Source organism: Arthrobacter sp. P1_D12 (assembly GCF_056406175.1).
Genome location: NZ_JBFUAR010000013.1, coordinates 1 through 57,671, shown reverse-complemented (window position 1 = coordinate 57,671; position 57,671 = coordinate 1). Strand labels below are relative to the sequence as shown.

Sequence of the window (57,671 nt, the reverse complement as noted above, 5' to 3'; positions counted from 1 at the left end):
TCGCGGGCGGACAGGGCAGGCTCCGGATTCCTGATCCGGCCCATCAGCCGGGCCGCGACTTCGGGGGCCAGCGCGGTGCCGCCGGCCGCGGCAGAGAGCACCGCCTGGCGGATCTGCTCCGGCGGGGCATCCTTGAGCATGTAACCGCTGGCGCCGGCCTCGACGGCGGCCAGGATGTCGGCGTCGGAGTCATAGGTGGTCAGGATGAGCACCGGCGGCGGCGGCTCGCCGGCCTCTCCTGCCTTGATCCGGCCGGTGGCCGTGACGCCGTCCATGCCCGCGCCCATCTGCAGGTCCATGAGCACCACGTCCGCGGGCTCACCCAGGGTGTGGAGCCTGGCCAGTCCGGCCAGCGCGGCGCCGCCGTCGGCGGCCTCGGCCACCACCGTGATGCCCTCCAGATCACCCAGCATTGCCCGCAGACCGGCCCGGACCACCGGGTGGTCGTCCACCAGGAACACCCGGATGTTGTTCATTTCCGGTCCCCGCGGACCGGCGCCGGCGCGGCGTTGGAACCGGGCGCTTGGCCCAGTGGCAGCCGGATGGCCACCACGGTTCCCTCACCCGGGGCAGACTCGATGTCCAGCTGCCCGTGGAGGGCGGCCACGCGGTCCCGCAACGACGTCAGCCCATAGCCGGACCCGTCCGGACGGGCCGGCAAGGCCGAGGGGTCGAATCCGGCGCCGTCGTCGTAGATGTCCATGGCCACCTCCGGGCCCAGGAAGGAAAGGGTGACGACGGCGGTGCCCGCCTGCGCATGCGCCCGCACGTTGGCCAGGCTCGCCTGCGCGGCCCGGAGCAGGACCGTCTGGTGGGCGCCGGGGAGTTCCACCGGCACACCTTCGACGTCGAGGCGGCACCGCAGCCCGGCACCCCGCGCCGCGGTCTCCGCTTCGGTCTTTTCGCACAGCCGGAGAAGTCCGGCCACGAGGGAGCCGTCCTCGAGATCGGGGGACTGCAGGGCCCGGACGAAGTTGCGGGCCTCTGCCAGGTTGGCGGCGGCCGTGTCCCGGACAATCCGCAGCCTGTCCCGTGCCACGGCGGGTTCGCCGTCGTCCAGGGCCTTCTCGGCCGCGCGCCCCATCAGCACGATGCTGGACAGGCCTTGGGCGAGGGTGTCATGGATTTCCCGGGCCAGCCGGGTGCGCTCGGCCAGGGTGCCGGCATTGTGCTGGGTCCGGGCGAGTTCGGCACGGGTGCGGCGCAGCTCTTCGGCCGCCAGCCGCTGGTTTTCCGCCTCCAGGAACAGCGCCCGGTAGGCCAGTCCGGTGACCACAGCGAAGGCTGCGCCGAAAACGGGCCCGAGCACCATGGGCAGCTGCAGCCCCACGCTGGCCGGATCCGCAGTGGCCAGATCGGGAGACGCGCTACCGCCGTTGTGGAACCAGAGCGCCGCAATAACAAACACGGTACTCACTGCGATCGCCGGCAGCGCCAGCCGGCGCCGGAGCACGTGCAACTGCAGGAAGAACAGCGGGAAGGCCAGCCAGACGAAGTCGGCACTGGCCCAGACCAGCAGCAGCCAGAGGAGGCAGACGCCGCCCAGCCACCAGGCCGAGTAGGGCCGCGGATCGAACCGGGTCCGGCGGGCGGCGTGCCGTTTCTCCAGCACGGTGCCCACGAGGTAGAAGGCGGCGAGCAGCACGGCCAGCAACAGGGTGATCCACTCCTGCCCAGTGATGCCGCCGGCCAGGAGCCGGAGCAGCGCCACCAGGAGCAGCACCGCAAAGCCGACGTGCAGGCTCACGCGAAGGACGCGCAGAATGACGGCCGCCCCGGTGGGCTCCGGCGCGTGCGGTGCGCCGGCATGCCCGGCGCCGGCGTGCGGTGCGCCCCTGGGTCCTGTGCCGTTGTGGACCGTGTTGCCGGCGTCGCCCTCCATGCTTCCAGCGTAGTGCCGGTGCGGCGGGGCTCCTGCGGAAAACGGCCCGCCCACGGCGGAATCAACCTTTTGGTTGATCGCAGGGCCGTCCGACCGGTGGCGGCGGTCCAACCGGGCGGCCGATGCCCTGGAGCCCGGCGGAGGGAAGGCTGGAAGCAACGCCACAAGCGCCTCAAACGACACCAAGAAGGACAACATGTATCTCGCCATCCGCGATATCCGCTTTGCCAAGGGACGGTTCGCCCTGATGGGCGCGGTCGTCGCCCTCATCACCCTCCTGCTCGTCATGCTTTCCGGGCTGACGGCCGGACTCGGAAACCAGTCGACGTCGGCCCTCGCCGCCCTCCCGGCCGACCAGCTGGTCTTCGGCGCCCCGGCCGGGAGCGCACCCAAGGCCTCGTTTACCGAATCCGAAGTCACGCGCGCCCAACAGAGCCTGTGGTCGGCGCGCGACGGCGTCGTCCGAGCCGACGCCGTCGGGATCAGCCAGAGCCGCTTCCAGGCACTCGGCGCCGAAGGCGTGCCGGCACGCACGGCAAGCGTTGCGGTCTTCGGCACCGAGCCCGGCGCAGGCCTGGCTCCTGCCCCGCTGACAGAGGGAACCATCGCCGTCGGAGCCGGACTGGCGGAGGACCTGGAGCTCAGCATCGGCAGCCACGCCTCGGTGGGCGGCGCCGACCTCGTTGTGACGGCCGTCGTGCCGGAGCAGTGGTATTCCCACACCGGCGTCGTGTGGACCACGCTGGCCGACTGGCAGAAGCTGGCCCATATCCAAGACGCGGACGCCGCGACGGTGCTGGCCGTGACATTCGACTCCACCGCCGGAACAGGGGTGGATCTCGGTGCCGCCAACACCGCCGCGGGAACCGTCAGCACCACGATCGACGGGTCCTTCCAGGCCCTCGGCTCCTACAAGAGCGAGAACGGCTCGCTGCTGCTCATGCAGGCCTTCCTCTACGGCATCTCAGCCCTTGTGATTGTTGCCTTCCTGACGGTCTGGACGGTCCAGCGCACCCGGGACATCGCCGTTCTGAAGGCACTGGGCGGGTCCGCCCGCTACATCCTCCGGGACGCCATGGCGCAGGCGGCCCTGGTCCTGCTGGCCGGCGCGGTGGCCGGGGGGCTGGCCGGTGTGGCCGGCGGAGTCCTCGCGTCGCAGGCGGCACCGTTCCTCCTCACGCCCTGGACAACGCTGCTGCCCATCGCCGGAATCGTGCTCCTGGGCCTGGCCGGCGCAGCCCTCGCGGTCCGCAGCGTCGCCCGCGTCGATCCGCTCATCGCCCTCGGCGGCAACTGAGCAGCCCCGGCCCGCCCCATATATTCCTAGAAAGGCATATCTCATGAACTCAACCCTGAACAACACCGCCCTGAACCTCGTCAACGTCACCCTGGAGTACCCGGACGGAGACGGCACCCTCAAGGCCCTGGACTCCGTGAGCCTCAAGGTGCACGCAGGCGAATTCGTGTCCCTGATCGGCCCCTCGGGGTCCGGCAAGTCGTCCCTGCTGGCCGTCGCCGCCACCCTGGTCCGGCCCACCGCCGGCCTGGTGGTGGTCGACGGCGAGGACGCCGGCGGATTGCCCGACTCCGGCCGCACCGCACTGCGGCGGGACAAGATCGGCATCATCTTCCAGCAGCCCAACCTCCTGCCCTCGCTCACCGCGGTGGAGCAGCTCGTGATCACCCAGCGCCTGCGCGGCGGGACGGCTCGGGCGGCCGGGGAACGCGCCGCGGCTCTGCTGGACCTTGTCGGCCTCGGGCATGCCCTGGCGAAACGGCCGCACCAGCTCTCCGGCGGACAGCGCCAGCGCGTCAACATTGCCCGGGCACTCATGGGCAACCCTGCCGTGCTGCTGGTGGACGAGCCGACGGCCGCCCTGGACCACCAGCGCAGCGAAGCGATCATCCGGCTGCTGCGGCAGGTCACCGACGAATTCAGCGCGGCAACGGTCATGGTCACCCACGACACCGATTTCGTGCCGCTCACCGACGCCGTCGCGAGCATGCGCGACGGACGGCTGTCCGCCAGGGTGGCGACGGCGGCCGCTGCGGCGCCGCGGCAGGGCTAGGGGCTAGCGGCTAGGGGACCCGGTATGCGAGGTCCGGGACCCCGAGACCGAACATGTCCTTGAGGGCATGCCGGGCGGCGTGGAAGCCGGGCATCCCGGTGACGCCGGGACCGGGCGGGGTCGACGACGAACACAAGTACACCCCTGGCAGCGGCGTCCGCCAGGGCACCGGGCTCAGCACCGGCCGCCGCAACATGCCCCAAAGGTCCATGCGGCCTGCGCCGAAGTCCCCACCGACGAAGTTCTCGTCGTACGCCGCCAGCCCTGCGGCCGTGGTCACCTTGAACTGCACCACCACATCCCGGAACCCGGGCGCGAAGCGCTCAAGTTGCGCCATGACCGCATCGCTCATGTCCACGGTGGAACCGGCCGGAACGTGGCAATAGGTCCACAGGATGTGCCGGCCGGCCGGCGCGCGGCCGGCATCAAAACGCGAGGGCTGGGATACCAGCACGTAGGGCCGGTCCGGATGCCGTCCCGAGGCGACCAGGCGCTCCGCTTCGGCGGTTTCCGCCCTGGTGCCGCCCACGTGCACCGTCCCGGCATCGGCGAGCCCGTGTGCCGCCCACGGCACCGGTCCGGAGAGGATGAAATCGACCTTGCAGGAAGCGTTCCCGAAGCGGAAGGACGCCAGGGCGCTCCTATAGCGCGGCGGGAGCTGGCCCTCCGCCAGGTGCAGCAGCGCGGGTGGTGCCACATCCAGCAGCGTGGTCCGGGCCGGCGGCAGCTCCGCGAGCGATGTGATCCGCCTGCCGGTCTCGACCACCCCGCCATGGGCCTCGATGTCAGCGGTCAGCGCCCGGGCAATCGCGGCCGATCCGCCGCGCGGAACCGGCCAGCCGCCGGCATGGCCCAGGGCGCCCAGCATCAGCCCGGCTCCGGCGGCGGTGATCGAGGGCAGCGGCGCCACGGCATGGGCGGCGACGCCGCTCAGCAGTGCGGGAGCCAGGTCTTGGCTGAACCTCGCATTCCACAGCGCCGAGCCTTGTTCGAGCGCCCGGAGGCCGAACGCGGCGGCAGCCAGGGGATCTGCCGGAATCCGCAGCAGCTGGTTCAGGGTCAGGTCCGCGACGCCCTCCACCCGCCGCACGAGGGGCTCCATGAGCTGGCGGTAGGCGGCGCCGTCCCGCCCGAGTTCGGCAACGGTGCGGTCCAGGGAACGGTAGGCCAGCGCCGCGCGGCCGCCGTCGAGCGGGGATCCGTACGAGAGCTCGGGCACCTCCAGGGGCACGCGCCTGGACAGCTCGAACCGGCGGAAAARGGGTGAGGCCAGAACCATGGGGTGCACGGCCGAACAGACGTCGTGGAAGTGGCCCGGTTCCATCAGTTCGGCGGTGCGCAGTCCTCCGCCGGGCGTGGCGGCCGCCTCGAACACGTGGACTTTGAGTCCGGCCCGCGCCATGGTCACCGCCGCGGCCAGCCCGTTGGGGCCGGAACCGACGACGGCGACGTCAGTCATGCGCTGTGGCTTTCGGTCACGGCACTCTTCCGCCACGGCACCAGGGACGCCGCGGGCCGGCGCAGATCAATCCGCAGCCAGTCCGGGGCACCGTCGAAGGGGCCGCCATGCGGATCATCGATGCGGGGGCGGCGGATCACGTCGCAGGACGGATCCCAGATGTCCCAGGCGATACGCGCCATCAGGTACGCGGTGGCGAGCATGTGGGCAACCACGGCCAGGACGTAGTAGGGCATATCGATGTTGTGCTGGGTCGAGCCGCCGCTGGTTGCCTGCCCGAGGTACATCCAGATGGCGCCCCAGTGCAGCGCTTCGATGGCCTGCCAGATGACGAAGTCACGCCAGCGGGGCCGGGCGAGGGCGATCAGGGGGATCAGCCACAACACGAATTGGGGGGAGTACACCTTGTTGGTCAGGATGAACGCGGCCACGATCAGGAACGCCAGCTGCGCGATCCTCGGCCGGCGGGGTGCCGTCAGTGCCAGGACCGCAATCAGGATGCAGGCCAGGAGAAACAGGTCCAGTGCCAGGGAGTTGATGGCCGCGGCCTCAAGCGGATTCCAGCCCAGCCGGGCGGCCACCAGGTTGTAGGCGAACCAGGGCGAGCTGTAGCCCGCCGGACGCTCCTGCGTGAACTGGTAGAAGTACTTCCAGCCGTCCGGATTTGCCGCGGCTGCGGGGACGTTGACCGCCAGCCAGGCCGCGGTTGCGGCACCGGCCGTGATCAGCAGCGCCCGGATGCGCCCGCTCCGGAGCGCCAGCAGCAGGACGGCGCCGAGGATCAACAGCGGGTAGAGCTTGGTGGCCGTGCCCAGGCCGATGAAGATCCCGGCGAGGACGAGCTTGTTACGCGCAAAGAAGTACATGCCAAGAGCCAGCATGCACACGGCCCACATGTCCCAGTTAATGACGCCCGCCAGGACAATGCCGGGGGCGAGGGCAACCATCGCCGCGTCCCAGGACCGCCGGCGGTTCGTCCGTGCCGTGGCCAGCACGGTGATGATCCAGACGGCGGCGATCAGGGTGGCGTTGACGTCGAAGTAGCCAAGGACGCGGGGATCGTCGGTGCCGGCGCCGGGCACCAGAAGTGCGGTGGCACCCGCGATCAACCCCATCAGCACGGGGTACTCGAAGAGGCTTCCCGGGGTAATGAAGGGGAAGGCACCATCGCCCAGGCCACGGTTGCGGAACAGCTCCGGAAAGTCCGAGTAGCACGTGGCGTAGAACTGCCCGGGTGTTTCCCAGCCATTGGTGCGGCAGAAGTTCTTGAGCAGAATCCCGGCCAGGGCGGCGAGGACAGTGAGGATCACCAGAACACGTTCCACCGTAAAGAATCCCGGCGAAACGATCCCGGGCGCCGAGCGGTGGCCCAAAGGGCCGCCTACCAGTTCCGTGAAGTTTCGGAGAAAAGGGTCGCTGCGGCTCGGGATGACCAATCGGACCCGTTTACGCTCCGGCGGCTTTGTCTCCTGCATGACCTTGAGCTTACCGGGGGACATTGACCCATGCCGCCCCGCGGTCTTCGCTGGCACGTCGTATCGGAGGCCGCCACAACGGCGGGCCATGAAGGGACGCTTAAAGGGGGAGCCCGTGCGGCGACGCACGGGCTCCCTGGGATCGGTTCCAATGTCAGTCATCAGGTCCTCCTTCGCTGCGGACAGTCCTGCCGGTAACGGCCTTCGCCCCTGCACGGGATTAGTCCATGCGGCGGTGGCGGAACTGTCCGGCCGTCAGCAGATCAGGGCGTCAGCGAATCAGGCCGGCCTGATGCATGGCGAGGAACGTGTCGTCCCGCTTTTGGTCCAGGAGCTGGCCGTTGAAGCGTGTCGACTCCCTGCGGGCCAGCTTTCGGAACAGGACCGTATAGAGCTTGTTCATCATGGTTCTTACCTCCCCTCGGGGACTCGATCGGCGTGCCCGGGTGGCGGCAGGGCTGTGCGGTGGGCTGGAGCGGTGGTTGCGGTAGTCACAGGGACCTTTCGTTCGTGGGGGATTGCGCCGCCTGGGCTCAATGGTCGCGACCAGGAGGCAGCAGGAATGGGCGGATGAAACGGGCGGCCGATTTTTGGGCGCGACAAATAGAGCCCTAGATGCAAGGAATTCGAATAGCCGGTTCCGGGCGTGCCAATTAGCCCGAAAATCCCCGGCCTTAATTTAGGCCGGAATTCCGGAGCGGAAAAAGTTATTCGATGGAGAATGGCCCCTGGACGCGGTAGCGCTGAAACCCCAACAAGAAGCTGGGTTCCGAACTATGGGGAGGCTGTGCAACCGCGTGGTTCCGCCTGATCAGGCTGCCGTCATTGGGCTTTCCGTTGAAGAAGGCCAACTGCCGCGGGCCCCAAGCTGCGTTGCCTGGGACGGGAACGCGGTCAGGAAACAGTCAGTCCGACATTTGGGCGCGGCTCAGCGAACGAGGCCGGGTTGGCGGTGGTGGAGTACATCCATCCGCTAGTCAAAGTAATCATCATTTTCCCAACCTCCTTTTCTGTTCTGCCGTGGCTCCGGCTGACTGGCCGGGCGACGCGCGCCGTGACTCCGGCAAGTCGCCTTGGGGTCAGAAATAAAAATACACTACGAATACGGCAGTTGCCTACCGAATTCATAAACTTTTTTTGACTTTGTTTTAGAAACCGGTTTTAGAGTCCCCAGCGCACGATTGCCGGTGTCTTCTTATCCCATCCCAGTGTGCAGACTTTGGCGGTCCCCAACACGAAATGCCGGCCCTCGCGGGGGTCCAATCCGAGCCACCGGGCGGTCAGGATGCGGGAGAAATGCCCGTGCGCGACGATCAGCACGTTGTCCAGGCCCGATTCGAGCACCCGGGCCACGATCTTGTCCGCGCGGGCGGCGACGTCGTCGAGCGCTTCACCATTGGGCACGCCGTGCGTCCAGATCAGGTATTCGGGGTTGTCCTTGCGGATGAGGTCCGAGCTGATGCCCTCGTAGTCGCCGTAGTCCCATTCCACCGCCAGCGGCTCCAACTGGGCGTCGGGGTAGCCGGCGAGTTCGGCGGTCCGGCGGGCGCGGCGCAGGGGTGAGGTCAGTACGAGGTCGAAGTCGACGGTCTCGAGCACCCTGCGCGCCTCCACGGCCTGCTGCTCGCCCTCCACCGTGAGGGGCATGTCCGTGAGACCGGTGTACTGCCCGCTCTTGGACCATTCTGTTTCACCGTGCCGCAGGATCCACAGTTGGGGGCGGGGGCCATTGGATGGTGCAATCACTTAGGACTCCTCAGTGGTGGAAAGTTCGGCGCCGGCGGGCGCCGCCTCGGGCTGTGCCGCCCACCAGTCCCGCAGGCGGGATTCGGCGACGGCGGGATCGAGCGGGCCATGCTCCATGCGTTCTTCCAGCAGGAATTTGTAGGCGCGGCCCACCACGGGACCGGGCTTGAGACCAAGCAGCGCCATAATCTGGCCGCCGTCCAGGTCCGGGCGGACGGCGTCGAGGGACTCCTGCTCCCGCAGCGCCGCAATCCTGTCCTCGAGGTCGTCGTAGGCGAAGGACAGCCGGTCCGCCTTGCGCTGGTTCCGCGTGGTGACATCGGAGCGGGTGAGCCGGTGCAGGCGCTCCAGGAGGGGACCGGCGTCGGTGATGTAGCGGCGGACCGCGGAATCGCTCCAGCCGGCCTCACCGTAGCCGTAGAAGCGCATGTGCAGCTCCACAAGCCTGGCCACGGCCTTGATCGTGTCGTTGTCGAAGCGCAGCGCCTTCATGCGCTTGGCAGTCAGCTTGGCGCCCACCATGTCGTGGTGGCGGAAGCTCACTGCGCCGCCCGGTTCAAAGCGGCGCGTGGCCGGCTTGCCGACGTCGTGCATCAGCGCCGCGAACCGCAACACAAAGTCCGGGCCGGGAACCGGGCCGTCCGCCTTCGACTCCAGCGCTGCTGCCTGTTCCAGCACCTGCAGCGAGTGCTGGTAGACGTCCTTGTGGCGGTGGTGTTCATCGGATTCCAGGCGCAGGGCCGAGACTTCCGGCAGGACCAGGTCCGCGAGTCCGGTATCGACCAGCAGGTCCACGCCGGCCCGCGGCTGAGCGGCGCAGATGAGCTTGATCAGTTCATCGCGCACGCGTTCGGCCGAGATGATGCTGATCCGTTCCGCCATCCGGACCATGGCCTCGCGGACGTCGGGGTGCAGCGACACCCCTAGTTGGGCCGCGAACCTCGCGGCGCGCATCATGCGCAGGGGGTCGTCGGAGAAGGACGTTTCCGGCGGCCCGGGTGTGTTCAGGATCGAGGCGTGCAGGTCGCGGACACCGCCGAAAGGATCGACGAGCTCCAGCACGGGCAGCCGCAGGGCCATGGCGTTGATCGTGAAGTCCCGCCGCAACAGGTCATCCGTCAGGGATGTTCCGAAGGCCACTAACGGCTTGCGGGACTCCGGATCGTAGGCGTCGGCCCGGTAGGTGGTGATTTCGATCTGGAAGTCGTCCTTGCGCATCCCGATGGTGCCGAAGGCGCGCCCGATCTCCCAGTAGTTGTCCGCCCATTTCTTGATCAGGGCAACCGTCTGGTCCGGAGTGGCGTCAGTGGTGAAGTCCAGGTCGGGCGAGACCCGGCCAAGAAAAAGGTCACGGACGGGCCCGCCCACCAGGGACAGCTCGTGGCCGGCGTCGACGAAGCGCTGCCCCAGCTCCAGAACCACCGGATCTACCTGGAAAGAAACGGTGTGGGAGTCAGTCTTGTGATGTGCGTGCGCCATAGTTACTTAAGCTTGTCAGAAAACCGCGCCAGCACCACACCGGAACCCTCAAGGATCCGGCGGGTTCGTCACGATAGCGCACGAACCGGCGCGGGCCGACTTTCCCGGCCGTCTACTTTCCGGCCATGTTTAGGTCATCAACAGCGGGCAAGAGTCGTTAGAGTGGACCTCATGGCCCATCCCGTACCGAGCGCTCCCGGCAGGAGGACAAACGCACCGTTGCCGTCGGCAATAGGTGCCAACGTCGCGCCTGTCCAGCACACGGGCCACGCCTCCCTGCCCACTGTTGAGGAAATCTCCGCCGGCGGCGTCGTGGTGGACATGTCCGACGCCGACCTGCGGGTAGCGATCATCGCGCGCCTTAACCGCGGCGGACGTCTCGAGTGGTGCCTGCCGAAGGGCCACCCGGAAGGCAAGGAAAGCAACGAGGAAGCCGCGGTCCGCGAGATCGCCGAGGAAACCGGGATCGAAGGCAAGATCCTGGCACCGCTGGGAAGCATCGACTACTGGTTCACCGTGAGCGGGCACCGCGTCCACAAGACCGTGCACCACTACCTGTTGCGGGCCACCGGCGGGGAACTCACCATCGAAAACGATCCGGACAAGGAAGCCGTGGACGTCGCGTGGGTTCCGATCCAGGAGCTGGCGCGCAAGCTGTCCTTCCCCAACGAACGCCGCATCGCGGATCTGGCCAAAGAAGTCCTGCCGGAAGACCGCTGAAGGCCGCCGGTGCGGCCCGTCACGTCCTTTGATAGCGACTAATGCCCCGCGCGGGTGAGACGATGAAGACGATGTCATCAGCCAAACCCGCCCCCGTACCCTCCGGCCCCGCCGATTCCAAAGCTGCCCAATCCGGAGAAGCCCGTTCCAGCGCCATCATGGCCGCCGGAACCCTCGTTTCGCGTTTCCTGGGCTTCGCCAAGACCTGGATGCTGGCCGCCGCCCTGGGCCTGGGCTCCTCCGTCAATGACACCTTCATCAATGCCAACAACCTCCCCAACCTGATCTTCCTGCTGGTGGCCGGCGGGGTGTTCAATGCTGTTCTGGTGCCGCAGATCATCAAGGCCAGCAAGGCGCCGGACAAGGGTGCGGACTACATCAGCAGGCTGCTGACGCTGGCGGTCCTGGTGCTGCTGGTACTCACGCTGCTGGTCACGCTGCTGGCACCCACTGTCATTCAACTGACCACCCAGGGCTACTCGCCGCAGCAGAAGGCCCTCGCGGTGTCGTTCGCGTTCTGGTGCCTTCCGCAGATTTTCTTTTACGGCCTCTACGCCCTGCTGACCCAGGTCCTGAACGCCCACGGAGCCTTCGGGCCCGCGATGTGGGCGCCGATCGTGAACAACGTCGTGGCAATCGCCGGACTGGGCATGTTCATCGCCATCATGGGCGCCAACGCCGTCAATCCCCACACGATCGAAAACTGGGGATCCTTGCAGACCATCCTCGTGGCGGGGTTCTCCACGATCGGCGTCGTCACGCAGACTGCCGTCCTGCTCATTCCCGTGTTCAGGCTCCGGCTGGGGCTGCGGCCGCGCTTCGGCTGGCGCGGGGTCGGGCTGGGCCATGCCGCAAAGCTGAGCGTCTGGACCCTGGCGACAGCCGCCGTCGGGCAGTTGGCCTTCCTTTACGTCATGCGCATCGCCACGATTCCGGGCGCGGAACGGGCCCGTCTCCAACAAGCGGGGGACCCCGCGGCGGCCTTCATTCCGGGCAACGCCGTGCTGGAGGTGGCCAGCCAGCTGTACCTGCTGCCACACTCCATCATCGCCCTGTCGCTGGCCACCGTACTGTTCAACCGGATGACCCGGGCGTCCCAGGACGGAGACCGGGCCGCGCTGCGCAACGCGCTCTCCCACGGGCTGCGGACCATGGCCGTGGCCACCGTCTTCGGTGCGCTGGCGCTCTTCGCGCTGGCCGGGCCGCTGGGCATGTTCTTCTCCGGCGACGTGCGCCTGGACGGCGTCATGCTTGCCCAGACCCTCACCATCCTGGCCCTCAGCACCCCCTTCATGAGCGCCAACTTTATGATGTCGCGCGTGTTCTACGCCAACGAGGACGCCCGGACCCCGTTCTTCATCCAGCTGGTCCTGGCGCTGGTCAACGTGGCGGCCGCATTCGCCATCCAGTTCCTGCCGTTCGATCAGATTATCTTCGCCATCGCCATCCTCTACACCGGCGGCAACATCCTCTCCGTGATCGTCAGCGCAACCTTCCTGCGCCGGCTCCTGGGCCACCTGGACGGGCCCCGCATTGCCAGCTCCTATATCCGGATGGGCTATGCGGCCCTCGGTTCGGCCCTGGCCGGAGCCGTGGCCCTGTGGATGCTGGGCAGCTACAACCCGGACGGCTACGCCTGGAGCAACCGGATCGCCGCTCTGGTGACGATCGTCGTCGTCGGTCCCGTCATGCTGGCCGCCTACTTCCTGCTGCTGAAGCTCTTCCGGGTCACCGAGCTTCAGGACCTCCTGCAGCCGCTGCTTGGGCGGCTCCGGCGCCGCACCGCCGAGCCGGGCATCGAGCCGCAGGCAGGCGGCGCGGCGGAGGTCCGGAGGGCACCGGAACGGGCCACCGTCTCGGTGGATACGGGCCTGATTCCGCGAATTTCCGGCGAGTTCGACGCCGAATCGTTCCGTGCCGGTCCCGACATCCGGGAAGAGGACTCGTTCCCTTACGGCCGTCCCGCGGGCCCGGAGGGCGGTTACCTGCCGGCAGAAGACCTCCCCAGCACCGCGCAGGGCGGCTTGGGCAAGGGCGATGTTCCCCTGCCGGGCCGCCGCACCTACCAGGGCCCGGCCGGCCACAACCCCTACTTCCCGTTTGGCGGGAAAAAGAAAAAATGATCCCGGCTCCGTTTCGAACTGCCGTGCTCACGCGGCCTGGACAGAGCATCGGCTAGGATCGAAGACTAACAAGGGAAGTTGCGGACCAGCGGTCAACCGGCTTACCGGAGGGCACACGGTCGCTCTCGGAGTGACCACGTCGGCAGGTCCCGGACAGTCTAGGAGGAGCCCGTGTCCCACCCGATCGATGTCGGATCAGTACTCGGTGGCCGCTACAAGGTCACTGCCACCGTACTGACCTCACATGACCAGGATCTGGTGCTGGACGGTGTGGACCAGGTGCTCAACCGCCCCGTGAGCATCCTCGTCGCAGGCCCGGGCAACGCCGACCAGGTGGCCCAAAGCGCCCGTGAAGTGGCAACGGGCGAACGCCCCGGCAACGTGCAGATCCTCGATCTTGGCGTCAGCGATGCCACCACGTACCTGATCACCAACCACACCTCGGCGGCGGATCTGCTGGATCTTGTGGTCTCTTCAAACCCGCCGTACGTCGAACCCTTCTTCACGGACACGCTGGGCAGCGAGATCTTCGGGCAGGCCCGCTCCCACGAACCCGAAACCTACGACGGGCTTTACGACGACGAGGAAGTCGACGCCGGGTACATCAACTATGGCCAGGCCCAGGGCACAAACGCACAGCCGCCGGTTTCTCCGGCGGCGCCGCCCGCGGGAGTACCGTCGCGGCCCGCGTCCGCTCCTGCCGCCGTGGCAGGCGTCGCGGCAGCAGCCGGGGCTGCCGCGGCCAGGGCACCCAAAGCCCCCACAGCCGCACCGCAGGAGGCGGCGGCGCATTCAACGGCGCCGCAGCCCGTCCAGAACGGCGGCGCGTCCCGCCAGGCCGAACCGGCAGCGCAGCAGCCGGCACCCGCCGCGGCACCAAAAGTTTCCTTGTGGTCCGACGACGACTACGCCGGTGACGATCAGCGCGGCGGAGAGCACCACGGCGGCGCAGCTGCGGCTGCCGGAGTGGCAGCTGCCGGCTTCGACTCCGCGGATCGGGCTCCGGGCAACTTCCCCGCCTCCGCCCGGGCCGCCGTCGACCAGGATGAGGACGAGTACGAGTACGAAGACGAGGACGAGCCCAACCGGGAGCCGCGTTCCATGCGCTGGCTGGTCGGCGGGCTCCTGGCTGCCGTGCTGGTGGTGGGCCTGATCTTCGCGGTTACCAACCTTGGCAGCCTCTTCAAGAGCAGCCCGCAGACCAACGCCGTAACCTCCGCCTCCTCCAGCGCACCGGAACCGTCCACCGCGCAGCCGTCGTCGACCGCCACCGAGGCGCCGGCGGCCGGACCACCCGTCATCGAAGACGTGACGCGACTCGGCAATTTCGATTTCGCCGGAAATTACGACTCCGACCTCGTCAAGACTTTTGACGGGAACGGCGCGAGCTTCTGGTCAGACATGGAATTCGCGACGGACGACTGGGGCGGACTCGCCTCCGAAGTTCCGCTCGTGGTCAAGCTGCAGGACCCTTCCAAGGTCTCCTCCGTCACTCTGAGCCAGTTGGGGGCCTCGGGTGGCAACATCAGCGTCTTCACCAATGACAAGCCGACCCTGGACGGTGCAAAGCAGATTGGCAGCAACAGCTTTACGTCACCGGACCTGACCATGCCGCTGTCTGAACCCGTCACGGCGCAGTACGTGATCGTGTCCATCAAGAAGCTTCCGAAGCTGGCCGCACCCAAGACCCGCTATGGGTACGGCCTGCGCCTGGCCGAAATCAAAGTCCAGTAGCGGCCCTGCGCGGCCGCCGTTGCGCTGCTGCGTTGCGCCGTGAGGCTGCGGCTGCGCTCTAAGGCCACCGTTGCGCCGTCAGGGCCGTGCCCGCCCGCGGGCCGGTAATCCTGGGCCGTCTCCGGCCCCGGGCCCGGGCAAACCGGTACCCTGAGTAGTGGTGTTGCTCCGTGACGCCCATTTCGGCCGGAATATTCAATGCCCGGCAATAGTTGTGCCATGTGGCCGCCCATCGAGGCGGGCGCATCGACAAAGGAAGAGGTTCACCGTTCAGTGAGCAACGCAGAAAACACTGCCTCCGAAGTACGTGATGTCATCATCGTCGGCTCCGGCCCGGCGGGCTACACCGCAGCGGTGTACACGGCGCGCGCGAACCTGAAGCCGCTGCTCCTGGCAGGCTCGGTTACGGCCGGCGGCGAACTGATGAACACTACGGACGTGGAGAACTACCCAGGGTTCCCCGACGGCATCATGGGCCCGGATTTGATGGAGAACTTCGAGAAACAGGCCGCCCGTTTCGGCACGGAGATCCAGTTTGAGGATGTCACCGATCTGGACCTCGACGGCGACGTCAAGACCGTCACCATCGGCACGGGGGAGACCTTCAAGGCCCGTTCCATCATTCTTTCCACCGGCTCGGCCTACCGCGAGCTCGGCTTGCCGAACGAGAAGAGGCTTTCGGGCCACGGTGTGAGCTGGTGTGCAACCTGCGACGGTTTCTTCTTCAAGGATCAGGACATTGCCGTCATCGGCGGCGGCGACTCGGCCATGGAAGAGGCCCTGTTCCTCACCAAGTTCGCCAAGTCCGTCACGGTCGTCCACCGCCGCGATACCCTCCGCGCTTCAAAGATCATGGCTGACCGCGCCTTGGCCCACGAGAAGATCAACTTTGTGTGGAACACCGGTGTGGAAGACGTGTTGGGACAGGACAAGGTCACCGCACTGCGGTTGAAGAACCTGGTGGACGGCACGGAATCCGAACTGGCCGTAACCGGAGTGTTCGTGGCAATCGGCAACGATCCCCGCACCGATCTGGTCAAGGGCAAACTCGAGCTGACCGCAGAGGGAACCATCGCCGTGGACGGCCGCACCTCGAAGACCAGCGTYCMGGGCGTCTTCGCTGCCGGCGACGTCATTGATCCGACCTACCGCCAGGCCATCACCGCCTCCGGTTCCGGGTGCGTGGCGGCACTCGACGTCGAGCACTACCTCGCAGATTTCCACGCCTAAACGGCGCGCAGCAACCAACGGAAGAGAGACAAAGGTTATGAGCAACGCAAAAGACGTAACGGACGCCAGCTTCAGCACTGATGTACTGGCCTCCGAGAAGCCCGTCATTGTCGATTTCTGGGCCGAATGGTGCGGTCCCTGCCGCAAGCTCGGTCCGATTCTTGATGAGATTTCGGTCGAATACAGCGAGAAGGTTGATGTGGTCAAGGTGAACGTTGACGACAACCCAGCCATCGCTGCCGAGTACGGCATCACCCTTCTGGCGGGGGCCACTTTTTTGTTGTGCTCCAAGGCCATCGGTGGGGGAGTAGGGCTGGGCGGACACGCCATAGATCTGCCATATCCGTTGTTGCAACCTTGGGTGGCTGTCTATCTGCATTGTTTTTTGTCTGCTGGCTGACAATTCTCTTGGCTACTGCCGGCTTGTGGAATGGGCCATCCCTCGGCCGGCGAACTGCTATTCGTGCTGACAGGCACGGAAGGTGTTTGGCCGTTGCGTAGGGGACACCACTGCCTTGTTTCACGTGAAACATGATGATCGCGACAACCCACTTAGCAGTTGCTGCGCGGTGTGCGCCCGCGCATAGAAGAGAACGGTTTCCGGTCAGGACATCCCACTCGATTTCCGTTGCCTTCGTGGTCACCGCTGGGCGACGTGTCGCCAATATTCCCGAGTGGGTGACCCACATTCCGCCGAAGCGCCATACGTAACGTCACACAATGGTGTTTCACGTGAAACATCCAATTCTTGAAGGGTAAGCAAATTTGAGGCGGCTTTGGGGATGAGTCCGGACTCTAGATGCGCTCCAAATACTCTTTGTCCACCGCAGGGGAGTCGAGGGTGGAGGCCGCGCTCATACCAGGAACCCGGTCTTGTGACGGGAAGGCATCCACCGATACTGCCGTAAGGGCGGCGCCGTACCCCCACTGCCCCCCGAGATTGGGCAGCCCCCGCGTCAGCGCAACACGCCATGACCGCTCCTGCATGTCCGCCACGGGCCTGGGGAGGGGTGGGGGCCGCCAGGGTCCGAGGCGAAATTGTACTCGGCGACGGATGACCACGACTGCACTTGACTGTCACACCGACACATATTCGTCCCTTTTTCAAGAACGGCGATCAGCGCCTGCCGGTCGCTACCAGCTGCAGCGACCGGCCGGTTCGGACACCTGTTTCACGTGAAACAGGTGTGTACGTCGCACGCTGCCGAATTGTCCCGCCAACCTCCGGGCTCCCGACGTTTCACGTGAAACTGGAAGGGTCATCACGAGAGCGCCGAATACTTCCGCCCGCCTCCGCCGTACTGATGTTTCACGTGAAACACCCATAGTGGCAACCCATAAATCGCAACCCGAAGCGACATGATAGTTGACTCTTAGATAAAATATTGGGGTCTCGCCTCAGCGTGCCCAATTCCCCAGGGAGGGAGGTCGGTGGGACGCAAAGCTGCGCCTGATGGCCTTTGTCTCCCTGCTAAAAGGACACGGCACATCCTTGGCTGAGCGACCCTAAGGTCGTTTGTGCGTGCCGGTGACCGCCATCATTCCTGGCCCAACGCTCGCTGAGGCACCGCCGGCTGCGACCCAACTTCTGCACACCAGACAGGATTTCGGGCAGATCATCGGATCCGACCCCCGTCCCAGCATCTCCGGAATGCCTGGTTTCACGTGAAACATCACAGCGGAGCAGAAACAGCCTGCAGCGAGGCAGACCCAGACTCACCTCCGTAGCCACGATGGGGGTACTGCCGGCAGCCCCTTCAGGTCTCGGCGAGCCGCCGCGTGTGTGGACATGCGAACCTGGGTGCCTCTGAAGCGGCGCGCAGTACGCCCCAGAACGGGCGAGGGAACTTGCTTGAGCTCAGGCCGGAGCATGGGGCAGAGTGCTCATGTGCGCTCTCGGCCGCCCGCCTACGACCAAGGGCCTATGTTGTCTGATTTGAGAGCGAACCGACGATCAATATCGGATCGCTGCGGCAGTCAGTCAGCGAATGAAAACGCCCCGCCGCCGTTACCGCCGGCGCAGTTCCCGCACTCTGCGTGCCGTAGGACGCACGGTCCGGACCTGCATTCCATGGGGCAACCGACCAAACACAGGGCCCGGCCCTGAGGCGATTCCACCGGTTAGGCCCCCACCTTATTTAATTCATGGCGCGTCTCGACAGTTGCTCCTCTGCTCCTCTGCGCCTCCGGTCCGCGTCCAATTCGCCTTGCCCGAGGCCAGGCTCCTCTTCTCCAGGGTTCCTGTCCAGGGACCCTCCGGCGGCAGCCAGGGTCAAACGCGCAGTGCCTGTTCACAGTTCGTGGGCTGATCGGTTCATCAAACACCATCCCCGTTCGGCGCGCGGCATGATCTTGTCCCAGCTGAACAATGCCCACTCTCTCCGCCCCGGTCCGCTTCGGTCTCAGGCACCACTCAAGCTGCATTGAGCTTGCCCAAACTCCTGTGCTGTCTGCAGCCGGGCGCCCCTATTCCGCTCTAGAGGGGAGCGGATTGAGCCGGCTCCTGTGTCCCCGAGGTGGGCCAATTCGATATTCGCGGAACAAGAAGATCGCGCGCCTGTTCTCATGAAGGCTTGTACTCATGAAGGTTGGGACCCCTGCTCTGCCAGTCGCGGCGCAGCAGGTTCGACTCCATGGCGGCCGGACCGAGGACACCCAGGTCCAGCCACGAACCTGCCCCCGCCCCGGCAGGCGCCGCAACCGCCGCTGCCCGTTATGGATGTGCTTCGAGCCCTCGGCATCTGTCCGCAAATCGCCACACTCATAGTGACACCGTGCATGCCTTCCGACTGTCAATACACGAGCCATCACGACCGGCATCCTGGGCGCCAGGCGAAGGTCAGCGGCGGCCGATACAAGCGCATTTCCGGCCCGTCCAGCGGCCACAGAATCCGGAGCTCACTCGATATCCACGAGTTTCTCCACAGAAGTTATTCACACCGTTATCCACAGGCGCTGAGAGATTATTCACATGCCCTTTCCTAGTGGGCCGCCGAGGGCGGTCGCCCCTCCGAACCGGCTGTCTGACCAGCCACCCACCGTGCCAGAGGCACGTCCTGGACCCCGATTAAGAACTCCGGCTCGCAATCACGGCAGAGAGCGTATATCGCCGAAAAATTAACCATAGAACGGCGATTTAGTACATCTTCGCGAATGCTTTGACCATCGTCGCTGAACACCATGATCATGTTTCACGTGAAACGGACTGGAGCCCTGAAAGGACGTTCGGGGCCGTTGTCACGACAGCAGCTCGCCCAAGAATCTGGCGTCACGAACGGGCTGCAATCAGTCACTAATCCACAAAGTTATCCACAGCAATATCCACCGCTCTATCCACCGCCCCATCCACCGGCCGCTGGCTAAAATCCGAGCCGGGAACGGCCACACGAATCCCGCCTGGATGCACCCTTGACCTGCAGTGAAGTGCTCTCCGGACGTGTCATCCCAAGGAGGCCGGGAACTGCAAATCCACGTGGGTCGAACCAAACCCGTCGAGCGCCGGGACCGCCAGCGTGCCATTGCATCGCCCGACGCGCCGGCCGAAGCCAGCTTGTTCCACAGCGCCAGGCGGACCTCAAGAGAACCAGGGGAGCGGAGCCGTTACCCCAAGGAACTCTTCCATCCCACGTCCAGGGATCGCCTTGCCGTGCCAAGATGCGACGACAGCACCCGCCGGACTCGATGAGCTTTGCCGGGCAGCTCACATTCTCTCTGAGCTCGGAGTCCCTGTCGGGCCTCACGCCCTCGCAGGGCCTGTCTGGCCGATCATCTTTCCACGCCGGTCCGCGGACCCGCCGTGTCCGTTGGCCGATGCAGACACGAAGAGGCTCGTCGACCGTGTGTTTGCCACGCGTTGTTTGCATTGGGACAGCACTGGTCCTGTTCCGACTGAAGCATTGCCGGTCGACTTGGGGATTCGCATGAGGGAGGCGCCGGACTGCAAAAAGCGGTCGGCCCGGTCGTGCCGGCACAGTTGACACGCGCAAGCACAAGTCCCGAACCCAATCAGACTGACCCGGATGCCTGCCTTCCTTTCTTTGCGGTTTGAATCCCTCCGGTTGCTGCACCAACTTACGGGTCCGGCGCGGTCAGCGGATTGGATCCTACAGGCAACTGCGCCCTGGTGCCCGGGGGCGACGAACCTGGCCGCCCGAAACACGCTGGTCCGGGGGAGCGGACCCGGCCCGGGTAGCCGTGTAGTTGGACATGCAGCAGCTCGGCAGCTTCCCTCTGGTGCCGGCTGGATGCCCACACAAGAACCACCCCGACAGTTCCGGCCAGATAGAATCCGCAGGGAAGGCGTGGTTGACGCCTGGGACTAATCGGTACGACCCCGGCCCTACTTCATGTGGGCTACGCTTCCCTTCTCGCGGGTGCGTCGCGTGGCCTGAGCTCCTGCTGAAGGACTCCTTCCAACCACTCTGCAGCAGGGTCACCGATGTGCAGCAGTACAGGACCTGCGCTGCACTCTCATCAAGCGGGTACCGGCAAGCCGGCAGGCGCCGGCAGCGGCAGAGTGTGGGGGCCCCAGGTGTCCGGTGCGCGATTCCGGATGAGGGGTGCCGTGTCCGGGGTGCCGGGAAAGCACCACACAGGGCCATCTCGGCCATTGGATAAGGCGTCGGGCTCGCCGGAGGAAGCTGAAGAATGCGACAGGAACAGCACGCCCGCCGGGGCCCTCAGGGAGATCAGGCATGCTTCGCACGCCGGCATGCCACATGGCGCATGGTTACGGCTGGATGCGGCGACGGGACTGCAGCAGTACGTTGGCGGTCATGGCACCCGGCTACCGGGGTGGGGAGGATGCGTGTCAGGGCCCCGGTTCCGGTTGCCCGGGTCCCGGCAAACTGACAGGCACAATCGAGTACTGAATCCGGAACCTAGGACGCGGGGGCAACCCAGTGAAAGGGGGGTGAACAGCAAACCGGCGGGGAGTCGAAGGACGCAGACATCCGCAAAAGGGAGGCAACTCTGGTCAGCTTCCGCTGTCACAGTCCCACAAGAGGCCTCTGCCCGCGCGATCGAGACCACCTACTTTCTGCGGCACCGACGCCAGATCACCCTCCCTATCACGGCCCGCGTCCATTCCCGCGCCAAGGTCGGCGTCCGGCCTGCACCGTCGCCCTCGTCCCGATCTGCACGCCAAGCTCGGCGTCCAGGTCTGCACCGTCGCCCTTGTCCCGACCTTCGTCCACGCCCGCATCGATACCTCTGTCCAGGGTTCGTTTCGTGGCGCGTGTCGGACGCCTACTTCAACCGTAACCACCGGAACGGCCTACAAATCCATCGCCGAACCCGACGAAGCACGTAGCTGACCAGCCTGCCGGCCTCTGCATGAACTCAGGGTTCACCCACTTCAATTTTCCTTCACGGAGGGTGCCTTCACGGCCCGTGATCGTAAGCAGCGGGAGAGTGCCGCGGGCCTCTGCCAGGAGCGGACAGTGCCGCATCAGGGCATCTCAAGGCGTGCAAGGCTTCAGCTGCGCTCCAGTCGGCTTCGCCTTCCCTCAGTCAACCACGCGGCCACACAACGCAGCAGCGGCGCCGTATGGCACTTTCAGCGGCGCACAGGAGCGAGTGACCCCGCAGAGACTGGCAACGGTACAACAGTCGCTCCGAGGTTCGGCTGTGGCTGCGGCGAGCTTGCACCGTCGCCAAGCAGCAGCCGCGCCGTAGTGAGCCGCTTCCCCTGCTTCGCACCGGCATGGATGAATGTGGTCGCATAGCGCACCCGCGGCCGGCCAGGCCGCCAGGAAAAGTTGGGCCATAGCTGCGGGCCGACCCCCTTCAAGGGGAGGCTGAACCGTCATGACGCAGACGGTGGACCCTTGGTCGAAACGACGGCATTCGCTCGGCATCCCAGTCCACCGGCATTGCCATGACCATGGACGGCGCAATCGCAGCGCCGGATCGCCACGTCGCAGGCAGACTTGCATGGACGGGGACGCAGTCCAGCTGCCGGAGTGACGACAGCGCATCGGTCTCCAGCCGGTGGCCGGATTCTTCTGCCCTTTTGCGTCCTCACCTGGGCGACCAGCCAGCAAGGCGTTCGATGGGGCAAGACGCAGATGCGCGGTCCCGTTTCACGTGAAACATTGATGGACCACTCCATCTCAGCTGTTCATTGAGCTCTGGAAGGTGGCGAAGATGGCTGTCGCTGAAAAGCGCGATCGCAGCGGCATCGACAGGGAGGGGTCCCTTCCGCATAAAGGAGAGAGGGGGCCTTTCCGCATAAAGGAGAACTGTACAGCCGCCATTTCACTCGGCGTAGCCGTTCCATGGAATCAGAAGCTCCACCGACGAAGCGCAACAGAGTGGACGGTACGGCCACCGGAAATCCATCGACTCTTCAACAGGATGCTCAGCAGGAAGCTCCGTCCCAGTCTGGGATACCGCCTGCCCAGTACCAGCCCGTCGTTCCGCACGTGTCCCTCGGTCTCGCCGAAGCAGAGCCGAGACTGACAATTTCTACAGAAAGACCACGGCGCTGCGACGGTCCCACGCCCGCAGCCGCAACCCTCGAGAGCCCCGGGCCAGGACGAAAGCGAGAGAGTCACCCGGAGGTTCTCGGCGCCACCGGTGTCGCAGCTCCGTACTCGTAAACAGTGGCGAACTCCGGCAGCCGCGCACACGGCAGCGCCGAACTCGGCACCACCGAATCCGCCGGCACACCGGCAGCATCGGTAGAGACAAAAAAGGGAGGTCTGTTTCACGTGAAACAGACCCTCCCGGAGAACTCAGCGAGTCGCGACCTAGTTTGGCGCTCCCGGCGTGAGGACATCCATGATGCGGTTCAGGTCCTCGACGCTGGCGAACTCAATGCTGACACGCCCCTTGCGGGCACCAAGCGAAATCTTGACATTAGTATCGAGGCGGTCAGACAGGGACGACGCCAGGTAGTCCAGTCGCTCGTGGCGCGCTCCCGCCCGCGGGATGTTGTTCTTGGCCGGCGAGGCGGGGCTCTGATACAGGGTCACGGCTTCTTCGGTCGCTCGGACCGACATGCCCTCTGAAACAATCTTCTGCGCCAGGCGTTCCATGGCCGCGGCGTCAGGAAGTGCCAGGAGTGCTCGGGCATGCCCTGCGGAGATGACATTTGCCGCGACCCGGCGCTGCACCAGCGGGGGCAGCTTCAGCAGGCGCAAGGTGTTGGAAACCTGGGGCCGCGAACGCCCAATCCGGTCCGCCAACTGCTCGTGCGTGGTGCCGAAGTCCTCGAGCAGCTGCTGGTAGGCCGCCGCCTCTTCGAGGGGATTCAGCTGGCTGCGGTGCAGGTTCTCCAGCAGCGCGTCGCGAAGGAGGTCGTCATCGGTGGTGTCACGGACAATCGCCGGGATAGTTTCCAGGCCCGCGGCCTGTACTGCACGCCACCGTCGCTCACCCATGACTAGCTCATAGGGTTCGCCACCCTCTTCGGTTGAGGTACGGACCACAATTGGCTGGAGGACGCCAATTTCCCGCACGGAGTGCACCAGCTCCGCCATGTCATCCTCATCGAAGACCGAGCGGGGCTGCTTGCGGTTGGGATGGATGTCCGTAACCGGGATTTCGGCAAACCTGACACCGGGCACCTCTACGAGGTCAACTGTTCCCTCGTCGCCGTGCTCGGGCGTGGAGTCAAACGCCAGCTGTTCGCCGGCGTCGGACGCGGCCGCCTTGGCAGCAGCGGGCGCCGACTTGGAGGCAGCCGACTTTCGAGCGGGAGTTTTCTTGGTCACGACGGTGGCAGCTGCGTCGGCTTTATCGGCAGCAACGTCGGCTTCGGCAGCGGCGCTGCCGGTTTCCGTGGTGTCAACCGTGAAATCAGCGGAATCGTCGGCCTTGAGCGGTGTGGACTTCGGCTCCTTGTCCCGCGTGGCGTTTGCGTCGGGGTGCGGCTCGGCGTCGGAGGTCTTTTTTCGGGCTTCAGGGAAGAAGAGGTCCACGGGCCGGGATGGGGCAGCACCGTTTCCGGAGGCGTTTGCCGCGGCGGAACTTGGAATGAGTGCGCCAAGTCCACGGCCGAGGCCGCGTCGCTTATCGCTCATGGATAAATCCCTCCAGTGGAAGAGCCGGGATTCACCTGGCTCTGGTTAGTGCAATTCTTGAAAGATTCTAACGTTCCGCGATTTCCGCGGCGGCTTCCAGGTAGGACAGGGCACCGCTGGAAGAAGGATCATACGTCATGACAGTTTGCTGGTAGCTCGGCGCCTCGGAAATACGGACCGACCTCGGCACCACAGCGCCGAGCACCTGCTTCGGGAAGTGCTCCCGGACCTCGGCTGCCACCTGGGCGGCGAGGTTGGTGCGGCCGTCATACATGGTCAGCAGAATCGTGGACACAACCAGATCAGCGTTCAGGTGCTTCTGGATCATCTCAATGTTCTTCAGGAGCTGGCTGAGGCCTTCGAGGGCGTAGTACTCGCACTGGATCGGGATAAGGACTTCGCCTGCCGCACAGAACGCATTTACGGTCAGGAGCCCGAGGCTCGGCGGGCAGTCGATGAAGATGTAGTCCAGGCGCTCCTCGCCATTCTTGGCGCGCTCCTTGGAGTACACATCGATTGCGCGGCGCAGCCGCTGCTCGCGGGCCACCAGGCTAACGAGTTCAATCTCGGCACCGGCAAGGTGGATGGTGGCGGGCGCACAGATCAGGTTGTCGATGTCGGGGCACGGGGCCACGACGTCCTTCAGCGGGACATCATTGATCAGCACATCGTAGATGCTGTCGACATCGGCGTGGTGCTCGATTCCCAGGGCGGTGGAAGCGTTGCCCTGCGGATCGATGTCGATGACGAGCACGTTCAGGCCAGCGGCCGCCAGCGCGGCGGCAATGTTCACGGTCGTCGTGGTCTTGCCGACGCCGCCCTTCTGGTTGGAAACGGTGAAGATCCGGGTTTTCTCCGGTTTGGGGAGCTGCCGGCCGAGCAACCGCTCGCGGCGCTTGTTTTCGTGCGCGAGTTCGCGGGCGATGGGACTGGAATCGTCGATGGAATCCAGCACGTTCCCCGTGTGCGGAAGGGATGTTTCACGTGAAACACCGGCCATCCCGGTCGTCTTCGCAACTGAAGCCGTGTGATTTCCGGAGTAGTCAAAAGCTACTGCAGGAGCCGTAAACGCCCGTGCGGACCCCAGGGACACAAACGGCGGGATCCGTTGTGTGGAGGCTTCGCTACTGCTCACTATGACACGCTCACTCTCATTCGGCTCTTACTGCCGGTTACTAGCCTAACCTCTTCCCCTCAGACTCCCCGGGCACCGGGGCCGGTGCTAGGTAATCTTTTGAGGCTTGTTCACTACGATTCGCACAACGGTGGTGGGTTCCTCAAGCAGGTCTTCGCCCACCACCACCACGGACGTCTGAATGCCGCCCAGTTTGCGGATAACCTTGGCGGCTTTTTCGATTTCCTCGCCGGCGCTGCGTCCCTTGATGGCGACGACTTCGCCCTTGCCGGCCAGGAGCGGAATGGTCAGCCCGGCAAGATTGGACAGCGCGGATACGGCGCGGGCAGTCACGACGTCGGCGTTCACGAGTCCCACTGCGAGTTCCGCGCGGGTGCGCATGATCGTGACGTTCTCGAGGCCAAGATCATCCACCACCTCCTGGAGCCAGATGACGCGGCGCTCCAGCGGTTCGATCAGCGTCAGTTCCAGATCCGGCCGCGCAATGGCCAGGCACAGGCCAGGCAGGCCGGCGCCGCTGCCGACGTCGGCGACATGGCTTCCGTGGGCAATCTGGCTCTCGATGACGGCGCAGTTAAGCACGTGGCGGCTCCAAAGCCGCGGCACCTCGCGGGGCCCGATCAGGCCCCGCTCGGTCCCGGAAGTCGCCAGGTGCTCGACGTAGCGTTTCGCCAGTTCCAGGCGGTCGCCGAAGATGGATTCTGCTGCCTTGAGTTCCGGGGCGGTAATTTCAACCATCAAGCTAGTCAACGGTTCAGTCTGCGGAGACAACGATGTGCCGGTCGGCGCCTTCGCCTTCGGACTCGCTCACGAGTCCCAAATCAGCGACAGCGTCGTGCACGATCTTGCGCTCGTAGGCACTCATCGGAGCCAGGGCAACTGCCTCACCGGAATCCTTCACAGCAGCGACGGCGTCTTCAGCGATCTTCTGCAGGTCGCCGGCACGCTCGGCACGGTAGCCGTTGATATCCAGCACCAGGCGGGAGCGGTTCTCCGTCGCGGAGAGGACCGCGAGCCTCGTGAGCTCCTGGAGGGCCTCAAGGACTTCGCCGTCACGGCCCACCAGGCTGTCCAGCCCGTCGGCTTCCTCTTCGGCGACGATCGAGATGTACGTGCGGCCGTTGCGGACCTCGATGTCGATGTCGCCATCAATGTCCGCGATGTCCAACAGTTCCTCGAGGTAGTCCGCAGCGACGTCGCCTTCTTCTTCGAGGCGGCTGGCGGAAACACTCTTGCCGGTGCCGGTCTCCGCACCCTGTGACGAGTCGTCGGCCGCGCTCTGGGCGTCGTCCCGGTCGTCGTCAAACTCGGCGGAAATAGCGTGTTCGGTGCTCTCGGCGGACATTACTTCCTCTTCCTGTTCTTACGTTGCGGCTGGACGCGCTGGGTCTTGGCTTCGACGGCGGCCGCGGCGGAGGCTTCGGCTGCCTCGGCGTCGACCTTCTTGCCGCCCAAAAGGGGCAGGGCGGGCAGCCCCTTGGCTGCCCGGCGCTCGGCGAGAGCCTTGGCCGCCGGCGATCCCGGCGTAGGCATCCGGCGGATCACGAAGAACTGCTGTCCCATGGTCCACAGGTTGGTGGTGGTCCAGTAGATCAGGACGCCGATGGGGAAGTTAATACCGCCCACACCGAAGACGACCGGCAGGATGTAGAGCATCATTTTCTGCTGGCGCATGAACGGGCTGGCCAGGGCCTCTTCGGACATGTTCTTGGCCATGATCTGCTTCTGCGTGATGAACTGCGAGGCCGTCATGGCCAGGATCATCACGATGGACAGGATCCACACCGACATCTGGTTGCCGCCGCCGCCGTGCAACAGCGATGCCGAAAGCGGGGCGCCAAAGATGGTGGATTCGTCGAACTGCTTGACCTGCTCCGGGCTCATGGCGCCGATGCCCTGGCCGCCCGCCTTGGCCGAACTGATACCGGAGAGCACCTGGAACAGCGCGAAGAAGAAGGGCATCTGGATGAGCATGGGCAGGCAGGCGGAGAACGGGTTGGTGCCGTGCTTCTTGTACAGCGCCATCTGTTCCTGCGCCATGGCCTGGCGGGACAGCTGGTCCGTCTTGCCCTTGTACTTGTCCTGCATTTTCTTCAGGTCCGGCTGCAGCAGCTGCATGCCGCGCTGGGCCTTGATCTGCTTGACGAAGACGGGAATCAGGGCGGCACGGATGACCAGCACAAGTCCGATGATGGCCAAGGTCCAGGTCCAACCGCTGGCCGCCGGCATGCCGATGGCGCTGAGTCCGTCATGGAAGCCGACCATGATGGCTGAGACCAGCCACTTGAACGGGGCCAAGATTGTTCCAAAGATGTCCATACGATTCCCTATTCGTCAGGCCGCAGTGCGGCCTTCTCCATCAGGCTGAGCAGCCAGGTATATGTCCGGATTGTTCAGCACAACAATTGTGGGGGTACGGCCCGCGGGCCATTCCCGATGCCCGGCGGGGACATGGTCCACACCGCCGGCATTCCATGGATGGCAGCGCAACAGGCGCCTCGCAGCGAGCCAGCTTCCTTTTACCGCGCCGTGGACGGTGATCGCCTCAAGGGCATAGGCCGAGCAGCTGGGGAAAAAACGGCAGACCTGGCCGTAGAGCGGCGAGATCACCTTGCGGTACGCCAGGAGCAACAGGATGAGGACATCGCGGGGCAAGTTCCAGACTGCCCGGCCCAACCATGCTGCTGCGGATTTTGCAGGAGGGACGACGGCGGCAGTTGAGTTACGCACGCGGGGTCCCTTCCTGTGTCGTCTCGTTAGAACCTGGTGAAGCAGCCTGCGAAAGGCGGTTGCCCAGCCTTTTCATGGTCGTCTCCAAAGCGGCGTCATAGTCGGCGAGCAGCTGGTCCCAGCTGGCTCCCGCTGCGGCGGGCAGGGCCCGGACCACAATGGCGAACCCGCTGCCGTATTTCTGCAACGACAATGCACCGGCTTCTCTCAGTCTCCTCTTAACGAGGTTCCTGACAACAGCGTTCCCGACACTCTTGGAAACGATGAATCCGATCCGGCTTGGTTCATCGGCAGCGAGAGCTGCCGCATATAACACTACGTTCCGGCGTCCATTGCGGACACCGGAACGTACAGTTGTTGAAAAATCGGTTGATGTCCGCAGACGGTTCCTGGTGGCTAGCACCGTTCAACTCGCACAGGGATATGGACCGACGAGTCAGTTATTTAGGCCGACAGTTCGGTGCGGCCCTTGCCACGACGGGCTGCCAGGATGGCACGGCCGGCACGGGTACGCATACGAAGGCGGAAGCCGTGCTTCTTGGCTCGACGGCGGTTATTCGGCTGAAAAGTCCGCTTGCTCACGTTAGTTACTCCAGTGGATCAAAGGTGCGCCCACCCGATCAAGGGGAAGAACTGGCCGACGCTAAGTTTTGGTATGTGCCGCTTCCCTCGTATCTCACACGACGCGGGGCGTCAGGAAAGATGCAGATGAGGCGAAAAGCGTACACATGGGACTTCACAACGTTAGGGCTTGCCAACCTTCCGAGTCAAACCGGGGACCGCTCCGCGAGCTATCCCCAGCTGTGGCTAACTGCTCCCGCAGCCTGTGGATGAAGTGCGTCACGCGCCCCATTTCAGAACCACAACGGTGTAATTATCCACAGGACTGAACCCAGCTATCTTCTGGCGTTTTCATCCCCTACAGTGTCTCAGTAACCCCTTATCCACGGACTGTGTATAACCCTGTGGATTGAGCCGGCCGGTGGACAGCTCCGGACCGCGTGGATGCACGTAATGCAGGCCAGCAAGTTTGAGGAACTGATTGATGACAGTAGACGAAGCCAACCAAGCCAACACTGTCGGAAGTTCCTGGCGGCGGGTAGTGAGCCTCCTGGAGAACGACCACCGTGTCTCTCCCCGGCAGCGCGGCTTCGTCATCCTCGCCCAGGCGCAGGGGCTCATCGGTTCCACCCTGCTGGTGGCAGTTCCGAATGAGCTCACCCGCGAAGTGCTGCAGACCCAGGTCAAGGAAGCCCTCGACGACGCGCTCCGCAGCGTGTTCTCCGACGAAATCCGCTGCGCGATCGACGTCGACACGGATCTGGTGCCGCTGCACACAGAACCCGAACCCGCCGTCGAACTTTCCCTGGCCGCCGACCCGACCGTGGAATTGAAGCCGCAGCCGATGCTGCCGAGCACCTCGCACGAATTCGGCCGGCTGAACCCAAAGTATGTCTTCGACACCTTCGTGATCGGTTCCTCCAACCGGTTCGCCCACGCAGCCGCCGTGGCAGTAGCCGAGGCGCCGGCGAAGGCCTACAACCCGCTGTTCATCTACGGCGACTCCGGACTCGGCAAGACCCACCTGCTTCACGCGATCGGCCACTATGCGCGCCGGCTCTACAGCGGGATCCGGGTCCGCTACGTCAATTCCGAGGAATTCACCAACGACTTCATCAACTCCATCCGCGACGATGAAGGCACCAGCTTCAAGACCACGTACCGCAACGTGGATGTGCTGCTGATCGACGACATCCAGTTCCTTGCCGGCAAGGACCGGACGCTGGAGGAGTTCTTCCACACGTTCAACGCCCTGCACAACAACAACAAGCAGGTGGTCATCACCTCGGACCAGCCGCCGAAACTGCTCGCCGGCTTCGAGGACCGGATGAAGTCGCGCTTCGAATGGGGCCTGCTGACCGACATCCAGCCGCCCGAACTGGAGACCCGCATCGCGATCCTCCGGAAGAAGGCCCTCAGCGAGGGCCTTTCCGCACCGGACGATGCGCTCGAATACATCGCCTCCAAGATTTCCAGCAACATCCGCGAACTTGAGGGAGCCCTCATCCGTGTCACGGCGTTCGCCAGCCTGAACCGGCAGCCGGTGGATGTGGCCCTGGCCGAGATGGTGCTCAAGGACCTGATCACCGACGACGGTGCCCAGGAAATCACCTCGGCGCAGATCCTCACCCAGACAGCCGACTACTTCAAGCTCAGCATGGAAGAACTCTGCAGCAAGTCGCGCACCCGCACACTGGTGACCGCCCGGCAGATCGCGATGTACCTGTGCCGGGAGCTGACGGACATGTCCCTGCCCAAGATCGGACAGGAGCTGGGCGGCCGCGACCACACCACCGTGATCCACGCCGACCGCAAGATCCGCGAACTCATGGCCGAGCGCCGGGTCATCTACAACCAGGTGACCGAGCTGACCAACCGGATCAAGCAACAGCAGCGCAATTCCTGAGCCATCGGCCGGCGCACTCTTACCTTATTAACAGGGCCCTGTGGACAACCCTGTGGATAGTTAAGGGGACAACCGCGGTTAATGGGCTTAAAACCCTTAAGGCGCCTGTGGATTGGCCAGTCGGCCAAAAATCTTGTCCCCATCCACACCCTGTTTAAAACCTGCTCCGCCCACAGTCCATGAACAGGGCTTAACCGCGGATTCGCACGGCAGGATCGAGTTATCCACAGTTTCCACAGCAGTTATTAACACTACTAATCCCAAGAAAATGAAATTCCCTCAAACAACAATCTCGTTCCCACCTCCGAGCAGCGCCCAGGCCCGTTCCGGACCGGCGCAGGAGACCGGCCCCGCGAACAACACCGATGTAACCCGGGGATGGGAGAAACGCTCACCTTGGGGCTAAGCTGTCTGCAGTGCGTCCGTCCCGGACATCTTTTGTGGTTCCTACCGGGCCATGGGGCCCGGGTGGGCGGACGATTCCTTTGTTGACGGAATTCGGCGTCCCTGCCGAGGTCCGCCGCAGCTTGAGCAGTTTCAGCGATTTTCAGCACTAACAGCAGCAATGAAAGGCGGCACCCTTCCGTGAAGTTCAGAGTCGAACGGGACGTCCTGGCAGAAGCCGTGACATGGACCGCCCGGTCGTTGTCTCCGCGGCCGCCCGTTCCCGTACTTTCGGGCCTGCTCCTGAAGGCTGAAGCCGGTACCGTCAGCCTGTCGAGCTTCGACTACGAGACCTCCGCGAGGCTCGAAATCCCCGCTGACATCAGCGCCGAGGGCACCATCCTGGTATCGGGCCGCCTGCTCGCGGACATCTGCCGCAGCCTGCCGTCCGCCCCCGTCGAGGTCGAAACCGACGGCAACAAGGTGACGCTGACCTGCCGCCGAAGCAGCTTCCACCTGGCCACGATGCCCGAGGCCGAATACCCGCCGCTGCCGGCCCTGCCGACGATCAGCGGCACGGTGCCCGGCGATTCGTTCGCCCAGGCCGTATCCCAGGTGATCATCGCGGCCAGCAAGGATGACACCCTGCCGATCCTGACCGGCGTGCGGATGGAAATCGAGGACGACCTCATCACGCTCCTGGCCACCGACCGCTACCGCCTGGCGATGCGGGAAGTCCCGTGGAAGCCTGCGACGCCGGGCATCTCCACGAGTGCTCTGGTCAAGGCCAAGACCCTCAACGAAGTGGCCAAAACCCTGGGCAGCAGCGGCGACATCAACATCGCCCTCGCCGACGACGACAGCCGGCTGATCGGCTTCGAGAGCGGCGGCAGGACCACAACTTCACTCCTGGTCGACGGCGACTACCCGAAGATCCGTTCGCTCTTCCCGGATTCGACCCCCATCCACGCCACCGTGCAGACCCAGGAACTGGTAGAAGCCGTGCGCCGCGTCTCGCTCGTGGCCGAACGCAACACGCCTGTCCGGCTCGCTTTCACCCAGGGCCAGCTGCACCTGGACGCCGGCACCGGCGAGGACGCCCAGGCCTCCGAAGAGCTCGAAGCCCAGCTGTCCGGTGAAGACATCACCGTGGCCTTCAACCCGCACTACCTGATCGAGGGCCTGAGCGTCATCGAAACCAAGTTCGTGCGCTTCTCCTTCACCACCGCACCCAAGCCGGCCATGATCACGGCCCAGCAGGACGCCGAGGGCGAGGACCAGGGCGACTACCGCTACCTCGTCATGCCCGTCCGGCTGCCCAACTAGCCCGTCACTGCCGTGCCCCGGACCTCCGGAGCACGGCACCTGCGGGCCATCACGGCCGTCCCCAACGAAGCACCCCAGCGCAGAAAAGAGTTCATCCCCGTGCACATCGGACTAATCGGCCTTGGAAAAATGGGCTTCAACATGCGTGAACGGCTGCGCAACGGCGGGATCGAGGTCACCGGGTTTGACCGCAACCCCGACGTTGCCGACGTTGCCACCCTGGACGAACTCATCGCCGCCGTCCCGGCGCCGCGCCTGATCTGGGTCATGGTCCCCTCGGGCGAGATTACCGACGCCGTGATCACCGAACTGGGCACCAAGCTCGACGCCGGTGACCTCGTGATCGACGGCGGCAACTCCCGGTTCACCGAAGACCAGAAGCACGGTGCCGCGCTGGCCGAAAAGGGAATCCATTTTGCGGACTGCGGCGTGTCCGGCGGGGTCTGGGGCCTCGAGAACGGTTACGGCCTGATGGCGGGCGGCGATGCCGCGGACATCGAACGGGCACTCCCCGTCTTCGACGCGCTCCGTCCCGCAGGTGAGCGGGCCGACAGCTTTGTGCACGTCGGCGGCGTCGGCGCCGGCCACTACGCCAAAATGGTCCACAACGGGATCGAATACGGCCTGATGCAGGCTTACGCCGAGGGGTACGAGCTCCTGGCCGCCAAGGAGATCGTCGCCGATCTTCCCGGGACATTCCGGGCCTGGCAGAAGGGGACGGTTGTCCGCTCCTGGCTCCTGGACCTCATGGTCAAGGCCCTTGACGAGGATCCCGGACTGGAATCGATCTCCGACTACGTCGAGGATTCGGGCGAAGGCCGCTGGACGGTCGAGGAGGCCATTGCCAACGCGGTGCCGGCCCCGGCGATCACGGCTGCGCTGTTCGCCAGGTTCTCTTCCCGCGAGGACAATTCGCCGGCCATGAAGATGGTCTCGGCGCTGCGCCACCAGTTCGGCGGCCACGCGACCCGGCCAGCCAAATAATTCTGCCCGGCCACTTGATCCTGCCTGTGAAGTCCTGAATCCCGCGTGTACCTAGAAAAACTCTCGCTCACCGATTTCCGCAGCTACGCCCAGGTCGACCTCAGCCTTGAGCCCGGAGTCACCGTCCTGGTGGGTTCCAACGGCATCGGCAAGACCAACCTGATGGAAGCGATCGGGTATCTGGCCACGCTCACCTCGCACCGGGTCAGCACGGACGCGCCGCTGTTGCGGTTCGGTGCCGAGCGGGCCATGATCCGGGCCAAGCTGGTCCGGGGCGAGCAGTCCACCGTGCTGGAACTGGAAATCAATGCGGGCCGGGCCAACCGCGGCCGGATCAACCGGAGCAATCCGGTCCGTGCCAGGGACCTGCTCGGGATCTGCCAGACGGTGCTCTTCGCGCCGGAGGACCTGGCGCTGGTCAAGGGCGATCCGTCCAGCCGCCGCCGGTTCCTGGATGAGCTCCTGGTCAGCCTCATGCCGCGCCACGCCGCGACCAGGAGCGACTACGACCGGGTCCTGAAGCAACGCAACGCGCTGCTCAAGTCGGCCCGCGCCGGAAAATTCAGCACCGGCCACGAGGCGACGCTCGATGTCTGGGACCAGCACATGGCCCGGGCCGGGGCTGAGCTGTTGCACGCGCGCCTGGAGCTGGTGGACCGGCTGCAACCGCACCTGAAAAACGCCTACGCGCAGCTGACCGACGGCTCCAAGGAGGCCACTGCGGTGTACCGTTCCACGCTGCAGGACAGCCTGGACGATGACGGCGCCACCTCAAGACCAGCGGATTCCAGACCTGCGGACGGAACTGCTGCCGATGAGGCCGCCCCGGCGGAAGACCTGCGCCTGCTCTCCGTCGAGCAGCTCACCGACCGCTACATTCAGGCCTTCGCCGCAGCCCGGCGCAAGGAACTGGAACGGGGAATCTCGCTGGTCGGGCCACACCGCGACGAACTTGAGCTCGTGCTTGGATCGGCTCCGGCCAAGGGCTACGCCTCCCACGGGGAAACCTGGTCCATGTGCCTGTCCCTACGCCTGGCCTCCTACTACGTCATGCTCGACGATGCCCGCACGGGCGGCTCGCCCCCGATCCTGATTCTGGACGATGTCTTTGCCGAACTCGACGTCGATCGGCGGCGTAAACTGGCGGCAATAGTATCCGGCGCCGAGCAAGTGCTGGTCACTGCCGCCGTCGAGGACGATATCCCGGCGGAGCTGACGGGACGGCGGGTGAAGGTCATCCCGGGAGGAATCGATGAGCAGGAAAATCGATGAATAAGGATACCGACGGCGGCCTGCAGCCCGGCCGCGACCCCGACGATATCGATGCCGCGCAGGCCGCATTGAACCGGATGCGCGACGCCGCCGCGGCCCGCGGCGAAATCCGCCGAAAGGCGCCGCCGCGGCCCGGCAGCACCCAAAAGCCTGCCCGCAGCGCTGGAACCCGCGGTTTCAGCCAGTTCCACGGCACCGGCAGGGATCCGTTGGGGCTCGGCAAAGTCGTGGGACGCCTCGTCGCCGAACGCGGCTGGAGCTCGCCGGTGGCCGTCGGATCCGTGATGGCGCAGTGGGCCGTGCTGGTGGGCCCGGAGATTTCGGCGCACTGCACTCCCGAGAGTTTTACCGACACCACCTTGCATGTGCGGACCGATTCCACGGCCTGGGCAACTCAGCTGCGGCTGCTCAGCAGCAGCCTGCTGGAAAAATTCCGGACCGAGCTTGGCGATGGCGTCGTCACCAGCATCCAGGTGCTCGGACCCGCCGCCCCCAGCTGGCGCAAGGGCCTTCGGACGGTCAACGGCCGGGGTCCCCGCGACACGTACGGATAGCCTCCGGCCCTGGCGGGCACCGGATCTGAAGCACTTCTTGCAAAAACCCTTGAAAAATCCGCAAGCGGCGTGTAGGGCGCTTGAACCTCCCGGAGTCGTATAGGAACCCTAGGGCTGGACCCCGAAAGCCTTGCAGGGGGAGCCAGCGCCCTCCCAGCGGCACTTTCCCGCCCGTTTGGCGCCCTGGAATGCAGGTTTGGCCCCTATAACACGATAGAATCGGTGTAGATAACTGGGCGCCGGTGAAGCGTTGACTGAGTCCGTTTCCGACGCAATTTCAGCGTGCGGCGGACGGTATCCCAAGTCAGCGGAAACACCCGGCGTCGTCAGTGACGTGCCTGTTGGCAGGAGCCTTTTCCACGGAAGGGGCAACCGCCGGCCTTCAACGAACATAGAGGAGTCGAAAGCGCCTGTGGCTAACGACAATGCAGAGATCCCGGCAGTGGAAGACGTAGCGGAAGCGGTGGAACAAGAGGCTCCGGCAGCGGCGCCGTCGGGGACCGCGACATCGCGCGAATACGGCGCCAGCGACATCACCGTACTTGAAGGTCTGGAAGCTGTCCGGAAACGTCCCGGCATGTACATCGGCTCCACCGGCCCCCGCGGTTTGCACCACCTGGTCTATGAAGTGGTGGACAACTCGGTGGACGAGGCCCTGGCCGGCTACTGCACGCACATCGAAATCGTGCTGCAGGCCGACGGCGGCGTCAAGGTGGTCGACGACGGCCGCGGCATCCCCGTGGACATGCACCCCACCGAGCACAAGCCCACCGTGGAAGTCGTCATGACGATCCTGCACGCCGGCGGCAAGTTCGGCGGCGGCGGATACGCCGTTTCCGGCGGCCTGCACGGCGTCGGCATTTCGGTGGTCAACGCACTCTCCAGCCGGGTCGACACCGAGGTCCGCCGCCAGGGACACGTCTGGCGGATGTCTTTCGCCGACGGCGGCAAGCCGCAAGGCGGCCTGGTCCAGGGCGAGGAAACCACCGAGACCGGCACTACCCAGACGTTCTACCCCGATGCCAGCATCTTCGAGAGCACCGACTTCGACTTCGAAACACTGCGGGCCCGCTTCCAGCAGATGGCATTCCTCAACAAGGGCCTGCGCATCACGCTGACGGACGAGCGCCGCGCTCCGGAGGAACCGTCCGAGGACGGCGACCTGGACCTGGACACGGTCCCCACCGAAGGCGAAATCCCCGCGGAATTCCACACCGTGGTCTACCAGTACGACGACGGGCTGCTGGACTACGTCAAGCACCTGAACTCCGGCAAGAAGGTTGACGTGGTCCACGAGGACGTCATCGCCTTCGAAACCGAGGACACGGAACGGCACATTGCCCTGGAAATGGCGATGCAGTGGACCAACGCGTACTCCGAGAGCGTCCACACCTACGCCAACACGATCAACACGCACGAGGGCGGCACCCACGAAGAGGGTTTCCGCGCCGCGATGACGTCACTCATCAACCGCTATGCGCGGGAGAAGAACATCATCAAGGAAAAGGAAGACAACCTCACCGGGGACGACATCCGCGAGGGCCTGACGGCAGTCATTTCCGTGAAGCTCTCGGAACCGCAGTTCGAGGGCCAGACCAAGACCAAGCTCGGCAACTCCGAGGTCAAGGGCTTTGTCCAGCGCGTTGTCACCGACGGCCTGGGCGACTGGCTCGAGCGCAACCCCGGCCCCGCCCGGGACGTCATCCGCAAGGCCATCTCCGCAGCCCAGGCGCGCATGGCCGCCCGGAAGGCCCGGGACAACGCCCGCCGCAAGAGCCCGCTGGAATCCTTCGGCATGCCCGGCAAGCTATCCGACTGCTCCTCGAAGAACCCGGAGAGGTGCGAGGTCTACATCGTGGAGGGTGACTCGGCCGGCGGTTCCGCCAAGCGCGGCCGCAACCCGGAGACCCAGGCCATCCTGCCGCTGCGCGGCAAGATCCTGAACGTCGAGCGTGCCCGGTTGGACAAGGCGCTCGGCAATGCCGAGGTCCAGTCCATGATCACCGCCTTCGGCACCGGCATTGGCGAGGACTTCGACATCGCCAAGCTGCGCTACCACAAGATCGTGCTCATGGCCGATGCCGACGTCGACGGCCAGCACATCACGACGCTGCTGATGACGCTGCTGTTCCGCTACATGCGCCCGCTGATCGAAAACGGCTACGTCTACCTCGCGCAGCCGCCGCTGTACCGGATCAAGTGGTCCAATGCCCCGCACGACTACGTCTACAGCGACCGTGAACGCGACGCGAAGCTGCTCTCGGGCCAGGCCGCCGGCCGCCGCATCCCCAAGGACAACGGCATCCAGCGCTACAAGGGCCTCGGTGAAATGGACTACACGGAACTGTGGGACACCACCATGGACCCGGACCACCGGACCCTGCTGCAGGTGACGATGGACGATGCCCTGGCGGCGGACCAGATCTTCTCGGTTCTGATGGGCGAGGACGTTGAATCGCGCCGAAACTTCATTCAGCAGAACGCCAAGGACGTTCGGTTCCTGGACATCTAGAGGGCAGCCAAGCCCCGAATATGCCCGGACTGATATATACCTGAAACGGAAAATATAGACTATGAGTGACGAAACACCAGAGGTGCCGGCTGGCTCCGAGCCCGTCCTTGAAGGCGCCATCCTCGATGGCGACGTACTGACCGACCGCGTCGAGCAGGTTGACCTGCAGACCGAAATGCAGCGCTCCTACCTCGACTACGCCATGGCCGTGATCGTGGGCCGTGCCCTGCCGGATGTCCGCGACGGCCTCAAGCCCGTCCACCGCCGCGTGCTCTACGCGATGTTCGACGGCGGCTACCGCCCGGAACGCTCTTTCAACAAGTGTGCCCGCGTGGTGGGCGAAGTCATGGGCCAGTACCACCCCCACGGCGACACCGCGATCTACGACGCCCTGGTCCGCCTGATCCAGGACTGGACCATGCGCTACCCGCTGGCGCTCGGCCAGGGCAACTTCGGCTCGCCGGGCAACGACGGCGCGGCCGCCCCGCGGTATACCGAAACCAAGATGGCGCCGCTGGCCATGGAAATGGTCCGGGACATCGACGAGGAAACCGTCGACTTCCAGGACAACTACGACGGGAAGAACCAGGAACCGACCATCCTGCCGGCGCGGTTCCCGAACCTCCTGGTGAACGGGTCCTCCGGCATCGCCGTCGGCATGGCCACCAACATCCCGCCACACAACCTCCGCGAGGTCGCCGACGGTGTGCAGTGGTACTTGGCCAACCCAACCGCCAGCCGCGAAGAGCTGCTCGAAGAGCTGATCCAGCGCGTCAAGGGACCGGACTTCCCGACCGGCGCCACGATCCTGGGCCACAAGGGCATCGAGGACGCGTACCGCACGGGCCGCGGCTCCATCACGATGCGCGCCGTGGTCAACGTCGAGGAACTCCAGGGCCGCACGTGCCTGGTGGTCACCGAGCTGCCGTACCAGGCCAACCCGGACAACCTGGCCATCAAGATCGCCGAACTCGTCAAGGACGGCAAGATCTCCGGCATCGCCGACCTCCGCGACGAGACCTCGGGCCGGACCGGCCAGCGACTGGTGATCGTGCTCAAGCGCGACGCCGTGGCCAAGGTGGTGCTGAACAACCTCTACAAGCACACCCAGCTGCAGGACAACTTCGCCGCCAATATGCTCGCGATCGTCGACGGCGTGCCGCGCACGCTCAGCCTCGATGCCTTCATCCGGCACTGGGTCACGCACCAGATGGACGTCATTGCCCGCCGCACCCGGTACCGGCTGCGGAAGGCGGAGGAGGAAGCGCACATCCTCCGGGCCCTTCTCAAGGCGCTGGATGCGCTCGATGAGGTCATTGCCCTGATCCGTGCGTCCACCACCACCGAAGCGGCCCGCGACGGGCTGATGGAGCTGCTGGACATCGACGACGTGCAGGCCCGGGCCATCCTGGACATGCAGCTGCGCCGGCTCGCTGCACTGGAGCGCCAGAAGATCCAGGACAAGCACGCCGAACTTGAGGCCCTGATCGTCGAATACAACTCGATCCTGGCCTCGGAGGAGCGCCAGCGCGAGATCATCAGCACCGAACTCTCGGAGATCGTGGCCAAGCACGGCGATGACCGCCGCACCAAGGTCCTGCTGGGCTACGACGGCGACATGTCCATCGAGGATCTGATCCCCGAGGAGGAAATGGTCGTCACCATTACCCGCGGCGGCTACGTCAAGCGCACCCGCAGCGACAACTACCGCTCGCAGCAGCGCGGCGGCAAGGGCATCAAGGGCGCGCAGCTGCGCGGCGACGACGTCGTCGAACACTTCTTCGTCACCACCACCCACCACTGGCTACTCTTCTTCACCAACCTGGGTCGGGTCTACCGCGCCAAGGCGTACGAGCTCGTGGAAGCCGGCCGCGACGCCAAGGGCCAGCACGTGGCAAACCTGATGGCGTTCCAGCCGGACGAGCACATCGCCCAGGTGCTGGACCTGCGCGACTACCAGCACGCCCCGTACCTGGTGCTCGCCACCAAACGCGGCCTCGTCAAAAAGACCCGTCTGGAGGACTACGACACCAACCGGTCCGCCGGCGTCATCGCCATCAACCTGCGCGACGGCGATGAGCTTGTCTCGGCCCAGCTGGTGTCCGAGACCGATGACCTCATGCTGGTCTCCCGCAAGGGCCAGTCCGTCCGCTTCACCGCGACGGACGATGCGCTGCGCCCGATGGGCCGTGCCACCTCGGGCGTGACCGGCATGAAGTTCCGCGAGGACGACGAACTGCTGGCGGCCGACGTCGTGCAGGACGGTTCGTTTGTCTTCATTGTCACCGAAGGCGGCTTCGCCAAGCGGACCGCAGTGGAGGAATACCGCCTCCAGGGCCGCGGCGGCCTTGGCATCAAGGTGGGCAAGTACCAGGAAGAACGCGGCCACCTCGTCGGGGCCCTCATTGTCAACGAGGAAGACGAAGTCCTGGTGGTCATGGAAGGCGGCAAGGTGGTCCGCTCGTCGGTCAGCGGCGTGCCGGCCAAGGGCCGCGACACCATGGGCGTGATCTTTGCCAAGCCGGACAGGAACGACCGCATCATCGCCGTTGCGCGCAACAGCGAACGCGGGCTCGAAGTCGAGGAACCGGCCGAAGGTCAGGATGCCGGTGAAGACACCGGCGAAAATGCCGGAGACGTGACCGAAAATCGGGCATCCACGCCCGATGACGTAACGTTGGCTGAAGATGGCGGACTGCATGAGGAGTCCGCAGCGGCAGAATCAGTACCGGCCCCGGAGTCAGATGAGTCATCAGGCAATGCCGAGCTGGACGAAGACAATACCGGAGGTAACGAGTGAGTAATTCCGACTCATATCCCAAGCCGAGCAGCGGCGTGCCGAGCGGAGTGCGGCAGCCCGCCGCCGCACCGCGCGTAGGCGCCCCCTCGCGTCCGCAGCAGCGTCCCGGCGTGTCCGGCGCAGCCACGGGAACGGGCCAGCGGCCCGCCGCACCCGGCCAGCGCCCCACGGTCCCCGGCCAGCGCCCCGCCGTCCCGGGGCAGCGCCCCGCCCAGTCCGGCGGGCAAGGCACTGCCGGGCTGATCAAGCCCGCTCCCAAGGCCAAGGTGCGCCGTGCCAGGCTGCTGGTCAGCAAGGTGGACCCCTGGTCCGTGCTGAAAATGGCCTTCCTGCTCTCCGTGGCGCTGGGAATTGTCACCGTCGTGGCGGCGATCGTGCTCTGGACCGTCCTGGACCTGACCGGGATCTTTGACCAGGTGGACAGCCTGCTCGGGACCCTCGCCGGCTCCGAAGGCGGCGGCTTCGAATTGAAGAAGGTGGCATCCCTGGGTCAGGTGGCGTCATTCGCCACCATCATCGCCGTGATCAATGTGGTGCTGCTGACGGCGTTGTCGATGCTTTCGGCGGTGCTCTACAACATTGCCGCGACGCTCGTCGGCGGCATCGGCGTGACCCTGACGGACGACTAATTCCCGTACTTTTCCGCGGATTCCCGCGGAAAAGGGCCTCGATTTGAGATCGGGCCGGGATGTGCTGTACAGTCATATCTCGGCCCGATGAGGCATCGGGGCGTATAGCTCAGGCGGTTAGAGCGCTTCGCTGATAACGAAGAGGTCCCAGGTTCAAGTCCTGGTACGCCCACGGAACCTGTACTGGTTCTGGCAGAGGTTAGTGAAGGTTCGTCCATGACAGAACCGGAACGGGGTGCATGTGAAGAAGTTGCTGGTTATCGCAGCCACGGTCGCAGGCATCCTCCTCTACAGGAAAGTGCAGGAATCCGAAGCCCGGAAAGTGATCTGGAGCAATTCAACCGATACGGTTGACTAGCCCGGAACCCGGGGATGGAAGCTGGAAATCAGCTCTCCGGACCTAGGGTATGATTGTCGGGTTGCTTCTTATGGGGGCATGGCGCAATTGGTAGCGCACCTGCTTTGCAAGCAGGGGGTTCGGGGTTCGAGTCCCCGTGCCTCCACCATAGGAAAAGCCCCGGACAGCGGAAACGTTGTCCGGGGCTTTTTTCATGCCTTCCCCACTCACTCCTTCGGCTTGGCGTAGTCCGCCATCCCTTGCCAGTCGATATACACGTAGGGCTCGTCGCCGAGCACCCAGGCGTCGTGGCCCGGCGGAATCACACCGAAGTCGCCGGGCCCGAATTCGAGTTCTTCGCCGTCGTCCATGACGACTTTGATGCGGCCGGAAATCGTGTAGCCGGTATGGCTGGCCATGCAGCTGTCAGTTTTGGCGATCGGCTTGACGTGGTCTGACCACTTCCAGCCCGGAAGGAAGGTGGCCCGTCCAACCGGGCCGGCCTCGAGGTTGACGAGATCCACCTGACCCATGCCCTCGGCAACGGGGCGCGTCTCTTCGGGATTGTCCAGGCTCTTGCGGATCATTGACGCCATGATGGTCTCCTTCTTCGATGATGGCGAGACCGGAACGTGAGACCGCGCCTTAAGGTTGGCACCGCGGTATGCACCCGTCAAGGAGCAGCGGCCGTAATGGCCCCTGCTGTCCGTCCCATTAGTGTTGGAGCGTGAACTTCTTACTTGCGGCCGTAGGCGTGCTGGGTGTGGCCTCGTCGGGGCCACTCATTGCCGCCACGCTGGGCGCCACGTCGGTCAGTGCCCTCGCCATCGCTTTCTGGCGCAACGCCATTGGAGCAGTCGTGATGGCCGGTCCGGTTGTGGTCCGCAACCCCCGTCAGTTCGGAAAGGTGACCGGAGCCGAGTTCCGCTGGTCGCTCGCCGCTGCCGTCGCCCTGGCCCTGCACTTCGCGTGCTTCATTACCTCCCTGCAGCTGACGTCGGTCGCGGCGGCGACGGCGCTGGTGTGCCTTCAGTCAGGCTGGATAGCGATCTTCCAGCTCTTCCGGGGAGTCCGGCTCCGCTGGCCGGTCCTGGTAGGGCTGGGGCTCGCTTTCGGCGGTGTCGTGACAATCACCGGTTTTGATATGGGCTCCTCGCCCGAGGCGCTTGTGGGCGATCTCCTGGCCGTCGCCGGCGGCGCCTTGGCGGGCATCTACACGCTCGCCGGAGGCAAGGCGCGGCAGAGCATGGGCACCGGCGTCTATACGACCCTGTGCTACGGCATGTGCGCCGCGATTGTGGCGGGGATGGCGCTGCTGGCCGGACAGCCGCTGGCAGGGTTCGAAGCCACCGGCTGGCTGGGGATCCTCGCCATTACCGTGTGCGCACAGCTGGTGGGGCACACCGCGTTCAACTATCTGCTGGCGACCATGAGCCCGCTGCTGGTGTCCATGATCATCCTGCTGGAAATCCCCGGAGCGGCGCTCCTGGCCGCAGCCTTCCTGGACGAGACGCTGCCGGCCGGGACCTACGTGGGGCTGGCGATGATCCTGGTGGGGCTCGCCGTCGTGGTCCTGGGGCAGCGAGGCTCACGCTCCGCCCGGAGAACGGGCGAGGGAGCCGGTGCAGAGCGGCTGGCGGAGCTCGGCACCGACTAGGCCGCTCCCGGCGGCCGCATCTCCCGGCGGCCGCGTGGCCGCCGTCATTGGCCGCTATTGGCCGCCGCGGCGGGCCGGCTGGGGAACGTTGACCGTGTGGATGGCACGGAGCAGTTTCGCCGGGAAGTAGACCGAGAAGAAGACCACCATGGGCGCCTTCAGTGCCATCTTCTTGACGTTGTGGGCCTTGTAGGTGCGGTCAAAGCGCGTCACGTAGTAGCGGTAATCCCGCGGCGAGTCCTCCAGCCGCCGGGCCGACATGCCCGAGATCATCTGCGGCCAGTACTGGATCCGGAGCTCGTGGTCGGCCAGGTGCAGCGACAGATCGATATCCTCGTGCATCTCGTCCCGCTCGTCGCGGCAGGCTTCTGTGCGGATGGTCTCCCAGGCCGAGCGGCGCATTGCCATGTTGGACCCGAAGAGGAAGTGATACTGGTGCTTGGCAAGCCTGAGCATCAGTTGGCGCATTTTGTCGTCGGCCTTGAGCCCGAACCGGCGCATGGGCATGTCGTAATAAACCACTGGACCGGTCGCAGCGTGCACAGACTCGTCGGCGAAGGCTTTCTGCACCTGCTCCACCCAGTCCGGTTCCAGCACGGAATCGGCGTCGATCCGGCCGAGGATATCGCCCGTGGCGTGGTCAAGGCCGAAGTTGCGTGTGGGAATGAGCCCCTGATCGCGGTTTTGGCTGAGCAGGATGATCGGGCTCTCCGGATACTCCAGCTGCATCTGCCGCACGATTTCCGCCGTGCGGTCCTTGGACAGGTTGTCCACCACAATGATTTCGTGGGCGGGCACCGACTGGTAGACCGCGGCGATCAGACACTGCCGGATGACGCTTTCCTCGTTGTACGCCGGGATGACGATAGACACAGCCGGCGGCGGAGCAAGGAGCAAGGCATCCTGGGGTGATCTATGGGGTGACATCACCACAAATTTAGCATCTAGCCTGGCGTTTGAAGCCGGACCGTGACGTGCCTGCGGAGGCCGAGTCAAACAAAAGGAGGGATCCCGCACTGTGGCGGAATCCCTCCTTGGGAGAGTGCAGGACACCTGCCGGCACCCGGACTGCCCGACGCAGGGTCTCGACTCAGCCGGCCTGTGCCGGCCAGGTTCTACTTGCCGGGCTTGTCTGTGCCGTTGTTCAGGCTGGCCGCGATGTTGCGTACGGCCGTTTTGGCGTCGGTGGCAACCTTGTCGGCGGCGTCAGCGGCGTTGCCGGCGGCGTCCTTGGCCGTTTCCGTGGCTTTGTCCGCCGCGGTGGTTGCGGAATCGGAAACCTGCTTGGATGCCTCAGCCGCGGAGTCCGCTGCCGCTACAGTCGCGGAACCGGCCTTGTCGGCGGCGTCCTTCAGCGATTCGCCGGCCGGGGCGGCCGTGGGGGCGGGCTTTACCGGCGTCGGTACCTTCCAAGGGTCCTCCACCGGCCTGGACGCCCGCCAGGCGGCGACACCGGCTGCAACGGCGGCAGCGATGATGCCGAAGATCAGCAGGCCGCGGTGCTTGGGCTTCTGCTGCTTGGCGAGCTTGGCATTAGCCGTCTTGGTGACCTCGGTGGCAGCCGCCTTGATGTGCTTGCTGGCGTTCTTGCCTGCCTTCTTGGCGTGTCCCTTGACGGCCTGAGCCTGCGTCTGGACGCCGGTGACAACACCGGAATCAACAAGCTTCTGTGCGACGGCGTCCACGTGGGCCGGGGCGTTTTCCAACGTGCGGTGGACGGCCACGGAAGCCTGCCCGATCTGGTCGGAAAGCCTGGGCAGGTACTCGACAACAACCCGGTCGCGTGCATTGGCGATGACCGGGGCTGCCTTGTCCACGGCTTCGTGCAGGCGCGGGGTCGCGCTGTCCGCGGCATCGTGGATCCTCGGCGCCAGCTGGGCCAGGCCATCCTGAAGACGGGGAGTAACAGTGGCAACGCCGCCGGCCAGATTGTGGGCCGCGGACTTGAGGCCCTCTTGGATCTTGGGAGAGGCGGTGTCCAGTCCGTGCTGCAGGCGGGGAACAGCCCAGTTCACGGCAGCCTCAACCCGCGGGGCCGCCCAATCCTTGGCGCTGTCTACTCCGGTGCTCACTGACTGCTCCAGGTCACGGGCAATACGATCCGTTTTCTTCACAACTACCTCCCGATTAATGTGACGGTTCTGCAGTTAGCCTACGTGTCTAGGAACGCACCGGCTATTCTTCAGGCCGATTTCCAGTGGATTTCACCCAGCGCGGAACTGACTCTGCGGCCCTATGCGGGCGGAGCCGTCATGGAAGAATGGGCCCTATGACTGCCAACGCAACCGCAAAAGCCACTATCCACACGAGCCTCGGCGACATCGTCGTCAACCTCTTTGGCAACCACGCGCCGAAGACCGTCGACAACTTCGTCGGGCTGGCCACCGGTGAGAAAGCCTGGACCCACCCGGAAACGGGCGAGGACAAGACCGGCACGCCGCTCTACAACGGCACCATCTTCCACCGCATCATCAAGGACTTCATGATCCAGGCCGGCGATCCCCTGGGCCGCGGCACCGGTGGACCGGGCTACAAGTTCGACGATGAGATCCACCCGGAACTGACTTTCAACGAGCCGTACAAGCTGGCCATGGCCAACGCCGGCGTCCAGATGGGCCGAGGCACCAACGGTTCGCAGTTCTTCATCACCACCATCCCCACCGGCTGGCTGCAGGGCAAGCACAGCATCTTCGGTGAGGTCGCCGATGATGAATCCAAGAAGGTCGTCGACGCGATCGAAGGCGTCCGCACCGGCATGGGCGACCGCCCCGTCGAGGATGTCACCATCAACAGCATTGACATCGAAAAGCTCTAACCCACCACCATGAGCTACGGAATTCCGGCGGCGGAGCCGTCCGCAGATGTCCCGGTATGCCCCAGGCACCCGGACCGGCCCGCCTATGTGCGTTGCCAGCGGTGCGGGCGCCCTGCGTGCCCCGACTGCCAGCGGGCGGCCGCCGTCGGATTCCAATGCGTTGACTGTGTCAACGAAACCAAGCGCACGACGCCGGCCGTCAGGACCGTCTACGGCGGCGCCGCGACCGCCGGTAAACCCGTCGTCACTTACGTGATCATCGCGCTGTGTGCCCTTGTCTATGCGCTGCAGTGGATAGTCCCCAACGACGGGATTTACCAGCAACTGGCCTACGCTCCCGCCCTGACCGGCGTTGAACCGTGGCGGATGCTCACTTCGGCGTTCCTGCACTCGCAGGGATTCCTGCTCCACATCGTCCTGAACATGTACACGCTGTGGATATTCGGCCAGATCCTTGAGCCGCTGCTGGGCCACGCCCGCTTCCTGGCCATCTACCTGCTCTCGGCCGTCGGCGGCTCCGTCGGCTTCCTCCTGCTGACCCCGGTGTATCCGGTGAACGGCCCGGTGGGCCTCGTCGGTGCCTCCGGCGCCATCTTCGGCCTGTTCGGCGCTCTGCTGGTAGTCCAGCGCCAGCGCGGCGGCGAAGTCCGCCAGCTCCTGGTCCTGATTGCCATCAACGGCGTCATCGGCTTCATGGTCCCGCAGATCGCCTGGCAGGCCCATCTCGGCGGCCTCGTCACCGGCGCCCTGAGTGCCGCCGTGATTGCCTACACCCCCCGCGGCCCGCGGCAGACCCTGCTGCAGGCCATCGGCCTCGCCGTGGTCCTGGCCTTGGTGACCGCCGTGTCCGTCGTGCGGATGGCCGGCGCCGGCGCTTAGCCCGCTCCTGCCGAAGTCGCCGGCCGCAATCGGCCGCAATTGAACGCCCCGCCCCTTCACTCTTTCCCAGTGCTTCTCTCGCTGGGGTTCCTTGGCTGTTTCCCTTGTGGACCTTTTCCCCTGTACCCCCGGGCCGATCCCCCGCACCTGAATTCACAGGTGCGGATCCGAGAGTTTTCCACAGCGGTTATCCACATTGTTAATAACTTACAAGCGTGTAGTTCACTGTGACGACCCGGCTCTGGCCGCCCGGGCTGGCGATTATCCAGCTTGCAGGCGATGCTGCCGATCGGATCTCCACACCTGTGGATAACTTCTGTGGGTTGCCCTGTGAGTAAGTGGACAACTTTGCCCCCAGGCCCTGTTGCCTGGTGCCGGGCGGCACCTGCCCTGATCCAGCCCCGTTCCGGCCCTGCGCCGCGGGAACTCCAGGGAGAACTCCACAGAACGGTGCCACGGGCACGCCAGGGACCGGCGCCTCAGGACCTCCGGACAGCGCCGCGTCACCACGCCGCACTCCCAGTGCCGTCGCCCCCACAGGCCCCGCACGCGGCGGCGGCCGGTCACGACGGGCCGTGGGACGGCCGCGGTGTGTGTTTCAACAGGGTTATTCACAGTGTTAATAACTTGATGGTCTGAGCATCCGCGGGATTTAACCCGGCTCATGGCCCGGCAGAGGGGGTTGCGGCTCATATGCACCGGCTGTTATCCCCAGCTGTGGATAACTTGTGGGTAGTGGCCTGTTATTAAGTGGATAACTCGTCCGTTGCAGCTGGTGTCGGGACGGACCACCATGCCGGGCGGCCAGCCGGCCCGAGGCGGCCCCGAGGCTGCCGTGAGCCGGCCGTGCGGCGGGGCCCCGGTGCCATCCGCGGTCTGTTGCCGGGATCAGGGAACTTGTCCACAGGAAATCCACACTGTTAATAACTTACAGCTGTGTAATTCAGGACCGGCCGGGGATCTCATCAGTCGCTTTGCGCCCCGCTGTGGCCGCGGAACTCGGCTGAACCGCATGAAGACCCGGAAACTTATGAACAATGTGGATAAGTTTCCCCAGGCTTGTGCACAGCTGTGGATAACTAAGCGGGACCTCGCGGGGTCATCGACGGGTCACTGCGGCCAGACGCCCGATGACCCGCGCCGGTGGCTATCCAGCAGATGGGTGTCCACCATTCCGATGGCCTCCATGAGTGCGAACATCGTGGTGGGCCCTACGAAGGCGAAGCCCTTCCTGCGCAGCGCCTTGGAGAGCGCGATGGACTCGGCCGAAGTGGTGGGGACCTCATCCAGGGAGTTAGGTCGGGGTGTGGCGTCCGGCTGGAAAGCCCATACGAAGTCAACCAGGCCGCCGTCGTCCCTCAACGCCAGAGTAGCGCGGGCATTGGTGATGGTCGCCTGGATCTTCAGCCGGTTCCGGACGATCCCGGCATCGAGCATGAGCCGCTCCACATCGGCGTCCGTGAAGCGTGCCACCAGTTCCGGATCGAAGTCCTTGAACGCCGCGCGGAAAGCGGGCCGCTTGCGCAGGATTGTCGCCCATGAAAGCCCCGCCTGGAATCCTTCGAGGCTGATGCGTTCGTAGAGGCCCTGTTCGTCCCGGACGGGCATGCCCCACTCGGAGTCGTAATACTCCCGCAGCATGGGATCCACGGAGGCCCACACAGGCCGCGCCAGTCCGTCGTCGCCAATGGTCGAGCCGTTTACTGCCGGGGTCATCTGGATTCCTTCGCTGGGCCGGGATTAGTGCTGTGGGTTAACGGCGGCGGGCCGGCACACTGTGTGTACCGGCCCGTCAGGGATGTGCGCCGCGCGGGCCTGGTGTCAGGAACGCCAGCGTGTGGTCATCAGGAAGCCGATGATCGCGATTCCGAAGCCGGCGACGATGTTCAACGAGCCCCAAGCCTGAACCGGGAAGGCGCCCTCGGTGATGTAGAACGTGATGATCCACAGCAGGCCAACGATCATCAGGCCAAACATGACGGGCTTGAACCAGACCGGATTGGGCTTGTAGGCCTCCGCGGCAGAAGTCTGCGGGGCCACACGGGCAGTCCTTTTACGCGGCTTCGACTCGGGCACTGATCCTCCTCGGCGGGCTGGAACAAGAGCGGCCAACGTGGCTTGGTATCCTGCAGGAAGCGAGCCCCCGCCGGCCAACGTGCTCTTGGTCGAGCTTGAATTCTTGTGTCGCACAATTCTAGCTGTAGTTCCGGCCACGCCGTGGACCCCCGCAACCGTCTTGGAGGAGAACCCGCAGCGCTGGAGTTGGAGCAGGAATCCGACCGGACGGCTCGCAGCCGCCGCGGGCTGTTCCTGCGCGCCATCCACGTCGCGGGCGAGCTGCTCCGACCGGGGGCGTCATTGTCCTGCTCTTTGTGGCCTGGCAGTTGTGGTGGATGAATGTGGCCTCCGACGCCCGGCAGCGCAAGGCGGTTCGCCGGCTACACGCGACCCATCGTTCAGGGAACCACTCCGGCGGTGTTGGACACCCTGGGCATCGGGCATTATCAGGGCACGGCCATGCCAGGGGCTGCGGGAAACTTCGCCGTGGCAGGGCACCGGCAGACCCACGGCGCCGTCCTGGACCATATCGACGCCCTGGTGCCTGGGGACCGGATCTACGTCCAGACCCGTGAGGGCTACTATGTCTACGTGTTCCGGAACAGCCAGACAGTCCTCCCCTCGCGGACCGATGTGCTGTTGCCGGTGCCGATGCGGCCGGGCGCCGCGCCCACGGAGAGCTACCTGATCATGACGAGCTGCAACCCGCGGTTTGGCTCCGACCAACGCTTTGTGGCCTACGCCCTGCTGGAGCGGTGGAAGTCCCTTTCGGCTGGACCGCCGGCTGAAATTTCCCGGGCGGCCCGCGCGGCCGGGGAAGGCTGACGAATGTATGGCTGGCTTTTCCGCCGCCTTCCCGGGCCCTTGTGGCTCAGGATTGCGACCGCGCTGGTGCTGGCGGCCGGAGCACTGGTATTGATGGTTCAGTTCCTTTTTCCCTGGCTGGCGCAATTCACCCAGTTAACAGATTCAACGATTGGTTCAGCAAGGCACCCATGAGCACAACCAAGATCCTGGTCGTAGACAACTACGACAGCTTTGTCTACACCCTGGTCGGCTATCTCCAGGAGCTCGGTGCGGAGACCACCGTAGTCCGCAACGACGACGTCACGCTCGCCGAGGCGATCGAAATGGCCGAGGCGCGGGACGGGGTCCTTATCTCTCCCGGTCCGGGGAATCCAGCCGGGGCCGGTGTCTGCATTGAGCTGATCAAGTGGTGCGGCAGCCACGACAAGCCCATGCTGGGTGTCTGCCTGGGGCACCAGGCGCTGGCGGAGGCCTACGGCGGAACCGTGACGCACGCTCCCGAACTGATGCACGGCAAGACTTCCCTCGTCGAACACCATGGAACCAGCGTCTTTGCGGGGCTCCCCTCGCCCCTCACGGCCACCCGCTACCATTCGCTGGCCGCTGTCCGCGAGAGCATCCCGGAGGTCCTGGAGATCACCGCGGAAACGGGCACCGGTGTGGTGATGGGCCTGCAGCACCGCACCGCCCCGCTATGCGGCGTGCAGTTCCACCCGGAATCCGTCCTGACCGAAGGCGGCTACCAGATGCTCGGCAACTGGCTGGAGTCACTGGGCATGGCTGGTGCTGCCGAACGGGCAGCGGACCTGAGCCCGCTCATCAAACACTGACCCGGCAGGCCCCGAAAGCTCCGGCGCGGCGGTAACCGGTACCTTCGGTCTTTCCCGACCGGGTTAGGGGAACAGTCCGCCCAGGGCCGCGTCCTCTTTGGCAGCGCTCTTGGTCGGCGTCGGCGTCGGCGTGGGCGACGGCGGGGGCGGCGGCGGCGCCGGTGCCTTCGCCACGGTCACGGTGATGGTCTTGCCCTGTTCGACGAGCGAATCCGCGGCGTCGGCCTGGCCTGTCACCTTGCCCGGAGCCACCTGGGAGTTCTCCACTTCGGTGGCCTTGAGCACCAGGCCCTGTTCCTTCAGTTTCGCCTCCGCCTCCGCCAGCGGCAGCCCGATCAGCTGAGGCACAGCCACCTTGCCCGTGGAGACGACGATTTCGACCGCGTCCGCCACGGCCACAACCTGGCCCGGGGCCGGGTTGGTGGTGATGACAATGCCGACCGGAACCGTGGGGTTGTTGGACATCTTGGTGGTGAGGGCGCCAGCCAGCCCCGTTTGGTGGAGAAGATCGCGGGCTGCCGCCTCGGTCCGGCCGGGCAGGTCCGTCGGGATGGTGATCGCGCTGGGGCCCTCGGAGATGTTGAGGATGATGTCCGAGTTGGCGTCCATGGAACTCCCCGACGTCGGCACGGTGCCAATCGCGGTGCCTTTGGGAATGCTCTCGTGCCGCAGCCGTTGGAGCTGTGGCTTGAAACCTGCGTTATACAGCCTTTGCAGGGCCTCTGATTCCGTCAGGGACGTCACCGTGGGAACCAGAACCTTGGTCGCCTGCGGGGGGGCCTGATTCATGAGGTTGTACAGCCACAGGCCGCCGCCGGCCAGCACCAGCAGTGTGAGAACCACGAGCGTCGCGATCCAGGTACGGCGCCGCGTCTTCTGGCGCGGGGTGTGCTCGCGTTCGACCGGCAGCGCCAGCGGCAGGCTGCCGGTGTCCGCAATGCCATAGAGTTCGGTGCCCGCCGGCTGCAGCACTTCCTCGTCGTCGGGTGTTTCTTCGGCGGGACGGAGCCGGCCGCCGGGGGAATCGTCGAGGAACTTGGCGCCGGTCAGGGAAAAAGCTGCCGTGGGCGCCAGGGGGTCGTGCCGGGGAACCTCGTTGGTGGGGTCGGTGGGGGCCTCGCTGGCGGAAGGCGCCGTGACCGGAACGCCGCTGCGCGCGGCCCGCAGGGCGCGGCGGAAGGCCGCGGCGTCCTGGAAACGGTCGGCGCGGTTCTTCTGCAGGGCCTTCATCAACACGCTGTCCAGCGCGGCGGAGACGTCGGGATTGAGGCTGCTGGCGGGCTCGGGGATCTCACGAACGTGCTGGTAGGCCACCGAGACGGGGCTGTCGCCGATGAACGGCGGCCGGCCGGTCAGCATCTCGTAGAGAAGGCAACCGGCGGAGTACAGGTCGCTGCGCGCGTCGACTGCTTCGCCCCGGGCCTGTTCCGGGGACAGGTACTGCGCCGTGCCGACGACGGCCTGCGTCTGTGTCATGGTGGCGGACGAATCCGCAATGGCGCGGGCGATTCCGAAGTCCATGACCTTGACGCTGTTTGAATCGGGGCAAAACATCACGTTGGCGGGCTTGATGTCGCGGTGCACGATCCCGGCCTTGTGGCTGTAATCGAGCGCGGACAGCACACCCAGGGTGAAGTCGATCGCCTGGTCGATGGTGACGTCCTTGGCCCGCACCATGTCGCGGATGGTCTTACCGGAAACGAACTCCATCACGATGTAGGGCACCCGGACGCTGTCGTCGTGGTCACCGGGGACCGCGTGGTCCCCGGTGTCGAAGACAGCCACGATCGAGGGGTGGTTGAGTGCCGCGACGGCCTGTGCCTCGCGCTTGAAGCGGGCCTGGAACTGCGGATCCCGGGCCAGGTCCGGGCGCAGCAGCTTGACGGCCACGGTGCGTCCCAGCCGGGTATCGAGGCCGCGGAAAACATCCGCCATGCCGCCACGGCCGATCAGCTCACCCAGCTCATAGCGCCCGCTGAGGACGCGCTGCGTGTTCGCCGGGCGTTCCTCCCTGTGCGACGGAGTGCGGGGTGTATTGCTCATGATCGTTTAGGGTCCGGACTTGGTAGCTGAAGGTGAAGGGGATGTGGCCGTGGCCTTGGCGAGGTGGTAGGTCACGACGCTTCCCGCGGTCACTTTGGACCCGGAAGGAGGCTGTGAGCTCACGAACGTGCCCGGATCTTCCTTCTTGTTCGTGGGATCGACGTCGGCTCCCTTGGCCCAGCGCAGCCCGGCGTCCTGGATGGCCTGCTGGGCTTCAGCCTCGCTGGCGCCCGCCTTGATGGACGGGACCTCGACCATTTCCGGGCCCTTGGAGTAGCTGACGGTGATGGTGGTGCCCGGCTGGACCGCACCGGAGGGATCGATGTTGGTGACGGTGCCGGGCGTCGCGTCGTTGACGACCTCGACGCCGGTGACTTGCAGCCCCTTGCCGATCAGCTCATTGCGGACATCGTTGTACGGCCGCCCCAGGTACGCATCCGGGATCAGGTTGATCGCTGCCGGGGTGGATTCGGTGGGTGTCGCGGAGCTGGGCGTGGGGGTGGGGGTCTCGGTCGGGGAAGCCGACGACGCCGACGGCGTGGCACTGCTCGGTTTCGCGATGCTGGACGTGGCACTGCTCGCGGCCGGAGCCTGCGAGGGGAAGAGACTGCCGGCCTGGCTCAGGACCACACCGAGCAGGGCGAACACCACCAGCAGGATCAGCGCAATCAGCGGCCACGTCCACGGGCTGCGTCCGCGGCGCTTCGGCTCCTCCTCCGGCTGGTCGTAGTCTTCTTCCTCCTCTTCCTGCACCCAGCTTCGCTCGGCCGCCAGGGCATCGGCGCGGTTGAGAGCGTTGCGGGCGCCGTAGCCGCTGGCTGCGGCAGCGCCTGCGGCCAGGCCCGCGGCTGCACCTGCACCGGCGGCGCCCACGACGGGCAGCGCGGACGTCGCCGACGTCGACTTGTCCTCTGCGGCGCTGGAGCCAATGACGCTGGTGGCCGCGGTGGGGACGTCGACGGGGGCCGTGATGGGCCCGGTGGCTGCCTCGAAAAGCAGCATGCCCGGTACGGCTGCGTGTGCGGCGGCGATATCACCGTTGCGGATGGCCTCGGCCGCCTCGGACAGCTTGATGGCGTCGGCCGGGCGGTTCTTCGGATCCTTCGCCAGCATGGACATCAGCAGCGCGCGGACGGGCCTGGGCAGTGTGTCCGGCAGCGGCGGAGGCGCATCGTTGACCTGGGCCAGCGCGATGGCGATCTGCGATTCCCCGGAGAACGGCCGGTGGCCCGTGAGGCACTCGTAGCCGATCACGCCGAGGGAGTAGATGTCCGAGGCTCCGGTGGCAGTCTGCCCCGTGGCCTGTTCGGGTGCCAGGTACTGGGCGGTGCCCATCACCTGGCCGGTCTGGGTCAGCGGAACCTGGTCGGCCAGGCGGGCGATGCCGAAGTCGGTAACCTTGACCCGGCCGTCGGGGGTGATGAGCAGGTTTCCGGGCTTGACGTCCCGGTGCACGAGGCCCTGTGCGTGGGCGACGGCCAGGGCCCGCGCCGTCTGGGCGATCATCGACAGGGTGCGGTCCGGGGACAGCACCTGTTCGTGCTCGATGATGCTGCTCAGCGGCTGGCCCGGAACCAGTTCCATGACCAGGTAGGCGGAACCCTCTTCCTCGCCGTAATCGAAGACGTTGGCGATGCCCACGTGGTTCAGGAGGGCGGTATGGCGTGCCTCGGCGCGGAAGCGCTGCAGGAAACCGGGGTCACCCGTGTATTCCTCCTTGAGCACCTTGATGGCGACGATGCGGCCAAGGATCAGGTCTTTGGCTTTCCAGACTTCTCCCATGCCGCCGATCGCAATGCGCGTGGTCAGCTGGAATCTGCCGCCGAGGGTGATTCCCGAAGTAGGCCTCACTTATTCAACACCGCCTCAAAAATCTTCTTCGCGTTCGGACTGGTTAGATTTGCGCCAGTGGTGATGTCTACGCCTTCCATGACGATGGTGACGGCCACTTGCGGGTCATTTGCCGGGGCAAACCCGGTAAACCAAGAATTGTTCAGGCCATTGCCGAGTTCTGCGGTACCGGTCTTGCCGGCCACTTGGACACCGGGCACGGCCGCACGGTGTGCGATGCCGTCGTCGACGACGCTGACCATCCACTCATTGACCTGCCGTGCGATCTCCGGACTCGTGGCGGTGCGCAGGGCCTGGGGTTTCGGTTCGCTGATCGTGCGCAGGTCAGGGGCGCGTACGGCCTTGATCAGGTTCGGCTGCATCTGCACTCCGTCGTTGGCGATCGCCGCCGTCATGGTGTTGATCTGCAGCGGTGTGGCGCGGACGTCGCGCTGGCCGATTGAGGACTGCGCCAGCCCGGCGTCGTCCAGCGGTTCGCTCGGGAAGAAGCTTGGGGCGCTGTCCAGCCTGAGCTGGTCGCCGAAGTCCTGGCCGAAGCCGAATTTCTCCGCCTCGTCCCCGATGGCCTTCTGCCCCAGGTCCAGGGCGATGCTGGCGAACGGTGTGTTGCAGGACTGCTGCAGGGCAAACGCGAACGACGCCGTCGTGCGCGTGTAGCAGTTGCCGCCCGCGTAGTTGGGCAGCTTGTAGTCGATGCCCGGGAAGGACATCTCGGCCGGGTTGGGCAGGTCGCTGTCCTTGTTGTACTTGCCCGACTTCAGCGCCGCAGAGGTGTCAATGAGCTTGAATACCGATCCCGGTGCCAGCAGCTCGCCCGTGGGTCCAGAGACGTTCTGGTTCAGGTTGATCCCGGGGACCTGGTTCAGCTCGGTGTAATTGGCCTGTTCGGCGGCCGGGTCCTGGGTGGCAATCAGGTTGGGGTCATAGGACGGTTTGGACACCATGGCCAGGACCGCGCCGGTTTTCGGGTTGGTGACCACGATGTGCCCGCGAATGCCGTCCGGGATGAGGTCGTAGGCCAGCTTCTGGAGCTTGGGGTCCAGGGTCAGTTCCACGGACGCGCCCTTGGGCTGGTTGCCGAGGAACAACTGGCCCACCCGGTCCAGGAATTGCTGGTCCGAACTGCCGGCCAGGACATCGTTCATCGACTTCTCGAGTCCGGTGAGGCCGTAGTTCTTGGAGAAGTAGCCGGTGACGCCCGCGTAGAGCTCGGGCTGGGAGTAGGTCCGCTGGAATTTGCAGCTCTCCGTGGCGGGCACTGACTCTGCCACCGGGGTGCCGCCAACAATGATCGCACCGCGGTCGTTGCAGTAGTTCTGCAGGATGGCGCGCCTGTTCCAGGCGTTGGCCTTAAGCTCGTCGGCGCCAACCACCTGCACATAGCTCAGTGCGCCGAAGACCAGCACGAACATCGCGATGGCGGCAATCCATGAATTGCGGATGGCCTGGTTCACAGCTGTTTCACCGCCTCGGTGGGTGCGTCGGGACTGTTTCGGGGATCCGGCGCCGGTTTGGCAGGCAGCACGGGGAAGTTCTTGCGCGCACCGGGTTCCTGGCCGGGCGGCAGCGGCGTTGTATCCACCGGGCCGCGCGCGGAGTGCGAAATCATGAGCAGCAGACCCACAATGATCCAGTTCGCCAGGAGCGAGGACCCGCCGGCGGCGAGGAACGGCGTCGTAAGTCCGGTCAGCGGGATCAGGCGCGTCACACCGCCGATCACCACAAAGCACTGCAGCGCGATCGCGAAGGAGAGCCCGGTGGCGAGCAGTTTGCCGAACGCGTCGCGGGTGCCCAGCGCGGCGCGGAAGCCCCGGGTGAACAGCAGCAGGTACATCAGGACGATCGCGAAGACGCCGATCAGGCCCAGTTCCTCGCCAAAGGAGGCGATGATCATGTCGCTGTTGGCGAAGGGGACGAGGTTGGGCCGGCCCTGGCCGAGGCCGGTGCCGACCAGGCCGCCGTTGGCCATGCCGAACAGGCCCTCGACAATTTGGAGGCTGCCGCCGAACTGCCGGCCGTAGACCTCATCGGTGAACGCGTTGAGCCAGCCGTCGATCCGCAGGGCCACGTGCGAGAACACGCGGGCAGCGACGAAGCCGCCGACGGCAATCAACACGAGGCCGATGATCACCCAGCTGATGCGGCTCGTGGCGACGTAGATCATGACGAGGAACAGGCCGAAGAACAGGATCGAGGATCCGAGGTCACGCTGGAAGACCAGCACGCCGATGCTCACGAGCCAGGCGGTGATCATGGGGCCCATGTCCTTGAACCGCGGGAACTGCACCGGGCCGATCTTGCGGCCCGCCAGCAGTATCAGGTCCCGGTTCGACGACAGGTAGCCGGCAAAGAAGATGGCCAGCGTGATCTTGGCGATTTCACCCGGCTGGAAGGTCATGGAACCGATCTTGATCCAGACGCTGGCACCCAGGACCTCTCCGGCGGAGATGCCGGGAACCAGCGGCAGGATGAGGAGCACGGCGCTGATGGCCAGGGAGATATAGGTAAAGCGGCGCAGGATCCGGTGGTCCTTGAGGAACCAAATGACCGCGATCGCGACCGCCATGGCCACCAGGGTCCAGCGCAGCTGGTTGTTGCCGGTGTCTTCGCCCACCCTGTCCAGCCGGTGGATCATGGCCAGGCCCAGCCCGTTAAGGGCGACCACGAGCGGAAGTATTACCGGGTCGGCATATTTTGCGCGGAGCCGCAACACCACATGGAAGGCGAGGGCGGCCAACGCCAGGAGTCCGGACTGGAACCAGAAGTCGGTGTCGAACGCTTTTTGCCGGTCCACTCCCACGAGTGCCTGGGCACCAATCCCAACGGCGAGGGCGAGGACCAGGAGGACAAGCTCCACGTTTCGTCGTGGCCTGGGCACGGGGTCGATGGGTGTCATTTGGCCCCCTCGCAATTCGTAGTCGGGGTGGCGGATGGCGACGGCTTGGCCGCTCCAGTGGAGGCTGTGGCACTTGGCGACGCCGTGGAGCCCGGCTTGGCCGTGGAGCCCGGCTTGGCCGTGGTGCCGGGGGAGGGGGTGGCACCGGCGGCCGTCGCTGCGGGGGACGGGGTGAGGCATTCATCGGCCGGGGCGGTCGTGCCGGTGCGTTCCAGGTTTTTGACGATCCGCTGCGCGTCGTAGAGGTCGCGGGCGGGCACAGTCTGGCGCACCCGCTGCTGCGAAAATTCGGGAAGGTCGGACATCTTGATATCGGTTACCGCTTCGAGAGTGGAAAGCTGGATGGGCCCGAGACGCTGGGAGACGCCGTTGAAGATGGCCACATGCTGATCGTGTTCGCCGATGTAGTAGCGCGTCTGGGTCCAGGCGTAGCCGAGCCAGAGTCCGACGGCCAGCAGCGAGACGATCGCGGCGGCAATGGATACGGTCAGCCACCGGCGCGGCCGTCCGGCGGGCCTGAAGTCGTCCGCCTCCTCGCGGTCCTGTTCGGACTTGTGCGTGAGGACCGTGGCCGCGCGCCGGGCCACGGTGCGTCCGGCGATGGAAGGAATGGACCCTGATTCCGCTGCTGCGGCGGCGGCCCCCACAAGTTCATGCGGGCGCGTGGAGAGTTCTTCCCGCAGAACTTCGGCCGAGAGGTGTTCGCCCAGATGCGGGTCGGTGGTGGTCTCGGGCTCCTTGCCCTCGGCGGCCTTCTGTGC

Annotated in this window: 44 protein-coding genes, 2 tRNA genes and 2 pseudogenes (1 of these 48 running past the window's edge); 23 read left to right on the top strand and 25 right to left on the bottom strand. The window is 65.3% G+C overall.

Annotated elements, in window-relative coordinates; translation table 11 throughout:
• A protein-coding gene (locus AC1DZV_RS11200) for a response regulator (protein WP_243178139.1) crosses the window boundary here: on the bottom strand, nucleotides 1–476 show its 5' portion. The gene continues 181 nt to the left of window position 1, outside the view; 476 of the gene's 657 nt are visible here — the first part of the coding sequence; its start codon is at nucleotides 474–476; its stop codon lies beyond the left edge, outside the window.
• A complete protein-coding gene (locus AC1DZV_RS11195) occupies nucleotides 473–1,882 on the bottom strand; it encodes a sensor histidine kinase (RefSeq protein ID WP_476953724.1) in 1,410 nt (469 codons plus the stop codon). The genes AC1DZV_RS11200 and AC1DZV_RS11195 overlap by 4 nt, the downstream gene beginning before the upstream one ends.
• Nucleotides 1,883–2,078: 196 nt before the next feature.
• On the opposite strand from AC1DZV_RS11195, the gene AC1DZV_RS11190 reads away from it, so the two are divergent.
• On the top strand, nucleotides 2,079–3,179 hold the full coding sequence (locus AC1DZV_RS11190; protein ID WP_476950920.1) for an FtsX-like permease family protein: 1,101 nt from the start codon (nucleotides 2,079–2,081) through the stop codon (nucleotides 3,177–3,179).
• Nucleotides 3,180–3,222: 43 nt separating this feature from the next.
• On the top strand, nucleotides 3,223–3,951 hold the full coding sequence (locus tag AC1DZV_RS11185; RefSeq protein WP_476950921.1) for an ABC transporter ATP-binding protein: 729 nt from the start codon (nucleotides 3,223–3,225) through the stop codon (nucleotides 3,949–3,951).
• Nucleotides 3,952–3,961: 10 nt separating this feature from the next.
• On the opposite strand, the gene AC1DZV_RS11180 is transcribed toward AC1DZV_RS11185, so the two are convergent.
• The 5 genes from AC1DZV_RS11180 to AC1DZV_RS11160 all read right to left on the bottom strand — a co-directional run bounded on the left by AC1DZV_RS11180 (nucleotide 3,962) and on the right by AC1DZV_RS11160 (nucleotide 10,110).
• Nucleotides 3,962–5,410: a phytoene desaturase family protein gene (locus tag AC1DZV_RS11180; RefSeq protein WP_476953723.1), complete on the bottom strand. Its 1,449-nt coding sequence runs from the start codon at nucleotides 5,408–5,410 to the stop codon at nucleotides 3,962–3,964.
• Nucleotides 5,407–6,885 (bottom strand): glycosyltransferase family 87 protein, encoded by a 1,479-nt coding sequence (locus AC1DZV_RS11175; protein ID WP_476953722.1) that lies wholly within the window; start codon nucleotides 6,883–6,885, stop codon nucleotides 5,407–5,409. Before AC1DZV_RS11175 ends, AC1DZV_RS11180 begins: the two co-directional genes overlap by 4 nt.
• A gap of 271 nt (nucleotides 6,886–7,156) precedes the next feature.
• The gene (locus AC1DZV_RS11170; protein WP_476950923.1) at nucleotides 7,157–7,291 is read right to left on the bottom strand and encodes a hypothetical protein; all 135 of its coding nucleotides are present in this window, start codon (nucleotides 7,289–7,291) and stop codon (nucleotides 7,157–7,159) included.
• A 755-nt stretch (nucleotides 7,292–8,046) separates the two neighbouring features.
• Nucleotides 8,047–8,631, bottom strand: coding sequence for a histidine phosphatase family protein (locus AC1DZV_RS11165; protein ID WP_028277661.1), 585 nt, complete (start codon nucleotides 8,629–8,631; stop codon nucleotides 8,047–8,049).
• Entirely contained in the window at nucleotides 8,632–10,110 is a 1,479-nt protein-coding gene (locus AC1DZV_RS11160; RefSeq protein ID WP_476953721.1) for a CCA tRNA nucleotidyltransferase, read from the bottom strand.
• A gap of 171 nt (nucleotides 10,111–10,281) precedes the next feature.
• Between AC1DZV_RS11160 and AC1DZV_RS11155 the strand changes: the two genes are divergently transcribed.
• From AC1DZV_RS11155 to AC1DZV_RS11135, 5 genes are all read left to right on the top strand, one after another.
• Nucleotides 10,282–10,830 (top strand): NUDIX hydrolase, encoded by a 549-nt coding sequence (locus AC1DZV_RS11155; protein WP_231386393.1) that lies wholly within the window; start codon nucleotides 10,282–10,284, stop codon nucleotides 10,828–10,830.
• 62 nt (nucleotides 10,831–10,892) lie between these two features.
• Entirely contained in the window at nucleotides 10,893–12,953 is a 2,061-nt protein-coding gene (murJ, locus tag AC1DZV_RS11150; protein WP_476953720.1) for a murein biosynthesis integral membrane protein MurJ, read from the top strand.
• A 171-nt stretch (nucleotides 12,954–13,124) separates the two neighbouring features.
• A complete protein-coding gene (locus tag AC1DZV_RS11145) occupies nucleotides 13,125–14,687 on the top strand; it encodes an ABC transporter substrate-binding protein (RefSeq protein ID WP_476953719.1) in 1,563 nt (520 codons plus the stop codon).
• 273 nt (nucleotides 14,688–14,960) lie between these two features.
• Entirely contained in the window at nucleotides 14,961–15,917 is a 957-nt protein-coding gene (trxB, locus tag AC1DZV_RS11140; RefSeq protein ID WP_476953718.1) for a thioredoxin-disulfide reductase, read from the top strand.
• Nucleotides 15,918–15,954: 37 nt separating this feature from the next.
• Nucleotides 15,955–16,317: a thioredoxin family protein gene (locus tag AC1DZV_RS11135; protein WP_476953717.1), complete on the top strand. Its 363-nt coding sequence runs from the start codon at nucleotides 15,955–15,957 to the stop codon at nucleotides 16,315–16,317.
• Nucleotides 16,318–22,669: 6,352 nt separating this feature from the next.
• Here the strand turns inward: AC1DZV_RS11135 and AC1DZV_RS11130 are convergent.
• The 8 genes from AC1DZV_RS11130 to rpmH form a co-directional block, all read right to left on the bottom strand.
• Nucleotides 22,670–23,944, bottom strand: coding sequence for a ParB/RepB/Spo0J family partition protein (locus AC1DZV_RS11130; RefSeq protein WP_476953716.1), 1,275 nt, complete (start codon nucleotides 23,942–23,944; stop codon nucleotides 22,670–22,672).
• A gap of 67 nt (nucleotides 23,945–24,011) precedes the next feature.
• On the bottom strand, nucleotides 24,012–25,079 hold the full coding sequence (locus tag AC1DZV_RS11125) for a ParA family protein (protein WP_275450894.1): 1,068 nt from the start codon (nucleotides 25,077–25,079) through the stop codon (nucleotides 24,012–24,014).
• 87 nt (nucleotides 25,080–25,166) lie between these two features.
• Nucleotides 25,167–25,817 (bottom strand): 16S rRNA (guanine(527)-N(7))-methyltransferase RsmG, encoded by a 651-nt coding sequence (rsmG, locus tag AC1DZV_RS11120; RefSeq protein WP_018775676.1) that lies wholly within the window; start codon nucleotides 25,815–25,817, stop codon nucleotides 25,167–25,169.
• A gap of 16 nt (nucleotides 25,818–25,833) precedes the next feature.
• Nucleotides 25,834–26,424: a Jag family protein gene (locus tag AC1DZV_RS11115; RefSeq protein ID WP_476953715.1), complete on the bottom strand. Its 591-nt coding sequence runs from the start codon at nucleotides 26,422–26,424 to the stop codon at nucleotides 25,834–25,836.
• Nucleotides 26,424–27,398 (bottom strand): membrane protein insertase YidC, encoded by a 975-nt coding sequence (yidC, locus tag AC1DZV_RS11110; RefSeq protein ID WP_476950929.1) that lies wholly within the window; start codon nucleotides 27,396–27,398, stop codon nucleotides 26,424–26,426. Before yidC ends, AC1DZV_RS11115 begins: the two co-directional genes overlap by 1 nt.
• A gap of 15 nt (nucleotides 27,399–27,413) precedes the next feature.
• Entirely contained in the window at nucleotides 27,414–27,809 is a 396-nt protein-coding gene (gene yidD, locus AC1DZV_RS11105; RefSeq protein ID WP_476950930.1) for a membrane protein insertion efficiency factor YidD, read from the bottom strand.
• Nucleotides 27,802–28,212, bottom strand: a complete 411-nt coding sequence (gene rnpA, locus AC1DZV_RS11100) for a ribonuclease P protein component (RefSeq protein ID WP_079552763.1) — start codon at nucleotides 28,210–28,212, stop codon at nucleotides 27,802–27,804. Before rnpA ends, yidD begins: the two co-directional genes overlap by 8 nt.
• A 41-nt stretch (nucleotides 28,213–28,253) precedes the next feature.
• The gene (gene rpmH / locus AC1DZV_RS11095; protein WP_003800212.1) at nucleotides 28,254–28,391 is read right to left on the bottom strand and encodes a 50S ribosomal protein L34; all 138 of its coding nucleotides are present in this window, start codon (nucleotides 28,389–28,391) and stop codon (nucleotides 28,254–28,256) included.
• Between the two features lie 463 nt (nucleotides 28,392–28,854).
• On the opposite strand from rpmH, the gene dnaA reads away from it, so the two are divergent.
• The 11 genes from dnaA (at nucleotide 28,855) to AC1DZV_RS11040 (ending at nucleotide 41,243) form a co-directional block, all read left to right on the top strand.
• Entirely contained in the window at nucleotides 28,855–30,276 is a 1,422-nt protein-coding gene (gene dnaA / locus AC1DZV_RS11090) for a chromosomal replication initiator protein DnaA (RefSeq protein WP_018775671.1), read from the top strand.
• Between the two features lie 585 nt (nucleotides 30,277–30,861).
• Nucleotides 30,862–31,986, top strand: coding sequence for a DNA polymerase III subunit beta (gene dnaN / locus AC1DZV_RS11085; RefSeq protein ID WP_018775670.1), 1,125 nt, complete (start codon nucleotides 30,862–30,864; stop codon nucleotides 31,984–31,986).
• Nucleotides 31,987–32,085: 99 nt separating this feature from the next.
• Nucleotides 32,086–32,970 (top strand): phosphogluconate dehydrogenase (NAD(+)-dependent, decarboxylating), encoded by an 885-nt coding sequence (gnd, locus tag AC1DZV_RS11080; protein WP_476951024.1) that lies wholly within the window; start codon nucleotides 32,086–32,088, stop codon nucleotides 32,968–32,970.
• A gap of 45 nt (nucleotides 32,971–33,015) precedes the next feature.
• The gene (gene recF / locus AC1DZV_RS11075) at nucleotides 33,016–34,242 is read left to right on the top strand and encodes a DNA replication/repair protein RecF (protein WP_476953714.1); all 1,227 of its coding nucleotides are present in this window, start codon (nucleotides 33,016–33,018) and stop codon (nucleotides 34,240–34,242) included.
• Nucleotides 34,239–34,796, top strand: coding sequence for a DciA family protein (locus AC1DZV_RS11070; RefSeq protein ID WP_223914868.1), 558 nt, complete (start codon nucleotides 34,239–34,241; stop codon nucleotides 34,794–34,796). Before recF ends, AC1DZV_RS11070 begins: the two co-directional genes overlap by 4 nt.
• A gap of 412 nt (nucleotides 34,797–35,208) precedes the next feature.
• Nucleotides 35,209–37,308: a DNA topoisomerase (ATP-hydrolyzing) subunit B gene (gene gyrB, locus AC1DZV_RS11065; RefSeq protein ID WP_476953713.1), complete on the top strand. Its 2,100-nt coding sequence runs from the start codon at nucleotides 35,209–35,211 to the stop codon at nucleotides 37,306–37,308.
• A gap of 61 nt (nucleotides 37,309–37,369) precedes the next feature.
• Nucleotides 37,370–40,108, top strand: a complete 2,739-nt coding sequence (gene gyrA, locus AC1DZV_RS11060; RefSeq protein WP_476950934.1) for a DNA gyrase subunit A — start codon at nucleotides 37,370–37,372, stop codon at nucleotides 40,106–40,108.
• The gene (locus tag AC1DZV_RS11055; RefSeq protein ID WP_243178157.1) at nucleotides 40,105–40,737 is read left to right on the top strand and encodes a DUF3566 domain-containing protein; all 633 of its coding nucleotides are present in this window, start codon (nucleotides 40,105–40,107) and stop codon (nucleotides 40,735–40,737) included. The genes gyrA and AC1DZV_RS11055 overlap by 4 nt, the downstream gene beginning before the upstream one ends.
• Before the next feature lie 98 nt (nucleotides 40,738–40,835).
• Nucleotides 40,836–40,909: transfer RNA gene (locus AC1DZV_RS11050), tRNA-Ile, on the top strand.
• Between the two features lie 63 nt (nucleotides 40,910–40,972).
• Complete coding sequence (locus AC1DZV_RS11045; protein WP_476953712.1) at nucleotides 40,973–41,095, top strand: DLW-39 family protein; 123 nt, start codon at nucleotides 40,973–40,975, stop codon at nucleotides 41,093–41,095.
• 72 nt (nucleotides 41,096–41,167) lie between these two features.
• Nucleotides 41,168–41,243, top strand: a tRNA-Ala gene (locus AC1DZV_RS11040).
• Nucleotides 41,244–41,301: 58 nt separating this feature from the next.
• Here the strand turns inward: AC1DZV_RS11040 and AC1DZV_RS11035 are convergent.
• On the bottom strand, nucleotides 41,302–41,670 hold the full coding sequence (locus tag AC1DZV_RS11035) for a cupin domain-containing protein (RefSeq protein WP_028275348.1): 369 nt from the start codon (nucleotides 41,668–41,670) through the stop codon (nucleotides 41,302–41,304).
• A gap of 131 nt (nucleotides 41,671–41,801) precedes the next feature.
• Here AC1DZV_RS11035 and AC1DZV_RS11030 point away from each other — a divergent pair, with 131 nt between their 5' ends.
• Nucleotides 41,802–42,731, top strand: a complete 930-nt coding sequence (locus AC1DZV_RS11030; RefSeq protein WP_476950937.1) for a DMT family transporter — start codon at nucleotides 41,802–41,804, stop codon at nucleotides 42,729–42,731.
• 54 nt (nucleotides 42,732–42,785) lie between these two features.
• Here AC1DZV_RS11030 and AC1DZV_RS11025 read toward each other — a convergent pair whose 3' ends face one another.
• A complete protein-coding gene (locus AC1DZV_RS11025; RefSeq protein ID WP_476950938.1) occupies nucleotides 42,786–43,658 on the bottom strand; it encodes a glycosyltransferase family 2 protein in 873 nt (290 codons plus the stop codon).
• Nucleotides 43,659–43,846: 188 nt separating this feature from the next.
• A complete protein-coding gene (locus tag AC1DZV_RS11020) occupies nucleotides 43,847–44,845 on the bottom strand; it encodes a hypothetical protein (RefSeq protein WP_476953711.1) in 999 nt (332 codons plus the stop codon).
• 155 nt (nucleotides 44,846–45,000) lie between these two features.
• Between AC1DZV_RS11020 and AC1DZV_RS11015 the strand changes: the two genes are divergently transcribed.
• Together AC1DZV_RS11015 and AC1DZV_RS11010 are read left to right on the top strand one after the other, a co-directional pair.
• Nucleotides 45,001–45,546: a peptidylprolyl isomerase gene (locus tag AC1DZV_RS11015; RefSeq protein WP_026538031.1), complete on the top strand. Its 546-nt coding sequence runs from the start codon at nucleotides 45,001–45,003 to the stop codon at nucleotides 45,544–45,546.
• A 9-nt stretch (nucleotides 45,547–45,555) separates the two neighbouring features.
• Complete coding sequence (locus AC1DZV_RS11010; RefSeq protein WP_476953710.1) at nucleotides 45,556–46,425, top strand: rhomboid family intramembrane serine protease; 870 nt, start codon at nucleotides 45,556–45,558, stop codon at nucleotides 46,423–46,425.
• 1,110 nt (nucleotides 46,426–47,535) lie between these two features.
• Here AC1DZV_RS11010 and AC1DZV_RS11005 read toward each other — a convergent pair.
• Both AC1DZV_RS11005 and AC1DZV_RS11000 read right to left on the bottom strand, forming a co-directional pair.
• Nucleotides 47,536–48,141, bottom strand: coding sequence for a DNA-3-methyladenine glycosylase I (locus tag AC1DZV_RS11005; RefSeq protein WP_476950941.1), 606 nt, complete (start codon nucleotides 48,139–48,141; stop codon nucleotides 47,536–47,538).
• A gap of 105 nt (nucleotides 48,142–48,246) precedes the next feature.
• A complete protein-coding gene (locus tag AC1DZV_RS11000; protein ID WP_476950942.1) occupies nucleotides 48,247–48,501 on the bottom strand; it encodes a cell division protein CrgA in 255 nt (84 codons plus the stop codon).
• A 186-nt stretch (nucleotides 48,502–48,687) separates the two neighbouring features.
• Here AC1DZV_RS11000 and AC1DZV_RS10995 point away from each other — a divergent pair.
• Nucleotides 48,688–49,308 (top strand): annotated as a pseudogene (locus AC1DZV_RS10995) (sortase domain-containing protein).
• Between the two features lie 170 nt (nucleotides 49,309–49,478).
• Nucleotides 49,479–50,120, top strand: coding sequence for an anthranilate synthase component II (locus AC1DZV_RS10990; RefSeq protein WP_028278232.1), 642 nt, complete (start codon nucleotides 49,479–49,481; stop codon nucleotides 50,118–50,120).
• Between the two features lie 63 nt (nucleotides 50,121–50,183).
• On the opposite strand, the gene pknB is transcribed toward AC1DZV_RS10990, so the two are convergent.
• From pknB to AC1DZV_RS10965, 5 genes and pseudogenes are all read right to left on the bottom strand, one after another.
• Entirely contained in the window at nucleotides 50,184–52,163 is a 1,980-nt protein-coding gene (gene pknB, locus AC1DZV_RS10985) for a Stk1 family PASTA domain-containing Ser/Thr kinase (protein ID WP_476950943.1), read from the bottom strand.
• 6 nt (nucleotides 52,164–52,169) lie between these two features.
• Nucleotides 52,170–54,014: a protein kinase domain-containing protein gene (locus AC1DZV_RS10980; protein WP_476950944.1), complete on the bottom strand. Its 1,845-nt coding sequence runs from the start codon at nucleotides 54,012–54,014 to the stop codon at nucleotides 52,170–52,172.
• On the bottom strand, nucleotides 54,011–55,468 hold the full coding sequence (locus AC1DZV_RS10975) for a peptidoglycan D,D-transpeptidase FtsI family protein (RefSeq protein ID WP_476953709.1): 1,458 nt from the start codon (nucleotides 55,466–55,468) through the stop codon (nucleotides 54,011–54,013). The genes AC1DZV_RS10980 and AC1DZV_RS10975 overlap by 4 nt, the downstream gene beginning before the upstream one ends.
• Nucleotides 55,465–56,910 (bottom strand): FtsW/RodA/SpoVE family cell cycle protein, encoded by a 1,446-nt coding sequence (locus AC1DZV_RS10970; RefSeq protein WP_028278228.1) that lies wholly within the window; start codon nucleotides 56,908–56,910, stop codon nucleotides 55,465–55,467. Before AC1DZV_RS10970 ends, AC1DZV_RS10975 begins: the two co-directional genes overlap by 4 nt.
• A pseudogene (locus AC1DZV_RS10965) lies at nucleotides 56,907–57,671 on the bottom strand (serine/threonine-protein phosphatase); the annotation flags it as partial. The pseudogene AC1DZV_RS10965 and the gene AC1DZV_RS10970, both read right to left, overlap by 4 nt.

Excerpts from the sequence above, each read along its gene's own strand:
- AC1DZV_RS11195 (WP_476953724.1), bottom strand. The coding sequence starts at position 1,882 with ATGGAGGGCGACGCCGGCAACACGGTCCACAACGGCACAGGACCCAGG.
- AC1DZV_RS11190 (WP_476950920.1), top strand. The coding sequence starts at position 2,079 with ATGTATCTCGCCATCCGCGATATCCGCTTTGCCAAGGGACGGTTCGCC.
- AC1DZV_RS11185 (WP_476950921.1), top strand. The coding sequence starts at position 3,223 with ATGAACTCAACCCTGAACAACACCGCCCTGAACCTCGTCAACGTCACC.
- AC1DZV_RS11175 (WP_476953722.1), bottom strand. The coding sequence starts at position 6,885 with ATGCAGGAGACAAAGCCGCCGGAGCGTAAACGGGTCCGATTGGTCATC.
- AC1DZV_RS11170 (WP_476950923.1), bottom strand. The coding sequence starts at position 7,291 with ATGATGAACAAGCTCTATACGGTCCTGTTCCGAAAGCTGGCCCGCAGG.
- AC1DZV_RS11160 (WP_476953721.1), bottom strand. The coding sequence starts at position 10,110 with ATGGCGCACGCACATCACAAGACTGACTCCCACACCGTTTCTTTCCAG.
- AC1DZV_RS11155 (WP_231386393.1), top strand. The coding sequence starts at position 10,282 with ATGGCCCATCCCGTACCGAGCGCTCCCGGCAGGAGGACAAACGCACCG.
- murJ (WP_476953720.1), top strand. The coding sequence starts at position 10,893 with ATGAAGACGATGTCATCAGCCAAACCCGCCCCCGTACCCTCCGGCCCC.
- AC1DZV_RS11135 (WP_476953717.1), top strand. The coding sequence starts at position 15,955 with ATGAGCAACGCAAAAGACGTAACGGACGCCAGCTTCAGCACTGATGTA.
- AC1DZV_RS11130 (WP_476953716.1), bottom strand. The coding sequence starts at position 23,944 with ATGAGCGATAAGCGACGCGGCCTCGGCCGTGGACTTGGCGCACTCATT.
- rsmG (WP_018775676.1), bottom strand. The coding sequence starts at position 25,817 with ATGGTTGAAATTACCGCCCCGGAACTCAAGGCAGCAGAATCCATCTTC.
- AC1DZV_RS11115 (WP_476953715.1), bottom strand. The coding sequence starts at position 26,424 with ATGTCCGCCGAGAGCACCGAACACGCTATTTCCGCCGAGTTTGACGAC.
- yidC (WP_476950929.1), bottom strand. The coding sequence starts at position 27,398 with ATGGACATCTTTGGAACAATCTTGGCCCCGTTCAAGTGGCTGGTCTCA.
- dnaA (WP_018775671.1), top strand. The coding sequence starts at position 28,855 with ATGACAGTAGACGAAGCCAACCAAGCCAACACTGTCGGAAGTTCCTGG.
- AC1DZV_RS11070 (WP_223914868.1), top strand. The coding sequence starts at position 34,239 with ATGAATAAGGATACCGACGGCGGCCTGCAGCCCGGCCGCGACCCCGAC.
- gyrA (WP_476950934.1), top strand. The coding sequence starts at position 37,370 with ATGAGTGACGAAACACCAGAGGTGCCGGCTGGCTCCGAGCCCGTCCTT.
- AC1DZV_RS11035 (WP_028275348.1), bottom strand. The coding sequence starts at position 41,670 with ATGGCGTCAATGATCCGCAAGAGCCTGGACAATCCCGAAGAGACGCGC.
- AC1DZV_RS11025 (WP_476950938.1), bottom strand. The coding sequence starts at position 43,658 with ATGTCACCCCATAGATCACCCCAGGATGCCTTGCTCCTTGCTCCGCCG.
- AC1DZV_RS11015 (WP_026538031.1), top strand. The coding sequence starts at position 45,001 with ATGACTGCCAACGCAACCGCAAAAGCCACTATCCACACGAGCCTCGGC.
- AC1DZV_RS11010 (WP_476953710.1), top strand. The coding sequence starts at position 45,556 with ATGAGCTACGGAATTCCGGCGGCGGAGCCGTCCGCAGATGTCCCGGTA.
- AC1DZV_RS11005 (WP_476950941.1), bottom strand. The coding sequence starts at position 48,141 with ATGACCCCGGCAGTAAACGGCTCGACCATTGGCGACGACGGACTGGCG.
- AC1DZV_RS10990 (WP_028278232.1), top strand. The coding sequence starts at position 49,479 with ATGAGCACAACCAAGATCCTGGTCGTAGACAACTACGACAGCTTTGTC.
- pknB (WP_476950943.1), bottom strand. The coding sequence starts at position 52,163 with ATGAGCAATACACCCCGCACTCCGTCGCACAGGGAGGAACGCCCGGCG.
- AC1DZV_RS10970 (WP_028278228.1), bottom strand. The coding sequence starts at position 56,910 with ATGACACCCATCGACCCCGTGCCCAGGCCACGACGAAACGTGGAGCTT.